Annotated in this window: 55 protein-coding genes, 1 tRNA gene and 1 other RNA gene (1 of these 57 running past the window's edge); 33 read left to right on the forward strand and 24 right to left on the reverse strand. The window is 67.5% G+C overall.

Going from position 1 to position 54,503, the window contains the following annotated elements:
• The 3 genes from AC5P9N_RS11935 to gmk all read right to left on the reverse strand — a co-directional run.
• Nucleotides 1-295 carry the 5' end (the start) of a RelA/SpoT family protein gene (locus AC5P9N_RS11935; protein ID WP_005410876.1) on the reverse strand. Its footprint begins 1,868 nt before the window's first position, so only the first 295 of its 2,163 coding nucleotides appear in the window; the start codon lies at nucleotides 293-295; the stop codon falls past the left edge of the window.
• 105 nt (nucleotides 296-400) lie between these two features.
• Nucleotides 401-700, reverse strand: a complete 300-nt coding sequence (gene rpoZ, locus AC5P9N_RS11940) for a DNA-directed RNA polymerase subunit omega (protein WP_005410877.1) — start codon at nucleotides 698-700, stop codon at nucleotides 401-403.
• Nucleotides 701-810: 110 nt separating this feature from the next.
• On the reverse strand, nucleotides 811-1,476 hold the full coding sequence (gene gmk / locus AC5P9N_RS11945) for a guanylate kinase (RefSeq protein WP_005414359.1): 666 nt from the start codon (nucleotides 1,474-1,476) through the stop codon (nucleotides 811-813).
• 291 nt (nucleotides 1,477-1,767) lie between these two features.
• Between gmk and fdnG the strand changes: the two genes are divergently transcribed.
• From fdnG to selD, 8 genes are all read left to right on the forward strand, one after another.
• Nucleotides 1,768-4,836, forward strand: a complete 3,069-nt coding sequence (gene fdnG / locus AC5P9N_RS11950) for a formate dehydrogenase-N subunit alpha (protein WP_143569567.1) — start codon at nucleotides 1,768-1,770, stop codon at nucleotides 4,834-4,836.
• A gap of 10 nt (nucleotides 4,837-4,846) precedes the next feature.
• Complete coding sequence (gene fdxH / locus AC5P9N_RS11955; RefSeq protein ID WP_099484781.1) at nucleotides 4,847-5,764, forward strand: formate dehydrogenase subunit beta; 918 nt, start codon at nucleotides 4,847-4,849, stop codon at nucleotides 5,762-5,764.
• Nucleotides 5,761-6,408, forward strand: coding sequence for a formate dehydrogenase subunit gamma (locus AC5P9N_RS11960; RefSeq protein ID WP_005410882.1), 648 nt, complete (start codon nucleotides 5,761-5,763; stop codon nucleotides 6,406-6,408). Before fdxH ends, AC5P9N_RS11960 begins: the two co-directional genes overlap by 4 nt.
• 359 nt (nucleotides 6,409-6,767) lie before the next feature.
• Complete coding sequence (gene fdhE, locus AC5P9N_RS11965) at nucleotides 6,768-7,751, forward strand: formate dehydrogenase accessory protein FdhE (protein ID WP_087802384.1); 984 nt, start codon at nucleotides 6,768-6,770, stop codon at nucleotides 7,749-7,751.
• A gap of 4 nt (nucleotides 7,752-7,755) precedes the next feature.
• Nucleotides 7,756-9,180, forward strand: coding sequence for an L-seryl-tRNA(Sec) selenium transferase (gene selA, locus AC5P9N_RS11970; RefSeq protein WP_099484847.1), 1,425 nt, complete (start codon nucleotides 7,756-7,758; stop codon nucleotides 9,178-9,180).
• Nucleotides 9,177-11,108 carry a selenocysteine-specific translation elongation factor gene (selB, locus tag AC5P9N_RS11975; protein WP_099484848.1) on the forward strand — a complete coding sequence of 644 codons (1,932 nt, stop codon included), beginning with the start codon at nucleotides 9,177-9,179 and terminating at the stop codon, nucleotides 11,106-11,108. The genes selA and selB overlap by 4 nt, the downstream gene beginning before the upstream one ends.
• A gap of 24 nt (nucleotides 11,109-11,132) precedes the next feature.
• Nucleotides 11,133-11,228 (forward strand) — tRNA-Sec (locus tag AC5P9N_RS11980).
• Nucleotides 11,229-11,254: 26 nt separating this feature from the next.
• On the forward strand, nucleotides 11,255-12,334 hold the full coding sequence (selD, locus tag AC5P9N_RS11985; RefSeq protein WP_099484849.1) for a selenide, water dikinase SelD: 1,080 nt from the start codon (nucleotides 11,255-11,257) through the stop codon (nucleotides 12,332-12,334).
• A gap of 57 nt (nucleotides 12,335-12,391) precedes the next feature.
• Here selD and AC5P9N_RS11990 read toward each other — a convergent pair whose 3' ends face one another.
• Nucleotides 12,392-13,252, reverse strand: a complete 861-nt coding sequence (locus AC5P9N_RS11990) for a YicC/YloC family endoribonuclease (RefSeq protein WP_005410888.1) — start codon at nucleotides 13,250-13,252, stop codon at nucleotides 12,392-12,394.
• Between the two features lie 124 nt (nucleotides 13,253-13,376).
• Between AC5P9N_RS11990 and rph the strand changes: the two genes are divergently transcribed.
• The 7 genes from rph (at nucleotide 13,377) to pepQ (ending at nucleotide 20,624) form a co-directional block, all read left to right on the forward strand.
• A complete protein-coding gene (gene rph, locus AC5P9N_RS11995; RefSeq protein WP_043034086.1) occupies nucleotides 13,377-14,102 on the forward strand; it encodes a ribonuclease PH in 726 nt (241 codons plus the stop codon).
• Nucleotides 14,099-14,488 (forward strand): VOC family protein, encoded by a 390-nt coding sequence (locus tag AC5P9N_RS12000; RefSeq protein WP_164212735.1) that lies wholly within the window; start codon nucleotides 14,099-14,101, stop codon nucleotides 14,486-14,488. Before rph ends, AC5P9N_RS12000 begins: the two co-directional genes overlap by 4 nt.
• A complete protein-coding gene (gene rdgB / locus AC5P9N_RS12005; RefSeq protein WP_005410891.1) occupies nucleotides 14,485-15,081 on the forward strand; it encodes an RdgB/HAM1 family non-canonical purine NTP pyrophosphatase in 597 nt (198 codons plus the stop codon). The genes AC5P9N_RS12000 and rdgB overlap by 4 nt, the downstream gene beginning before the upstream one ends.
• A gap of 56 nt (nucleotides 15,082-15,137) precedes the next feature.
• Nucleotides 15,138-16,364 carry a radical SAM family heme chaperone HemW gene (gene hemW / locus AC5P9N_RS12010; RefSeq protein WP_024956759.1) on the forward strand — a complete coding sequence of 409 codons (1,227 nt, stop codon included), beginning with the start codon at nucleotides 15,138-15,140 and terminating at the stop codon, nucleotides 16,362-16,364.
• A gap of 202 nt (nucleotides 16,365-16,566) precedes the next feature.
• Nucleotides 16,567-18,846 (forward strand): DUF1631 family protein, encoded by a 2,280-nt coding sequence (locus AC5P9N_RS12015; RefSeq protein ID WP_043034084.1) that lies wholly within the window; start codon nucleotides 16,567-16,569, stop codon nucleotides 18,844-18,846.
• On the forward strand, nucleotides 18,843-19,217 hold the full coding sequence (locus AC5P9N_RS12020; protein ID WP_005410894.1) for a PilZ domain-containing protein: 375 nt from the start codon (nucleotides 18,843-18,845) through the stop codon (nucleotides 19,215-19,217). Before AC5P9N_RS12015 ends, AC5P9N_RS12020 begins: the two co-directional genes overlap by 4 nt.
• Nucleotides 19,218-19,292: 75 nt before the next feature.
• Nucleotides 19,293-20,624, forward strand: coding sequence for a Xaa-Pro dipeptidase (gene pepQ / locus AC5P9N_RS12025; RefSeq protein WP_005410895.1), 1,332 nt, complete (start codon nucleotides 19,293-19,295; stop codon nucleotides 20,622-20,624).
• A 544-nt stretch (nucleotides 20,625-21,168) separates the two neighbouring features.
• On the opposite strand, the gene AC5P9N_RS12030 is transcribed toward pepQ, so the two are convergent.
• Both AC5P9N_RS12030 and AC5P9N_RS12035 read right to left on the reverse strand, forming a co-directional pair.
• Nucleotides 21,169-22,491: an aminopeptidase P N-terminal domain-containing protein gene (locus tag AC5P9N_RS12030; protein WP_087944448.1), complete on the reverse strand. Its 1,323-nt coding sequence runs from the start codon at nucleotides 22,489-22,491 to the stop codon at nucleotides 21,169-21,171.
• A 5-nt stretch (nucleotides 22,492-22,496) separates the two neighbouring features.
• Nucleotides 22,497-23,045 carry a YecA/YgfB family protein gene (locus AC5P9N_RS12035; RefSeq protein ID WP_005410897.1) on the reverse strand — a complete coding sequence of 183 codons (549 nt, stop codon included), beginning with the start codon at nucleotides 23,043-23,045 and terminating at the stop codon, nucleotides 22,497-22,499.
• A gap of 153 nt (nucleotides 23,046-23,198) precedes the next feature.
• On the opposite strand from AC5P9N_RS12035, the gene AC5P9N_RS12040 reads away from it, so the two are divergent.
• From AC5P9N_RS12040 to AC5P9N_RS12075, 8 genes are all read left to right on the forward strand, one after another.
• Complete coding sequence (locus AC5P9N_RS12040) at nucleotides 23,199-23,420, forward strand: TIGR02449 family protein (RefSeq protein ID WP_005418996.1); 222 nt, start codon at nucleotides 23,199-23,201, stop codon at nucleotides 23,418-23,420.
• Nucleotides 23,417-23,713, forward strand: a complete 297-nt coding sequence (locus tag AC5P9N_RS12045) for a cell division protein ZapA (protein WP_164212697.1) — start codon at nucleotides 23,417-23,419, stop codon at nucleotides 23,711-23,713. Before AC5P9N_RS12040 ends, AC5P9N_RS12045 begins: the two co-directional genes overlap by 4 nt.
• Nucleotides 23,714-23,810: 97 nt before the next feature.
• Nucleotides 23,811-23,996: non-coding RNA, 6S RNA (gene ssrS, locus AC5P9N_RS12050), on the forward strand.
• Between the two features lie 84 nt (nucleotides 23,997-24,080).
• The gene (locus tag AC5P9N_RS12055; RefSeq protein ID WP_076739715.1) at nucleotides 24,081-24,674 is read left to right on the forward strand and encodes a 5-formyltetrahydrofolate cyclo-ligase; all 594 of its coding nucleotides are present in this window, start codon (nucleotides 24,081-24,083) and stop codon (nucleotides 24,672-24,674) included.
• The gene (locus tag AC5P9N_RS12060; protein ID WP_005410901.1) at nucleotides 24,671-25,150 is read left to right on the forward strand and encodes an EVE domain-containing protein; all 480 of its coding nucleotides are present in this window, start codon (nucleotides 24,671-24,673) and stop codon (nucleotides 25,148-25,150) included. The genes AC5P9N_RS12055 and AC5P9N_RS12060 overlap by 4 nt, the downstream gene beginning before the upstream one ends.
• Nucleotides 25,151-25,172: 22 nt before the next feature.
• Nucleotides 25,173-25,820, forward strand: coding sequence for a ribose-5-phosphate isomerase RpiA (rpiA, locus tag AC5P9N_RS12065; protein WP_005410902.1), 648 nt, complete (start codon nucleotides 25,173-25,175; stop codon nucleotides 25,818-25,820).
• A gap of 21 nt (nucleotides 25,821-25,841) precedes the next feature.
• Complete coding sequence (locus AC5P9N_RS12070; RefSeq protein WP_005410903.1) at nucleotides 25,842-26,285, forward strand: DUF192 domain-containing protein; 444 nt, start codon at nucleotides 25,842-25,844, stop codon at nucleotides 26,283-26,285.
• Nucleotides 26,286-26,429: 144 nt separating this feature from the next.
• The gene (locus AC5P9N_RS12075; protein ID WP_024957828.1) at nucleotides 26,430-27,275 is read left to right on the forward strand and encodes a SirB1 family protein; all 846 of its coding nucleotides are present in this window, start codon (nucleotides 26,430-26,432) and stop codon (nucleotides 27,273-27,275) included.
• Between the two features lie 78 nt (nucleotides 27,276-27,353).
• Here AC5P9N_RS12075 and AC5P9N_RS12080 read toward each other — a convergent pair whose 3' ends face one another.
• Complete coding sequence (locus AC5P9N_RS12080; RefSeq protein ID WP_005410905.1) at nucleotides 27,354-27,578, reverse strand: rubredoxin; 225 nt, start codon at nucleotides 27,576-27,578, stop codon at nucleotides 27,354-27,356.
• A gap of 34 nt (nucleotides 27,579-27,612) precedes the next feature.
• Here AC5P9N_RS12080 and thiE point away from each other — a divergent pair, with 34 nt between their 5' ends.
• Nucleotides 27,613-28,239 carry a thiamine phosphate synthase gene (thiE, locus tag AC5P9N_RS12085; protein ID WP_208180495.1) on the forward strand — a complete coding sequence of 209 codons (627 nt, stop codon included), beginning with the start codon at nucleotides 27,613-27,615 and terminating at the stop codon, nucleotides 28,237-28,239.
• A 16-nt stretch (nucleotides 28,240-28,255) separates the two neighbouring features.
• Nucleotides 28,256-29,545: a glutamate-1-semialdehyde 2,1-aminomutase gene (gene hemL / locus AC5P9N_RS12090; protein WP_164212696.1), complete on the forward strand. Its 1,290-nt coding sequence runs from the start codon at nucleotides 28,256-28,258 to the stop codon at nucleotides 29,543-29,545.
• A 72-nt stretch (nucleotides 29,546-29,617) separates the two neighbouring features.
• On the opposite strand, the gene azu is transcribed toward hemL, so the two are convergent.
• The gene (gene azu, locus AC5P9N_RS12095) at nucleotides 29,618-30,067 is read right to left on the reverse strand and encodes an azurin (RefSeq protein ID WP_012481174.1); all 450 of its coding nucleotides are present in this window, start codon (nucleotides 30,065-30,067) and stop codon (nucleotides 29,618-29,620) included.
• Nucleotides 30,068-30,189: 122 nt separating this feature from the next.
• Here azu and AC5P9N_RS12100 point away from each other — a divergent pair, with 122 nt between their 5' ends.
• Nucleotides 30,190-30,792 (forward strand): HAD-IA family hydrolase, encoded by a 603-nt coding sequence (locus AC5P9N_RS12100; protein WP_049459224.1) that lies wholly within the window; start codon nucleotides 30,190-30,192, stop codon nucleotides 30,790-30,792.
• 53 nt (nucleotides 30,793-30,845) lie between these two features.
• Here the strand turns inward: AC5P9N_RS12100 and AC5P9N_RS12105 are convergent, their stop codons facing one another.
• Entirely contained in the window at nucleotides 30,846-32,072 is a 1,227-nt protein-coding gene (locus tag AC5P9N_RS12105; RefSeq protein WP_049459223.1) for an acetylornithine transaminase, read from the reverse strand.
• Nucleotides 32,073-32,135: 63 nt separating this feature from the next.
• Here AC5P9N_RS12105 and AC5P9N_RS12110 point away from each other — a divergent pair, with 63 nt between their 5' ends.
• Nucleotides 32,136-33,008 carry an ion transporter gene (locus AC5P9N_RS12110; RefSeq protein ID WP_005410911.1) on the forward strand — a complete coding sequence of 291 codons (873 nt, stop codon included), beginning with the start codon at nucleotides 32,136-32,138 and terminating at the stop codon, nucleotides 33,006-33,008.
• Between the two features lie 55 nt (nucleotides 33,009-33,063).
• On the opposite strand, the gene AC5P9N_RS12115 is transcribed toward AC5P9N_RS12110, so the two are convergent.
• Together AC5P9N_RS12115 and AC5P9N_RS12120 are read right to left on the reverse strand one after the other, a co-directional pair.
• Nucleotides 33,064-34,056 (reverse strand): YiiG family protein, encoded by a 993-nt coding sequence (locus AC5P9N_RS12115; RefSeq protein ID WP_049450508.1) that lies wholly within the window; start codon nucleotides 34,054-34,056, stop codon nucleotides 33,064-33,066.
• A 93-nt stretch (nucleotides 34,057-34,149) separates the two neighbouring features.
• Nucleotides 34,150-34,968 (reverse strand): SDR family oxidoreductase, encoded by an 819-nt coding sequence (locus tag AC5P9N_RS12120; RefSeq protein WP_005410913.1) that lies wholly within the window; start codon nucleotides 34,966-34,968, stop codon nucleotides 34,150-34,152.
• Nucleotides 34,969-35,076: 108 nt separating this feature from the next.
• Between AC5P9N_RS12120 and AC5P9N_RS12125 the strand changes: the two genes are divergently transcribed.
• Nucleotides 35,077-35,760 carry a hypothetical protein gene (locus tag AC5P9N_RS12125; RefSeq protein WP_076739717.1) on the forward strand — a complete coding sequence of 228 codons (684 nt, stop codon included), beginning with the start codon at nucleotides 35,077-35,079 and terminating at the stop codon, nucleotides 35,758-35,760.
• A gap of 51 nt (nucleotides 35,761-35,811) precedes the next feature.
• Here the strand turns inward: AC5P9N_RS12125 and AC5P9N_RS12130 are convergent, their stop codons facing one another.
• Complete coding sequence (locus tag AC5P9N_RS12130; RefSeq protein ID WP_099484119.1) at nucleotides 35,812-36,318, reverse strand: DUF2867 domain-containing protein; 507 nt, start codon at nucleotides 36,316-36,318, stop codon at nucleotides 35,812-35,814.
• Nucleotides 36,315-36,977, reverse strand: a complete 663-nt coding sequence (locus AC5P9N_RS12135) for a serine/threonine-protein kinase (RefSeq protein ID WP_076739719.1) — start codon at nucleotides 36,975-36,977, stop codon at nucleotides 36,315-36,317. The genes AC5P9N_RS12130 and AC5P9N_RS12135 overlap by 4 nt, the downstream gene beginning before the upstream one ends.
• 85 nt (nucleotides 36,978-37,062) lie before the next feature.
• Here AC5P9N_RS12135 and AC5P9N_RS12140 point away from each other — a divergent pair, with 85 nt between their 5' ends.
• A complete protein-coding gene (locus AC5P9N_RS12140) occupies nucleotides 37,063-39,060 on the forward strand; it encodes a bifunctional DedA family/phosphatase PAP2 family protein (RefSeq protein WP_099484120.1) in 1,998 nt (665 codons plus the stop codon).
• A gap of 147 nt (nucleotides 39,061-39,207) precedes the next feature.
• Here AC5P9N_RS12140 and AC5P9N_RS12145 read toward each other — a convergent pair whose 3' ends face one another.
• From AC5P9N_RS12145 to AC5P9N_RS12155, 3 genes are all read right to left on the reverse strand, one after another.
• Nucleotides 39,208-39,786, reverse strand: coding sequence for an LON peptidase substrate-binding domain-containing protein (locus tag AC5P9N_RS12145; RefSeq protein WP_012481182.1), 579 nt, complete (start codon nucleotides 39,784-39,786; stop codon nucleotides 39,208-39,210).
• Complete coding sequence (gene mpl / locus AC5P9N_RS12150; RefSeq protein WP_087802411.1) at nucleotides 39,783-41,147, reverse strand: UDP-N-acetylmuramate:L-alanyl-gamma-D-glutamyl-meso-diaminopimelate ligase; 1,365 nt, start codon at nucleotides 41,145-41,147, stop codon at nucleotides 39,783-39,785. The genes AC5P9N_RS12145 and mpl overlap by 4 nt, the downstream gene beginning before the upstream one ends.
• Before the next feature lie 329 nt (nucleotides 41,148-41,476).
• A complete protein-coding gene (locus AC5P9N_RS12155; protein ID WP_012481184.1) occupies nucleotides 41,477-42,040 on the reverse strand; it encodes an adenylate kinase in 564 nt (187 codons plus the stop codon).
• 136 nt (nucleotides 42,041-42,176) lie between these two features.
• On the opposite strand from AC5P9N_RS12155, the gene AC5P9N_RS12160 reads away from it, so the two are divergent.
• Nucleotides 42,177-43,433 carry a 6-phosphofructokinase gene (locus AC5P9N_RS12160; RefSeq protein ID WP_005410921.1) on the forward strand — a complete coding sequence of 419 codons (1,257 nt, stop codon included), beginning with the start codon at nucleotides 42,177-42,179 and terminating at the stop codon, nucleotides 43,431-43,433.
• Nucleotides 43,434-43,551: 118 nt separating this feature from the next.
• Complete coding sequence (locus AC5P9N_RS12165) at nucleotides 43,552-43,941, forward strand: DUF488 domain-containing protein (protein WP_099484121.1); 390 nt, start codon at nucleotides 43,552-43,554, stop codon at nucleotides 43,939-43,941.
• Nucleotides 43,942-44,013: 72 nt separating this feature from the next.
• On the opposite strand, the gene AC5P9N_RS12170 is transcribed toward AC5P9N_RS12165, so the two are convergent.
• On the reverse strand, nucleotides 44,014-44,517 hold the full coding sequence (locus AC5P9N_RS12170) for a hypothetical protein (protein ID WP_005410923.1): 504 nt from the start codon (nucleotides 44,515-44,517) through the stop codon (nucleotides 44,014-44,016).
• A 354-nt stretch (nucleotides 44,518-44,871) separates the two neighbouring features.
• On the opposite strand from AC5P9N_RS12170, the gene AC5P9N_RS12175 reads away from it, so the two are divergent.
• Nucleotides 44,872-46,899, forward strand: coding sequence for a sodium-translocating pyrophosphatase (locus AC5P9N_RS12175; RefSeq protein ID WP_059035334.1), 2,028 nt, complete (start codon nucleotides 44,872-44,874; stop codon nucleotides 46,897-46,899).
• Between the two features lie 77 nt (nucleotides 46,900-46,976).
• Here the strand turns inward: AC5P9N_RS12175 and AC5P9N_RS12180 are convergent, their stop codons facing one another.
• Genes AC5P9N_RS12180 through AC5P9N_RS12200 form a run of 5 tightly spaced genes read right to left on the reverse strand, consistent with a single transcriptional unit; the run spans nucleotide 46,977 to nucleotide 49,929 of the window.
• Nucleotides 46,977-47,696, reverse strand: a complete 720-nt coding sequence (locus tag AC5P9N_RS12180; RefSeq protein WP_099484122.1) for an energy transducer TonB — start codon at nucleotides 47,694-47,696, stop codon at nucleotides 46,977-46,979.
• Nucleotides 47,693-48,118: a TonB system transport protein ExbD gene (exbD, locus tag AC5P9N_RS12185; RefSeq protein ID WP_043034068.1), complete on the reverse strand. Its 426-nt coding sequence runs from the start codon at nucleotides 48,116-48,118 to the stop codon at nucleotides 47,693-47,695. The genes AC5P9N_RS12180 and exbD overlap by 4 nt, the downstream gene beginning before the upstream one ends.
• 9 nt (nucleotides 48,119-48,127) lie before the next feature.
• Entirely contained in the window at nucleotides 48,128-48,856 is a 729-nt protein-coding gene (exbB, locus tag AC5P9N_RS12190) for a tonB-system energizer ExbB (RefSeq protein ID WP_099484132.1), read from the reverse strand.
• Nucleotides 48,843-49,310 (reverse strand): YbaN family protein, encoded by a 468-nt coding sequence (locus AC5P9N_RS12195; protein ID WP_099484123.1) that lies wholly within the window; start codon nucleotides 49,308-49,310, stop codon nucleotides 48,843-48,845. Before AC5P9N_RS12195 ends, exbB begins: the two co-directional genes overlap by 14 nt.
• Before the next feature lie 31 nt (nucleotides 49,311-49,341).
• Nucleotides 49,342-49,929, reverse strand: coding sequence for a biliverdin-producing heme oxygenase (locus tag AC5P9N_RS12200; protein ID WP_099484124.1), 588 nt, complete (start codon nucleotides 49,927-49,929; stop codon nucleotides 49,342-49,344).
• Nucleotides 49,930-50,036: 107 nt separating this feature from the next.
• Here AC5P9N_RS12200 and AC5P9N_RS12205 point away from each other — a divergent pair, with 107 nt between their 5' ends.
• Nucleotides 50,037-50,294 (forward strand): DUF2789 domain-containing protein, encoded by a 258-nt coding sequence (locus tag AC5P9N_RS12205; protein ID WP_099484125.1) that lies wholly within the window; start codon nucleotides 50,037-50,039, stop codon nucleotides 50,292-50,294.
• A 150-nt stretch (nucleotides 50,295-50,444) separates the two neighbouring features.
• Here AC5P9N_RS12205 and AC5P9N_RS12210 read toward each other — a convergent pair whose 3' ends face one another.
• The gene (locus tag AC5P9N_RS12210) at nucleotides 50,445-53,363 is read right to left on the reverse strand and encodes a TonB-dependent receptor (protein WP_099484126.1); all 2,919 of its coding nucleotides are present in this window, start codon (nucleotides 53,361-53,363) and stop codon (nucleotides 50,445-50,447) included.
• Between the two features lie 201 nt (nucleotides 53,364-53,564).
• A complete protein-coding gene (locus AC5P9N_RS12215; RefSeq protein ID WP_164212694.1) occupies nucleotides 53,565-54,500 on the reverse strand; it encodes a FecR family protein in 936 nt (311 codons plus the stop codon).
• Between the last annotated feature and the right edge of the window lie 3 nt (nucleotides 54,501-54,503).

Consider the following 54,503-nt stretch of genomic DNA (forward strand, 5'->3'; position numbering starts at 1 on the left):
CGCGGGTGAGCGGGGTGTCTTCGATGGTGTCGTGCAGGATCGCGGCGATCAGCGCTTCCACGTCCAGGCCGAGCTCGGCCAGCACCTGGGCCACGGCCACCGGATGGGTGATATAGGGCTCGCCCGACTTGCGCGTCTGCCCAGCGTGCGCGGAGGCACCGACTTCCCAGGCACGGCGCAGCAGCGGCAGCTGTTCCGGCGGCAGGTAATGGGCGGCGCGTTCAAGCTGGAGGACGTAGTCGGGTACGGCGGCAGCGGGGGCTGCGGCGACCTTGGCAGTGGGGCCTGGGTTCATGCCCGAAGCCTATTCCAGCGCGACGTTTACGGCAAATCCTGAATGCGAAACAGCCCGCACGGGGCGGGCTGTTCGGCGATCCAGCAATAACGTTGATCGATGCGATCAATCGTCGTTCTTGGACATGTCTTCGTCGGCGACCACTTCGGCGGCAGCCCACTCCAGCGCTTCGCGCTCGGCGCGCTCACGCTCGGCCTTCTCGACTTCGTCGATCAGCGCGTTGTCGATCTTGCGGGCGGCGATTTCGCGCAGCGCCAGCACGGTCGGCTTGTCCTCGGTCTCGCTGTTGTCCAGCGTGGCCTGCACGCCGTTGGCGAGCTGGCGGGCACGCTTGGAAGCCATCATGACCAGTTCGAAACGGTTGTTAACGACTTCCAGGCAATCTTCTACGGTGATGCGGGCCATACGGGCTCCCGGCGACCGGTCGGCCGCTCAGTCGAATGAGGGAAAGGGGACGGAGTGTACTGGCAGGGGCTGGACAAAATCAAGCCAACCCCCACCCGATTCTTTTGGAATCAGTCAGTTGCACCCGGATCGGGGGTCAGCAGGGCCTGGATGAGGCCGGCGTGGCGGACCTTCTGGGCCTCCCGGCGCAGGCGGCTGGCGGTGAAGATGGCGCACAGCTCGTCCACGGCGGTGTCGAACACCTCATTGACGATGACGTAGTCGAACTCGTTGAAGTGCAGCATTTCATCGCGTGCCGCGCCCAGGCGCTGGGCGATGACCGCCTCGCTGTCCTGGCCGCGCTTGCGCATGCGGTCCTGCAGGGCCTGCTTGGACGGCGGCAGGATGAACACGGTGACCGTGCCCGGCACCAGCTGGCGCACCTGCTGCGCGCCCTGCCAGTCGATTTCCAGCAGCACGTCCTGGCCGGCGGCCAGCTGCGGCTCCACCGACTGCCGGGCGGTGCCCTTCCAGTCGCCGTGCACCCAGGCATGCTCGAAGAAGTCGCCGGCGGCGATCATTTCCTCGAACCTCTCCGCAGAGACGAAATGGTAGTGCTGGCCGTTCACTTCACCCGGGCGCATCGCGCGCGAGGTGAAGGAGATCGACAGGGCGATCTGCGGGTCACGCGCCAGGGTGGCATTGACGATGCTGCTCTTGCCGGCACCGGACGGGGCGGCAACGATGTACAGCGTGCCGCGCGCAACGGCGTCCGACGGCTTCGACGCGGCGCTCATGCGGGGGATCCAACGGGTTGATTTCGCAAAATTTTTCCTCGGTGTTCCAGATCCGGCGCGGAGGATCGCGCCAGGACGGCGGGGGCTGCGCGGAACATCCTGGAACCAGGCCCGGCAGACGCTTTCCCCGGGGGGCGGGCACGCAACTTTACCAGAGCGGCCCCGTCGCGCGCCCGTCTGGCGGGCGCCGGGCCTTGTGCCACATGGGCGTACGGGGGCCTGTGCTATAACCGGGCCGTACCCAACGACAGCCCGGAGGCCTGCGCCTCCCCGCCATCCCAGGAGAACGGCATGCCATCGATGAGCCGCCGCCAGTTCCTGAAAGTGACCGGGACAACCCTGGTCGGCTCCAGCCTGGCATTGATGGGCTTCGCGCCCGGCATCGCGCTCGCGGAGGTCAGGCACTACAAGCTGACCCGCGCGACCGAGACCCGCAACACCTGTACCTACTGTTCGGTGGCCTGCGGCATCCTGATGTACAGCCTCGGCGATGGTGCCAAGAACGCCGAGCCGAGCATCTTCCATATCGAAGGCGACCCGGACCATCCGGTGAACCGCGGCACGCTGTGCCCGAAGGGCGCCGGCCTGGCCGACATCATCCACAGCAAGTCGCGCCTGCTCTACCCCGAGTACCGCGCGCCGGGCTCGAACGAGTGGAAGCGGCTGAGCTGGGACGATGCGCTGGACCGCATCGCGCGGCTGATGAAGGAAGACCGCGATGCCAACTTCGTGCAGAAGAACGAGGCCGGGCAGACGGTCAACCGCTGGCTGACCACCGGCATGCTGGCGGCCTCGGCCACCAGCAATGAAACCGCGGTGCTGACCCACAAGGTCGTGCGCTCCCTTGGCATGTTGGCATTCGACAACCAGGCACGTGTCTGACACGGCCCGACGGTGGCAGGTCTTGCCCCGACGCTAGGCCGTGGTGCGATGACGAATCACTGGGTCGACATCAAGAATGCCGACCTGATCCTGATCATGGGTGGCAACGCCGCCGAGGCGCACCCGTGCGGGTTCAAATGGGTGACCGAGGCCAAGGCACACAACAAGGCACGCCTGATCGTGGTCGATCCGCGCTTCAACCGCTCGGCCGCGGTGGCCGACGTGTACGCGCCGATCCGCACCGGTACCGACATCGTGTTCCTGGGGGGCCTGATCAACTACCTGTTGACCGAGGACCGCATCCAGCACGAGTACGTGCTGAACTACACCGACATGTCGTTCCTGGTGAAGGACGAGTTCGCCTTCAAGGACGGCCTGTATTCGGGCTACAACGAAGAGAAGCGCAGCTACGACCGCTCCAGCTGGGACTACGCCTACGGTGACGATGGCTTCGTGCGCAGCGACCCGACGCTGAAGGACCCGCGCTGCGTCTACAACCTGCTCAAGCAGCACTATGCGCGCTACACGGTGGAGATGGTCGAACGCATCTGCGGCACGCCGGCCGACAGCATCCGCCAGATCTGGGACATGATCGCGTCCACCGCCGGCAAGGACAAGGCGATGACCATCCTGTACGCGCTGGGCTGGACGCAGCACTCGATCGGCGCGCAGAACGTGCGTGCCGGCACCATGGTGCAGCTGCTGCTGGGCAACATCGGCGTGGCCGGTGGCGGCATGAACGCCTTGCGCGGGCATTCCAACATCCAGGGCCTGACCGACATCGGCCTGATGTCCGACCTGCTGCCCGGCTACCTGACCCTGCCGAAACAGGACGAGCAGGACTACGAGGCCTACATCGCCAAGCGCACGCAGAAGCCGCTGCGCGCCAACCAGATGTCGTTCTGGCAGAACTACCCGAAGTTCCACGTCAGCCTGATGAAATCGTGGTGGGGCGACGCCGCCACCGCCGACAACAACTGGTGTTTCGATTACCTGCCCAAGCTCGACAAGCCGTACGACATGCTGCAGGCGTACGAGCTGATGAACGAGGGCAAGATCCACGGCTACATCTGCCAGGGCTTCAATCCACTGGCCTCGGCGCCGAACAAGGGCAAGCTGATCAGCGCGTTCTCCAAGCTGAAGTTCATGGTCAGCATGGACCCGCTGGAAACCGAGACCATCGCCTTCTGGCAGAACCACGGTGCGTTGAACGACGTCGACCCGAGCACGATCCAGACCGAAGTATTCCGCCTGCCGACCACCTCCTTCGCCGAGGAGAACGGCGCGGTGGTGAATTCCTCGCGCTGGCTGCAGTGGCACTGGAAGGGTGCCAACCCACCAGGAGAAGCACGCAGCGACATCGAGATCATGTCCGAGCTGTTCCATCGCATCAAAGCGATGTACGAGAAGGACGGCGGTGCGTGGTGGGAGCCGGTGCGCGACCTGGCCTGGAACTACGCCAACCCTGAGGTACCCACGCCCGAAGAACTGGCGATGGAATACAACGGCAAGGCGCTGGCCGACGTGTTCGATCCGAAGGACCCAACCAAGCTGGTGCGCAAGGCCGGCGAGCAGCTGGCCGCATTCGGCGACCTGCGCGACGACGGCAGCACCGCCTCCGGCTGCTGGATCTACATCGGTGCCTGGGGCCCGACCGGCAACATGATGGCGCGGCGTGACAACAGCGACCCCACCGGCATCGGCAACACGCTGGGCTGGGCCTGGGCGTGGCCGGCCAATCGTCGCGTGATGTACAACCGCGCCTCGTGCGACGTCGCCGGAAAGCCGTTTGATCCGCGGCGCACGCTGCTGGCGTGGAACGGGAAAAACTGGGGCAGCGTGGACGTGCCCGACTTCAAGGCCGACGAAGATCCCGCCGGCGGAATGGGCCCGTTCATCATGAATCCGGAGGGCATCGCCCGCTTCTTCGCCAAGGCCGGCATGGCCGAAGGCCCGTTCCCTGAGCACTACGAACCGTTCGATACACCGCTGCGCAGCAACCCGCTCAGCCCCGGCCAGGCACTGACGCTGAACAACCCGGCCGCCCGCGTATTCGCCAGCGATCGCGCACAGATCGGTTCGCCGGACGAGTTCCCGCATGTGGCCACCACCTACCGCCTGACCGAGCATTTCCACTTCTGGACCAAGCACGGCAAGTTGAACGCCATCATCCAGCCCGAGCAGTTCGTCGAGATCGGCGCGGCGTTGGCCGACGAGCTGGGCATCAACAACGGCAGCCGCGTGCGGGTCAGTTCCAAGCGCGGCCACATCGAAGCGGTCGCCATGGTGACCAAGCGCATCAAGGCCCTGCAGATCGATGGCCGGACCGTGCACCAGGTGGGCGTGCCGATCCACTGGGGTTTCCTCGGTGCGGCCAAGCCTGGATACATCGCCAATACGCTGACCAACGCCATCGGTGACGGCAACTCGCAGACGCCCGAATCGAAGTGCATCCTGGTCAAGGTCGAGAAGGTGTAGGAGACACGCCATGTCACTGCAATCCCTGGACATCATCCGCCGCTCGGCCACCACCACGCCCTCGCCGGAGGCGCGTGGTGCGCACACCGGCCAGGTCGCCAAGCTGATCGATGTGAGCAAGTGCATCGGCTGCAAGGCCTGCCAGGTCGCCTGCATGGAGTGGAATGACCTGCGCGACGAAGTGGGCAGCTGCGTTGGCAGCTATGACAACCCGCCCGACCTGAGCGAACAGTCGTGGACGGTGATGAAGTTCCGCGAGTACGAGGACGAGAAGGGCAAGCTGGAGTGGCTGATCCGCAAGGAAGGCTGCATGCACTGCAGCGATCCGGGCTGCCTGAAGGCCTGTCCGTCGCCCGGTGCCATCATCCAGTACGCCAACGGCATCGTCGACTTCCAGGAAGAGAACTGCATCGGCTGCGGCTACTGCGTGACCGGTTGTCCGTTCGACGTGCCGCGCATCTCCAAGAAGGACCACAAGGCCTACAAGTGCACGCTGTGTTCGGACCGGGTGGCGGTGGGCCAGGAACCGGCCTGCGTGAAGACCTGCCCGACCGGCGCGATTACCTTCGGCAGCAAGCAGGCGATGACCGAGCATGCGGCCGGACGCGTGGAAGACCTGAAATCGCGCGGCTACGAGAATGCCGGCCTATACGATCCGCAGGGCGTCGGCGGCACCCACGTGATGTACGTGCTGCAGCACGTGGACAAGCCGGAGCTGTATGCCGACCTGCCCAAGGACCCGCGCATCAGCCCGATCGTGGAGGTGTGGAAGGGCGTGGCCAAGCCGCTGGGCGTGCTGGCGATCGCCGCCACCGCCTTCGCCGGCTTCCTGCATTACATCGGCATCGGCCGCAACACGGTCAATGACGAGGAAGAAGAGGAAGCCGAGCACGAGGCGAAGAAGATCGAAGAGGAGCAGCGGCCATGAAGTACGCCCCGCACCCGCGCCAGATCATCCGCTACCGCGCACCGACCCGCATCAACCACTGGATCGTGGCGATCTGCTTCGTGCTGACCGCGCTGTCCGGGCTGGCGCTGTTCCACCCTGCCCTGTTCCCGTTGACCCAGTTGTTCGGTGGCGGACCGTGGACGCGCATCCTGCATCCGTTCATCGGGCTGGCCATGGTGGTGGGCTTTGCGCTGCTGGCGTTCCGCATGTGGCGCGACAATCTGCCGACCGCCGACGATCGCGCATGGATGCGCGGCATGCGCGATGTACTGCGCAACGAGGATGAGAAGCTGCCGCCGGTGGGCCGTTTCAATGCCGGCCAGAAGCTGCTGTTCTGGGCCATCATCGGCTGCCTGTCGGCGCTGCTGCTGACCGGCTTCGTGATCTGGCGGCAGTACTTCAGCCACTTCTTCCCGATCGGGGTGATCCGCTTCTCGGTGCTGGCCCATGCGCTGTTCGGCTGGGTGCTGGTGTGCGCGATCGTGGTGCACATCTATGCGGCGATCTGGATCAAGGGCTCGGTGCGGGCGATGACCCAGGGCAAGGTGACCTATGGGTGGGCGTACAAGCACCACCGGCAGTGGTTCAGGGACATCCTGCGCGGACGTCGGGAAGAGGGTTAGCGGCAGGGCCTGCGGCCCTGCACCCGCAGAGGCAACGTCAACGTCAAAAGCTGGCTATACGTGGGATGGCGGGGCACTGTGGATTTGCGGGGACGCCGTGAACCCGTCCCTGGGGGCTTGGCCGCGGCATCCATGCCGCGGACACCCCGCAAACCCACAGTGCCCCGCCTTCGACAGTTTCCCGCTGCTGTTGGTGGGTGTCGACCTTGGTCGACACGATGAACATGGCAACGACCGAAACCGGTTTTTGTAGAGTCGAGCCGTGCTCGACTGCTTTGCTCGACTGCGTTGTTTGAACCCGCTGGACGCGAGCGCCGACAACGGCGAGGATGGAGGCTGGTTCTTCTGGCTGGCCCTGCATGGCGCAACGCATCCTTGAACCCGGTGAGATCGAGACGCTCGCCTCGCGCGATGTGCCGCGCATCATCCTGCCCGATATCGAGTCACTGTTCGCTGAGCGCGCGACGCGCCTGCGCAGCCTGGCCGCGCACAGTGCCATCGGCGGCTACCTGCAGCTGCTGGCGGCGTTGGCCGATGCACAGCAGGCGCTGCTGGATGAGCTGACACCGCAGCAGCGCGAGGCACTGCAGTCGCAGGCGCGCGCGCAGCAGTCGAGTGCGGCGGCCGGTGCCGGCATGCCGTTGCGGCCGGCCAACACGCTTCAGCTGGATGGATGCTGGCGCGACTGGCTGCGCACGCTGTGCCAGCACTGTGCCGACGAAACGGGGCTGCCGCTGGAAACCCGGCAGGAGCTGCAACGCGTCGCCGCGGCCGACGACGCCTGGCTGGATGCGCAGGCGCACGCGGTGCTGGAGCGCGATGACGCGCCGTCGGTGGATGCGGTCGCTGCGCTGCTGGTGATGAACGCACTGCAGGTTTACTGGGCGGTGCTCGCAGCCAGCTTCCGCCCTATCGACCTGAAGCCGCTGGCTGATGCGCCAGGGCTGTGCCCGCTGTGCGGCACGTTGCCGGTGACCAGCGTGGTGCAGGCGCGGCCACCCTATGCGTCCTACCGTTACCTGTCGTGCTCGCTGTGCGCCTGCCAGTGGCACTACGTGCGCGTGCAGTGCAGCCAGTGTGGTGCCGCCGGCAAGGACATCGCCTATCGCGCCCTGGCCGATGTGGACGGCGACAGCGGCGAGGCGGTGCGCGAGAGCGCGGTGCGTGCCGAGACCTGCGACCACTGCCACAGCTACCGCAAGATCCTGTATCTGGAAAAGGACCCGTCACTGGAGCCGGTGGCCGATGACCTCGGCACGCTGGCGCTGGATCTGCTGCTGGCCGAGGAAGGCTATGCGCGTGCCAGCCAGAATCCTCTGCTGTGGCAATCCGACGGCGATTGAGGCGATGACAGCCATGCCCCCCGCCCCGGCATCGGCCGCCGCCCTGCCCTCGCTGGACCGGGTGCTGCGCCTGCCTGCACTGGCGCCACTGATCGAAGGCCACGGTCGAAGCCGCATCACCCAGCTGCTGCGTTCGCACCTGCAGGTGCTGCGTGAGCGTGTCAGCGCCAGCCAGTTGTCGACCGCGCAGCTGCAGGAAGCGGTCGACGGCCCGGCGCTGGTGGCAGCGGTCGAGGCCGCACTGGCAGCCGATGCACGGCTGGACCTGCAACCGATGTTCAACCTGACCGGCACCGTACTGCATACCAACCTGGGTCGCGCATTGCTGCCCGAGGCCGCGGTGCAGGCAGTCACCCGCGCGATGACCGCGCCGGTCGATCTGGAGTTCGACGTCATCCGTGGCCGTCGCGGCGACCGCGATGCGCGGGTACAGGCACTGATCTGCGAGCTGACCGGTGCCGAAGCCGCCACTGTGGTCAACAACAATGCGGCAGCGGTCCTGCTGCTGCTCAACAGCCTGGCCAACCGCCGCGAGGTGGTGGTGTCGCGCGGCGAGCTGGTGGAGATCGGTGGTGCCTTCCGCATCCCCGATGTGATGCGCAGCGCGGGCGCGCGGCTGCTGGAAGTAGGTACCACCAACCGCACCCATCCGGCCGACTTCACCAACGCCATCGGCGCGCGCACAGCGCTGCTGATGGAGGTGCATGCCAGCAACTACGCGATCAGCGGATTCACTGCCAAGGTCGACACGGCGGCGATGGCCACGATCGCGCACGAACACGGCCTGCCGCTGGTGGTGGACCTGGGCAGTGGCAGCCTGTGCGATCTGGCCACGTTCGGCCTGCCGCACGAGCCCACCGTGCAGGAAACACTGGCGGACGGCGCCGATCTGGTTTCGTTCAGCGGTGACAAGCTGCTGGGTGGCCCGCAGGCCGGCATCATCGCCGGTCGCGCCGACCTGATTGCACGGATCAACCGCAACCCGCTGAAGCGGGCACTGCGCATGGACAAGATGGGCCTGGCCGCACTGGAAGCGGTGCTGGCCCTGTACCGCGAACCCGAGCTGCTGGCACAGCGGCTGCCGACACTGCGCACGCTCTCGCGCACGCAGGATGACATTGATGCGCAGGCCCAGCGCCTGCTGCAGCCGATGCGTGCCTCACTGGCGGCGGACTACAGCCTCGAGCCTGCTTCGATGCACAGCCAGATTGGCAGCGGCGCGCAGCCACAGGCGCAGCTGGCCAGCGCCGGACTGCGCATTACCAGCGCGCGCCGTGGCGGACTGGATCTGCTGGCCAAGCGCCTGCGTCAGCTGCCGCGACCCGTGCTGGGCCGCATCTCCGATGATGCGTTGTGGCTGGACCTGCGCTGCCTGGAACCCGCCGACGAAGCGCGCTTCCTCGACCAGTGGAGCACGCTGAAGGCATGATCGTCGGCACCGCCGGGCATATCGACCATGGCAAGACCAGCCTGGTGCGGGCACTGACCGGCATCGAAACCGATCGCCTGCAGGAAGAGCGTACGCGTGGTATTTCCATCGAGCTGGGCTATGCCTATGTTCCTGTGGAACGCAGGGACGGCACAGGTCCTGTCGCGACACTGGGTTTCGTCGACGTGCCGGGCCACGAGCGCTTCGTGCACACGATGGTGGCCGGCGCCACGGGTATCGACGTCGCCCTGCTGGTCATCGCTGCCGACGACGGCGTGATGCCACAGACCCGCGAGCACCTGGCCATCCTGCAGCTGCTGGGCGTGAACCGGGGTGCGGTGGCGCTGACCAAGATCGACCGTGTGGATGCGGCGCGCCTGGCCCGGGTCGAGATCGAGGTCGCTGCCCTGCTGGCCGGCACGCCGCTGCAGGATTCCCCTGTGTTCACCTGCAACAGCACCGCACCGGACGATGCTGGCATCAACGCGCTGCGTACCCAGCTGCACGCGTGGGCGGCGGACGACGCCAGCACGCGCCAGGCCGAACTGCGCAGCGAGCTGTTCCGCATGCCGGTGGACCGCGTGTTCTCGCTGGCCGGCCACGGCACGCTGGTGACCGGCGCAGTGCACGGCGGCATCGCCTCGGTGGGTGAGCATCTGCAACTGATGCCGGCCGCCACTGAAGTGCGCATACGCAGCATCCACGCGCAGAACCAGGCCAGTGACCACGCGATGGCCGGGCAGCGCTGCGCGCTGAACCTGGCGGCCATCGCCCGTGATGACATCCGCCGCGGTGACTGGATCGCCGACGCACGCGCACTGCTGGCCACCACCCGCGTTGATGTGCGGTTGCGGCTGTCCGCGTTGGCCGCACCGTTGCGCGACTGGGCACCGCTGCATATCCACTGGGGCACCATGCACCGGCAGGCCCATGTGGTGCTGCTGGAGGACCATGACCACGGTGATGGGCAGTTGGTGCAGCTGGTGTTCGATGCTCCGGTCTGTGCGATGTGTGGCGATCGCTTCATTGCCCGCGATTCAGCGGCCACCCACACGCTGGGCGGCGGCCTTGTGCTCGATCCGGACCCGCCACAGCGGCGCCGGCGCAGTCCTGCACGGCTCGCATGGCTGGGAGCACTGGAGCAACTGGCCGCGGGTGCGGGAATCGGTCCACTGTTGCAGCAGGCGCCCTTCGGCGTTGCCATGGCCGCGCTGCAGCGCTACTGCCGGCGCGCCGCCGACCGGATCGATCTTCCTGCAGACACGCGACGCATCGTCACCCGCGAAGACACGGTAGTCATCCTTGTGTCGCACTGGCAGGCATTGCGCGAGCAGGTGATCGCCTCACTGCGTGGATGGCATGAGCGACGCCCGGACGAACCCGGTGTCGACAGCGGCCGCCTGCAGCGCAGCACCCTGCCCGCGCTTGCAGCGAGCCTCTGGAATGCGCTGCTGCAGGACCTGCTGGACGACGGCAGCGTGCAACGCGTGGGTGCCTGGTGGCGCCTGCCCGGGCATGACCATGCGCCACCGGAACGCGAGCGTCTGCTGCTGGAACGCGTGCTGCCGCAACTGCACGCCGGTGGCTTCGATCCGCCGTGGGTGCGCACCCTTGCTGCCGAGATCGGCCTGGCCGAAGACGAAGTCCGCGCCGTCCTGCGCCGCGCCACCGCACGTGGCGAGCTGTTCCAGGTGGTGCCGGACCTGTTCTATGCACCCGCGTGCATTGCCGAACTCGCCGCGATCGTCGCGCAGCTGTCACAGGCCAGCGGCACGGTGGATGCGGCCACGTTCCGCGATGCCATCGGCCTGGGCCGCAAACGCAGCATCCAGATCTTGGAGTTCTTCAATCGCGTTGGCTACACTCGACGCGTCGGTGACCAGCATCGGCCGCGCGGCGACCTGCAGTGGAACGCAGCCCGCGACTGAGCCCACCGGTACCGCCGTACTTTCGGAAGGCATGCGCATCCGGGCATGCGGCTGGGCTTCAAACCCAGTAGGGGGCGTCGATCGTTCCCTGGTAGGTTCGACTCCTGCTGCCTTCCGCCATTCGCGTTCCCGCAGGAGATGTCGGCATGGCCACGCACGCGCAGTCCCCCGCCCCTTCAACGGCCGATGCCCCGCAACGACTGACCTCTCTCGCGCATGGCGGCGGCTGCGGCTGCAAGATCGCGCCGGGCGTGCTGAGCGAACTGCTGCGTGGCGTTCCAGCACTTCCGGCACCGGCTGAGCTGCTGGTGGGCCGTGAGAACAGCGACGACGCCGCGGTGTATCGCCTCGATGATCGCCAGGCAATCGTCGCCACCACTGATTTCTTCATGCCCATCGTCGACGACCCGTTCGACTTCGGCCGCATCGCGGCCACCAACGCGCTGTCGGACCTGTATGCGATGGGCGCGCGCCCGCTGTTCGCACTGGCCATCGTCGGCATGCCGATCAACACGCTGCCGCAGGACACGATCCGCGGCATTCTGCAGGGTGGCGAACGCGCCTGCGCCGATGCTGGCATCGTGGTCGCTGGTGGCCACAGCATCGATTCGGTGGAACCCATCTACGGCCTGGCTGCGATCGGCGTGCTCGACCCGCAACGACTCAAGCGCAATGCCGATGCCCGCGCCGGCGACGTGCTGGTGCTGGGCAAGCCGTTGGGCGTGGGCGTGTATTCGTCAGCACTGAAGAAGGAAGTGCTGGACGCCGACGGCTACCAGCAGATGATCGCGTCGACCACCCGCCTGAACACCGTGGGCGTGCCGCTGGCTGCGCTGGACGGCGTGCATGCCATGACCGACGTCACCGGCTTCGGCCTGCTCGGCCACCTGCTGGAAGTGTGCCGCGCCAGTGGTGTCGCTGCCGAGGTGGACAGTGCACAGGTGCCGCTGCTGCCGCAGGCGCTGGAGCTGCTGCAGCGTGGCTGCGTGACCGGCGCATCCAACCGCAACTGGGCCTCCTATGGCACCGAGGTGCGCTTCGCCGATGGGTTGCCGGCACACTGGCAGCCACTGCTGACCGACCCTCAGACCAGCGGTGGCCTGCTGGTGTCGTGCGCCCCGGAAGCGACGGATGCGGTGCTGGCCTGCTTCCACGACGCGGGGTTCGGCCAGGCAGCCGTGGTCGGGCGTTTGAGCGAAGGAGCGCCGGGCGTCAGCGTGCGCTGATGCGCTGGAACGACAAGGGCGCCCGAAGGCGCCCCTGCTGTACCGCTGGATGCAACATCACTCGATGTTCTGCACCTGTTCGCGGATCTGGTCGATCAGCACCTTCAGCTCCACCGCGGCATTGGACGTACGGCTGTCCACCGACTTCGAGCCCAGCGTATTGGCTTCGCGGTTGAACTCCTGCAGCAGGAAGTCAAGGCGGCGACCGACCGGCTCGCGCTGCTTGAGCACGCGGCGGATCTCGACGATGTGGCTGCCGAGGCGGTCCAGCTCTTCATCCACGTCCAGCTTCTGCAGCCACAGGACCAGTTCCTGCTCGGCGCGGCCGGGGTCGACCGGGTGCGGCAGGTCGGCCAGGCGTGCGGCCAGCTTGGCGCGCTGGCCGTCGCGAATGGCCGGAATCAGCGTGCGCACTTCGGTGGCGATGCGTTCGATGCCGTCCACGCGCTCGCTGATGGCCGCAGCCAACTTGCCGCCTTCGCGCTCACGGGCCTCGACGAAGCCATCCAGCACCTGGTCCAGCAGCGCCAGCGCCTCGACCTGCAGGGCGGCGGCGTCGGTGGCCTCGCCACGGGTCACGCCCGGCAGCTGCAGCAGGTCGGTGAAGCTGACCTGCAGGTTGGGGAAATCGGAGGTCAGGCGGTGCGCCAGGCGGCCCAGCTGGCCCAGCAGGGCCTCGTCCACCTGAAGGTTGGCCGCCGCTTCCGGCGCGCGCAGGCGCATCACCAGATCCAGCTTGCCTCGGCTCAGGCGCGCGGCGATGCGCTCGCGCAGCTGCGGTTCCAGCGCCCGCAGCTCCTCGGGCAGGCGGGTGCCGACCTCCAGGAAGCGGTGGTTGACCGAGCGCAGCTCGCAGCCCAGCGTGCCCCACGGGGTGACCCGCTCGCCGCCGGCATAGGCGGTCATGCTTCGAATCATGGATTGTGTCCGGTGCGTGCAAAGGGGGAATGGTACCCTAGCGCCCTCACCAGAGCCCCCTTGCCCGCCCCGTGAAGGCCGCGGGCGTGGCGGCGTACTCCCTTGCCATTACGGAACCCGCACCATGTCCGATTCCCGCCCCAGCGGCCGCCAGCCCGACCAGCTCCGCCCGGTCGTCATCCAACGCGGCTTCACCCGCCACGCCGAAGGTTCGGTGCTGGTGTGCTTCGGTGAAACCCGTGTGCTGTGCACCGCCAGCGTCGAGAACCGCGTGCCGGGCTTCCTGCGCGGCAAGGGCGAAGGCTGGGTCACCGCCGAGTACGGAATGCTGCCGCGCGCCACCCACACCCGCAGTGACCGTGAAGCGGCCCGTGGCAAGCAGGGTGGCCGCACGCTGGAGATCCAGCGCCTGATCGGCCGCAGCCTGCGCGCCTGCGTGGATCGCAACGCGCTGGGCGAGCGCACCATCACCCTCGACTGCGACGTGCTGCAGGCCGACGGTGGCACCCGCACCGCCGCCATCACCGGCGCCTACGTGGCGCTGGTCGATGCGGTGAACGTGCTGATCAAGCGTGGCGACATCAAGCGCAACCCGATCCTGGGCGCAGTAGCCGCCGTATCGGTAGGCGTGTACCGCGGCACCCCGGTGCTGGACCTGGACTACGCCGAAGACAGCGACTGCGACACCGACATGAACGTGGTGATGAACGACGGTGGCGGCTTCATCGAGCTGCAGGGCACCGCCGAAGGCCACGCCTTCCGTCGCGATGAACTGGATGCGCTGCTGGGCCTGGCCGAAAAGGGCGTGGGCGAACTGCTGGCCGCACAGCAGGCGGCGCTGTCGGCATGAACCGCCGCATCGCCCTGACCACCCTGGTGGTGGCCGACTATGACGAAGCCATTGCCTGGTACACCGGCAAGCTCGGCTTCGCACTGTTGGAGGACATCGACCAGGGCCACAAGCGCTGGGTGGTGGTCGGCCCGACCGACGGCAGTGCCGCCGCGCTGCTGCTGGCCCGCGCCAGCGACGAGGAACAGCGCAGCCGCATCGGCAACCAGACCGGCGGCCGCGTCGGCTTCTTCCTCAACACCGACGACTTCCACCGCGACCACGCGGCGATGGTCGCCGCCGGCGTCGAGTTCCTGGAAGCGCCGCGCGAAGAACCCTATGCAACGGTTGCGGTGTTCCGCGATCTGTATGGCAACACCTGGGACCTGCTGGAGCCCCGTCAATGAAGAAACTGGTACTGGCCAGCCACAACGCCGGCAAGCTGGTGGAGATGCAGGAGATCCTTGCCGATCTGCCGCTGCAGATCACCTCGGCCGCCGAACTGGGCCTGGGCGATGTGGAAGAGACCGGCCTGACCTTCGTCGAGAACGCGCTGCTGAAGGCACGCGCAGCCTGCGAAGCGACCGGCCTGCCGGCGCTGGCCGATGATTCGGGCCTGATCGTCGATGCCCTCGGCGGTGCGCCGGGCCTGTACAGCGCACGCTATGCCGGCCACCCGACCAATGCTGCGGCCAACAATGCCAAGCTGCTGGACGCGATGGCCGACATTCCCGATGGCCAGCGCAGCGCCCGCTTCTATGCGGTGATCGTGCTGCTGCGCCACGCCACCGACCCGCAGCCGCTGATCTGCGAAGGCCGCTGGGAAGGCCAGATCATCCGCGAACTGCGCGGCACCAATGGTTTCGGCTACAACCCGGTATTCCTGGACACCACCCACGGCCTGACCGCCGCGGAAATGGAGCCGGCACTGAAGAACGCCATCAGCCACCGCGCCATTGCCCTGCAGCAGCTCAAGCAGCAGCTGGCGACGCTGTACTGACGCCACCCGATCGACCCAGGGAAGCCGGCCAGCGGCCGGCACTACCGAAGAAGCCCATGCCGCACGCCCACGACCACTGCAACCACCTGCCCGGCGAAGCCTGCTCCGCCGACCACGACAACCCGCCGCGGCTGGTGCCGCCACCGCTGTCGTTGTACGTGCACCTGCCGTGGTGCGTGCGCAAATGCCCGTACTGCGATTTCAATTCGCACCAGGCCAAGGGCGAGCTGCCGTTCGACGCTTATATCGATGCGCTGCTGCGCGACCTCGACCAGGACCTGCCGCTGGTCTGGGGCCGGGTGGTGCACAGCGTGTTCTTCGGTGGCGGCACGCCCAGCCTGTTCCCGCCGGAGGCGATCGACCGCTTCCTGCAACAGGCCAGCGCACGCCTGCGTTTCGCACCCAATGCCGAAATCACCCTGGAAACCAACCCGGGCACCGCCGAGCATGGCCGCTTCGACCGCTATCGCGCGGCCGGCGTGAACCGCCTCAGCTTCGGCATCCAGAGTTTCGACGATGCGATGCTCAAGCGCCTGGGCCGCATCCACGACAGTGGCGAAGCCGAGCGCGCGGTGAAGATGGCGCAGGACGCGGGCTACGACAACTTCAACATCGACCTGATGTACGCGCTGCCGGAACAGACCCTGGCCGGTGCCGAGGCCGACCTGGAACGCGCGTTCGCGCTGCAGCCGGCACACATCTCCCACTACCAGCTGACCCTGGAACCGAATACGGTGTTCTTCGCGCGGCCGCCGCAGGGCATTCCAGATGAAGACAACGCCTGGGACATGCAGGAACACTGCCAGGCATTGCTGGCACAGGCCGGTTTCGGCCAGTACGAGGTCAGCGCCTATGCGCGCCCCGGCCGGCAGAGCGCGCACAACCTGAACTACTGGCGTTTCGGCGACTACCTGGGCATCGGTGCCGGCGCGCACGGCAAGATCAGTTCCGGCGCCGAGGAGCATGTGCTGCGGCGTTGGAAGCTGAAGCACCCGCAGGCCTACCTGGACAGCGCCGGCACGCCCGCCTCGTTCGGCGGCGACGATGTGATCGCGCCGGAGCGCCTGCCGTTCGAATACATGCTCAACCTGCTGCGCCTGCACGAAGGTTTCGGCCTGCGCGATTTCGAGTCGCGCACGGGGCTGCCCCGCAGCGTGCTGGACGCTCCCCTGGCCGAGGCCGTGCAGCGCGGCTGGCTGGACGTGACCGATGGCCATGTGCAGCCGACCGAGCTGGGCCGCCGCTTCACCAACGATGTGGTGAGCCTGTTCCTGGAAGATTGATCCTCGCCTGACAGAGGGTCCTGCCGGCCGCCGGCCGGCAATCCGATGAAGACATATCTGCCGGCCAGCGGCCGGCACTACCGTTCATCGGTCGGGCCAGGCCCGGCGGATGCGATTCACGTTCAGCCTAAAGTAGCGCCGACATCGGCCGACACGGTAGATTCACCAGATCGATCCGCGGGAATCCGGGTACCGCCTGCCGATGTCAGCTGTCTTTTCCATCACTCCTGCCGACAAGAACCGCCTGGCCGCCAGCGATCTGCCACCGCGGGTACGTGAGCTGCTGGGCGCGCTGATCGGTCTGTGCCGGCAGACGCTGGCCGCGCCCCTGATCCTGACCGTCGAGGCGTTGGAGCAGACCCTGCTGCACGACGCCGACCGCGCACGCAATCCGCAGCAGCAGGCCGAGCTGATGGCCCAGCGTGGACAGCTGCACGCCTTCGCCGGCCATTTCGCCGATCGCATGCTCGATGCCGTGGCCGACGCCCTCGCGCGGTTGCGCGAACCGGTCAGCGGTGTCAGCACCAGTGCTGGGCCGCCAGCGCTGCCGGGCATGCTCGGGCTGTCGCTGGTTGATGAGCACGAAGTGGATCGCGACCTGCTGCTGACCGAGATGGTGCGGCGCGAAACCCTGCGTTCAACCAACACACTGAACCTGCTGGGCCAACGCCTGGGCGTACTGGCGGCGGCGCCGGCCTTCGAGGCCGACACCCTGCCGCTGGCACCGCAGGCACTGTGCGCGATGGTGCGCCGGATTGCCGAACAGGACGCGCTGAGCGTCGAGGTACAGCTGGCGCTGTATCGCAGTTTCGAACGGCAGGTGCTGGAACGGCTGGGCGATATCCTTGACCGTGCCAATGCCCTGCTGGCCCAGTCCGGTGTACTGCCGGGGCTGGTCTACACCCCCTACCTGGCACGCTCGTCGAGCACGCGGCGGATCATCACCCAGTCGGTGGGGGGCGGCCGCACCACGCAGCCGGCCAAGCGCACCGCAGCCCCCCTGACCGGCTGGAACGGTTCGGCACCGGCCGGCTCCTGGTCCAGCCTGGTACAGGACGCCTTCCACGAGGGCGGCGCTGGCGGCCCCGCCACGCCGGGCGTGACCACCTCCACCGGCAGTGCACTGCATGAGCTGCTGCAGCAGGCACGGCACGGCAGCCCTGCCCCGGCGGACAGCGGCGCGGTGCCCAGCGCGGCAGTCGACGCGGTACTCGCGCGCCTGCAGGCCCAGTCCAGTGCGGCAACCGGTGTGGCCGACCTGCAGGCTGCCGTGGTCGCGCAGCTGCGCAGCGAGCATGGTGCGCAGGCCCAGCTGGGCAGTCACGACCGGGACAACCTCGACCTGCTGCGCATGCTGATGCAGCAGGTGCAACAGCAGCAGCGTCCCGATCCAGTGCCGGCCGCGCTGCTGGCCCGCCTGCAGGTACCCCTGGCACGCGCCGCCATGGCCGATCCGGGCTTCTTCGTGCGCGACGAACACCCCGCGCGTGAGCTGCTCAATCAGATCGCCGAAGTCGGCGCCAACTGGCTGGGCGATGAGGATGTCGACCCGCAGCTGCTGCAGCGCATGGCGCAGAGCGTGCAGGGCCTGCTGGGGCAGGATGCGCGTGCGCCGGAAGTCTTTGCCGCCGCCAGTGAAGACGTGCAGCAGCACCAGCGCGCGGCGGCCCATCGTGCCGAACTGGCCGAGCGCCGCCATGTGGAAGCCGCGCGCGGCAAGGAACGATTGGAACTGGCCCGTCGCCAGGCCACCGCACAGATCGACCAGTGCTGCGACACCCGGTCGCCACCGCGTTTCGTGCAGACCTTGCTGCGCCAGGCCTGGGCCGATGCACTGACCCTCACCCGCCTGCGCCATGGCGACGATTCACCGCAATGGCAGGAGCGCCTGCAACAGACCGAGCGCATCGCTGCCATCACCGCGCAGGCCATCGACGCCCCCGGCGGCACCGATACCGCACTGGCAGCGGACGTGGAGGCCGCATTGCTGCAGGTCGGCTACCACGCCGAGGAAGCCGCCGCTGTCGCGCGCAGGCTGGCCACGCCCGGCGGCGAGGATGAAAGCACCTCGCGTACCGAGCTCAGCGCACGCCTCAAGGCACGTGCGCGCCTGGGCGAGCACGCCGGCACGAACGGTGGCGCCGCACCTGCCACGCCGCGCAGCAGCGCCGAAGAAGCGGCCTACCAACAGCTGTCCAGCCTGCCGTTCGGCAGTTGGTTCGACATCGACATGGGCGATGGCACGATGCGCCGCCAGCGCCTGTCCTGGTACAGCCTGCTGACCGGCCACGCGTTGTTCGTCAATGCGCGCGGGCAGAAGATCACCGATACCGACCTGGATGCGCTGGCACGGCAGATCAGTGCCGGGCGCGCGCAGCTGGTCACCGAAGACAAGGGCCGGCTGGTCGACCGTGCCTGGGAAGCCAGCCTCGGTGCGCTGCGCGCACTGGCCACGGCTCGCGCACAGGAGACCCCCGCATGAAAGCCGTACCGCCGCAGGACACCCGCCGCGCGCCGCGCCGCCAGGTCTCGGACCTGGTGCCGGTTACCGACCAGATGCGCGAGTGCGTGGTCGGGCGCCTCGGCAATGTCTCCGAAACTGGCATGCTGATGCTGGCCAGCATGCCGCTGCGCGAGGATGCGCTGTACCAGCTGCGCTTTCCCTTGCCATTGGGTGATGGCCGCCAGCAGGCCATCGACGTAGGCGTGCATCTGCTGTGGAGCGAGCCCGCACACGTTCCCGGGCAGAGCTGGACCGGCTTCCGCTTCCTGACCCTGTCGCGCGAACATCGGCAGCTGCTGCGGCAGTGGGTGGGCGAGGACAGCGACGAGGGACCGGTTTCGACGGCCTGAGTGCCGGTTCCGGCACAGCGGTTTTTCGCGGTATGCGGCAGAATCTAGGGCCGTTTTCCGTGTCGAGCCACCGCAATGATCCAGCAAGACCCCGGCGCCCTGTATTCCGACCACCTGGCCGTGCTGTGCCGACGCGCCGAACAGGCGCTGGCCCGCGGCGGCTTCGACCATCTGGTGGTGCCCAGCGGCACCCTGCACTACCAGGTGTTCGACGACCGCGACTACCCGTATGCGGTCAACCCGCAGTTCAAGGCCTGGCTGCCGCTGACCCGCGTGCCCAACAGCTGGATCGTGTTCACCCCGGGCAAGCGCCCGGCGGTGATCTTCCACCAGCCCTTCGACTACTGGCACGTGGTGCCGGACGCCCCCAGCGGCTGGTGGGTGGAGCACTTCGACATCCACATCATCCGCAAGCCCGAAGAGGCGCTGGCCCTGCTGCCGGCCGACCCGTCGCGCTGCGCGATCCTGGGCGAGCCGCAGAGCGCACTGGGCAACTACGTGCCGAACAATCCAGCGCCGGTGGTGAACTACCTGGAATGGCACCGCGGCAGCAAGACACCGTATGAAATCGCACTGATGCGCCAGGCCCAGGTGCTGGGCGTGCGCGGCCACCGCGCCGCCGAGGCCGCGTTCCGCAACGGTGCCGACGAATTCAGCATCCACATGGCGTACTGCCAGGCCGTCGGCCAGGATGCCAACGAGCTGCCCTACGGCAACATCGTGGCGTTGAACGAACACGCCGCCGTGCTGCATTACACCGAGCTGGGCCGCAAGGCACCGCAGCCGCTGCGCAGCTTCCTGATCGACGCCGGCGCCAGTGCGCACGGCTACGCCAGCGACATCACCCGCACCTACGCCGCGCAGGGCCACGACGAATTCGCCGCGATGATTGCGGCCGTCGACGCCGCCCAGCAGCAGATGTGCGCAGCGGTGCGCCCGGGCTTCGACTACAAGCAGCTGCACGTGGACGCACATCTTTCGCTGATGGGCGTGCTGAAGGACTTCGGCGTGATCAGGGTCTCGCCGCAGACCGCGCTGGAGACCGGCGTCAGCGCCGCATTCTTCCCGCACGGCATCGGCCACCTGATCGGCCTGCAGGTGCACGACGTGGCCGGCTTCGCGGCCAGCGACGAGGGCGGCCGCATCGAGCGCCCGGCCGGCCACCCGTACCTGCGCCTGACCCGCGTGCTGGAACCGGGCATGGTGGTGACCATCGAGCCAGGCCTGTACTTCATCGACATGCTGTTGAACGAAGTGAAGGACGCCGGCCATGGTGATGCGATCAACTGGGAGCGCGTGGACTTCTTCCGTCCGTATGGTGGCATCCGCATTGAAGACGAAGTGCTGTGCACTGATGGCGAGGCGGACAACCTGACGCGGCCGGCGTTTGCGGCGGCGAACGGCTGAGCCCCTCGTGGTTGGGTGCTGAATTCAAAAGCCGCGCTTGGTGGGGCGGGTAGGCCATGCAGGGGACGCTGCAAGTACGTCCCTGTAAGCTCGATGGCGCCATCCATGGCGCCAACGCCCCTGCATGGCCTACCCGCCCCACCTTTGACAGTTTCCTGCCGCGTCCAACCACGGAAAAGAAAAAAGAAAAGCAGAAGCGGGTCGCTCGCTGCGCTCGCTCTGTGTCGACCACGGTCGACACCTACCCAACAGCCGCAATTGCCCGTAGTTCCACGCCATGCGTGGATGATTCATTCGATATCTGACAGATGTGCCGACCAACGGTCGGCACCCACCAACAGCCACAGGAATCTGTCGGGGGTGGGGCGATGTGGGTGGGCAGGACCGTTGGCGCCATGGATGGCGCCATCGAGCCCCCATGGATGGGTTTACGGCGTGTCCTGACCACCCACACCGCCCCGCCATCCCACGGAATGCCGCTCTGGCATTGGCAGTTGCCGTTGATTGCAGCAGGTGCAGGGCTGCAAGCCCTGCAGAACACCACTTACCCCGCCATCACCGCTTCAATCTCGTCGGCGCTGCGCGCCAGGCCTTCGGTCAGTACGCGATGGCCGTCATCGGTGATCAGCACGTCATCCTCGGTACGGATGCCGATACCGCGCCAGCGCGGCTCCACCGTCGTGTCATCCACGCCGATGTACAACCCCGGCTCGATGGTGAACGCCATGCCCGGCTCCAGCAGACGCGAGTCACCGGCCAGGCGGTAGTCGCCCACGTCGTGCACGTCCATGCCGATCCAGTGCCCGGTCTTGTGCCGGTAGAAGCGCTGGTACAGGCCTTCGGCCAGGTTCTTTTCCAGCGTGCCCTTCAGCAGGCCCAGCCGCAGCAGGCCCTCGGTCAGGGTCTGCACTGCGGCGAGGTGACCGGCTTCGTACGGCACGCCCGGCCTGGCCTGGGCCAACGCAGCGGCCTGCGCATCGCCGACCAGGTCGTGCAGTGCACGCTGCTCGGCGCTGAAGCGGCCATTCACCGGGAACGTGCGGGTGATGTCACTGGCGTAGCCACGGTACTCGGCACCGGCGTCGATCAGCACCAGCTCGCCGTCGCGCGAACGCGCGTTGTTGTCGCGGTAATGCAGGATGCAGCCGTTGCGGCCGGCGCCGACGATGCTGCAGTACGCGGGCACCGCATCATTGGCGCGGAACACGCGTTCCAGCTCCGCCTGCAGTTCGTACTCGTGGATGCCGGCCCTGGCTGCCTTCATCGCGGCCAGATGCGCACGCACGCTGATCTGCGCGGCGTGGTGCATCAACGCCACTTCGGCACCGGACTTGAACAGGCGCTGCTCGTGCAGCAGGTGGCCCAGTTCGAGGAACTCGTGCGGCGGCTGCGCACCGTGGCGCACCTGCGAACGCACGCGGTTGACCCAGCCGATCAGCTTCAGGTCGAAGTCGGCATCCCGGCCGAAGTGGTAGTAGACGCGCGAGCGGCCTTCCAGCAAGCCCGGCAGGATGTCGTCCAGATCATCGATCGGGTAGGCATCGTCCATGCCGTACTGCGCCACCGCGCCTTCCTGGCCAGCGCGGCTGCCGTCCCAGGCCTCGCGTTCGGCATCGCGCTCGCGGCAGAACAGGATGGCCTCGCCGTGGCGTCGGCCCGGGATCAGTACCAGCACTGCTTCCGGCTCCGGGAAGCCGCTCAGGTACTGGAAATCCGAATCCTGCCGGAACGGATAATGGGTATCGAGGCTGCGCACCTTCTCGGCCGCGGCCGGCAGCACCAGGATCGCATCCTCGCCGGCCATGTCCATCAGCTGGCGGCGACGACGCTTGTACTCGCCGGCGGCAATGCCGGTGCGCTGCTTGATGTCCATCAGTTCAGGCGCTGACGATGGCGCGAGGCCAGCACCACGTCGCCGTGCAGCAAGAGCACCGCCACGCGGATGAATTCCTCGATCTCCGACAGGGCTTCGTCGTCATCATCGCCACCGGCCTCGAAATCCTCGCTGGAGGCCCGCGCCAGGCTGGCCATGTCGGTCAGCGCTTCCTCGCCCTCTTCGGACAGGGTCGGGCGGCGGCCGCCGCTGCCCAGGCCGAAGCCGCCCAGGAAGGAACGGGTCCAGCTGAACATGGCATCGGCCTGCGCTGATACGTCGTCGCCGTCGGTCAGCAGCAGCTCGAAGGCGAAGTCGCGGTCTTCCAGCTGCTTGATGGTGGCCTGCAGCAGCTGCCCCAGCACGCTGTCGGCAGCCACCGGCGGCAGGTTGTCGTCGGCCAGCACGCGCGCCGGCCAGTCGTTGCCGGGGGCACCGCCGGCAGCCAGCCAGCCGCACAGCGCGCCGTGCAGCTCGGCAGCGGTGGCACCCAGGCCCAACGCCTGGCTGGCGCGGGTAACGTCGTCGACGGAGGGAAGTTCGGTCATCGTGCGGCTCGTTCGGAAAGGAAACCCGGGGCGCGCACGCGCGCGCCCGTAAGACCCCGTAGTGTAGCAACCCGACGGCATCCTCTCCGCAGGCGTCCAGCCTTGCTGCGACAACGCTTGACCGCCCTTGCCCGGCTTGCCTATCGTGCCCGCATGGAACCCGCCGATCCCCTTGCCCAGCTGCAGGACTTCGCCGCCCGCGTGGACGCGTTGCTTGAACGCAACCAGCGCCTGGCCGAGGAGAACCGCAGCCTGCGCCACCAGCAGGAGCAGCTGGTGGCCGAGCGCTCGACGCTGCTGGCCAAGAATGAGCAGGCACGTTCGCGGGTGGAAGCAATGATCAGCCGGCTCAAATCCCTGGAGCAGCACACATGAGCGCCGAACCGGTCAGTGTCCGCATCCTCGATCGTGAATACACCGTGGGCGTCGGCGGCGATGAACGTGACAGCCTGATGGCCGCCGCGCGCCTGCTGGATGCGCGCATGCGCGAGATCCGCGGCAGCAACCGCATGGCCGCGGTTGATCGCGTTGCCGTACTGGCCGCGCTGAACCTGGCCCACGAACTGCAGCTGCTGCGCGACGAAAACGCCCGCCAGGCCGTGGCCCTGCAGCAGACCCTGGCCGACCTGAGCCGGCGCCTGGACCGCGCCATCGACGGCACCCCCTGAAAATCGTGCAAAACGCGTCTTCTCATATCTGAATTGGCACGGACTGTTGCCGACGAACGGCCTATCCAGATCCTGCGTGCTGGCTATAATGGTCACGCGTTCTCTGCGGTACTCGACGGCATGTGCAAACATTCGCCTTGTCCCTTAAGAACGACACCGGGAGCGCGACAGCGCCGGGAGTGCAGGTCCGCCTTGCAGCGGGAAGCCCGATGGTTCTCCAGCGTTCCCACTTGAGCCCCCGGGTTCAAGGTCGTTTCGCATGCATCGACATTGCGGAGAATGCAATATTCCAGCAAGGGCGGCGTCTTCGGGCGTCGCCCTTGTTCTTTCCGGCACAATGGCGGCTGTTCCCCCGCCGCACGCTGCCATGACCGACCCGCGCCAGGCCCTGCGCCACGACCTGCGGCAACGCCGCCGCGACCTTTCCGCCACTGAGCGCATCGCCGCCGCCGAATCGCTTGCCGATGCCCTGCTCGCCCTGCCGTTCGCCCCGCGCGAAGGCGCCGTGGCCGGCTACTGGGCGCTGGATGGCGAGATCGCCCTGCACCGCTGGCAGTTGCAGTTGCCCGAAGGCCTCACCTACTGCCTGCCGGTGCTGGCCGGCGACGTGCTGCGCTTCGCGCCGTGGCGGCCGGGGCAGCCGCTGACCAGCAACCGCTACGGCATTCCCGAGCCGGACGTGGCGCTGGAAGACACACTGGAACCAGCACAGATGGCGCTGGTGGTGGCCCCGCTGGTGGGTTTCGACACGCAGTGCCGGCGGCTGGGCATGGGGGGCGGCTGGTATGATCGCAGCTTCGCCTTCCGCCACGACCGGCCGGCGCCGCCCTGGCTGGTCGGTGCTGCGTTCGCGGTGCAGCAGGTCGAGTCCTTGCCGGTGGCGTCGTGGGACGTGCCGGTGGATGCGATCTGCACCGAAGACGGCACCCTGTTCCCCTCCGCTGCCCCCGTGAACGCATGACCGCCCGCAAGCGCTACTGGCTGATGAAGTCCGAACCGGACGCCTTCTCCATCGATGACCTGGCCAAGGTCAAGGTCGAACCCTGGAACGGGGTGCGCAACTACCAGGCGCGCAACTTCATGCGCGATGGCATGCAGGTGGGCGACGGCATCCTGTTCTACCACTCCAATACCAAGGTGCCGGGCATCGTCGGCCTGGCCACGGTGGCCAGTACGGCCTACCCGGACGACACCCAGTTCGATCCGAAATCCGACTACCACGACCCCAAGAGCACGCGCGAAAACCCGCGCTGGATGCTGGTGGACGTGGCCTTCGACCGCAAGCTCAAGCAGGTGATCGCGCTGGACGAGATCAAGCTGCACGCCGAAGAACTCGGCGAGGGCTTCCCGCTGGTTGCCAAGGGCAACCGCCTGTCGGTGTTCCCGGTGACCGCCGCGCAGTGGAAGCTGCTGCTGTCGCTGGAAAAGAAATCCTGATTCCCTGCCTGAGAGTTCTCCCATGTCCGAAGCCAAGCGCCTGGCCGCCGAGAAAGCCATCGAGTACGTTGAAGACGGCATGATCGTCGGTGTCGGCACCGGTTCCACCGTGGCCTATTTCATCGATGCCCTGGCCCGCATCCAGCACCGCATCAAGGGCGCTGTTTCCAGCTCCGAGCAGAGCACCGCGCGCCTGAAGCAGCACGGCATCGAGGTGATCGAGCTGAACCACAGCGGCAACCTGTCGCTGTACGTCGATGGCGCCGATGAGTGCGACGCCAACAAGTGCCTGATCAAGGGCGGCGGCGCCGCGCTGACCCGCGAGAAGATCATCGCCGAGGCCAGCGAGCGCTTCATCTGCATCATCGACCCGAGCAAGCAGGTGCCGGTGCTGGGCAGGTTCCCGCTGCCGGTGGAAGTGATCCCGATGGCGCGCAGCCTGGTCGCCCGCCAGATCCGCGACATGACCGGCGGCCAGCCGACCTGGCGTGAAGGCGTGGTCACCGACAACGGCAACCAGATCCTGGACATCCACAACCTGCAGATCACCGATCCGGAAAAGCTGGAGCGCGAGCTCAACCAGCTGCCGGGCGTGGTCTGCGTCGGCCTGTTCGCCCGCCGCCGCGCCGATGTGGTGATCGTCGGCGGCGAGCCGCCGGTCGTGCTCTGACCCTTTCGAAGGATCCTGACGATGTCGCTGTTGCGTTCGCTGCTGATGCTCCCGCTGCTGGCCCTGGCTGGCTGCGCCACCGACGCGGCCCGCCACTGGGTCGAACTGGATGGCGCCCGCTACCAGGTCGAGCTGGCCACCAACGATGAAACCCGCGCACGCGGTCTGATGTTCCGCGACCAGATGGCGGCCGACCACGGCATGCTGTTCATCCACGACCGCGAGGAAATGCAGGCGTACTGGATGAAGAACACCAGGATCGCGCTGGACATCCTGTACTTCGACAGCCAGCGCAAGCTGGTCAGCCAGCAGCGTGATGTGCCGCCGTGCTCGGCCGGCGACATGTGCCCGCCCTACCCCAGCGGTGGCCCGGCACGTTACGTGCTGGAGCTCAACGCCGGCCAGGCCGAGAAGCTCAAGCTGAAGGACGGCACGGAGCTGAAGTTCGGCCCAGGCATCGAGTAACAGGGTTCTGCCCGCGGTAGTGCCGGCCGCTGGCCGGCAACCCTGCAGGGGTCAGATCCCTTTCGCACGCGAAAGGGATCTGACCCCCGGATTTTTCACGCGGCACCGCTTGAAACCGCCTGCGAATGACGCCAGTCTGTGGTCATGCAGGACCGGATCACACTCCCCGACTGGGATGCACTGGCCGACCTCGAAGACGAGGCGCTGCCCTTGTTGCCGACCGCGCTGCTGATCGCGCGCGATGAATACCCCGATCTGCAGCCGTCCACCTACGACGCGCTGATCCAGAGCCATGTCGATCACCTCCGTTCGGAAGTGGAGAGCATCGACAACAGCCCACTGAAAATGGCGGCGATCAACCGCCACCTGTTCGACGAGCTGGGCTACAGCGGCGACCACGACGAGTATTACGACCCGCGCAACAGCTACCTCAACCAGGTGTTCGAGCGGCGCTTGGGCAATCCGATCTCGTTGGCGCTGGTGCAGATGGAAGTCGCGCGCCGGCTCGGCATACCGTTGGATGGCGTGTCCTTCCCCGGCCACTTCCTGGTGCGCTTGCCGGTGGACGACGGCGTGCTGGTGATGGACCCGTTCAACGGTGGCCGGCCACTGGACGTGGACGAACTGCGCGAACGCGCCAAGTCACACCTGGGCGGACAGATGCCCGATGACCAGGTGCTGGCGCAGATCCTCGACCCGGCGCCGGCGCGCGCGATCCTGATGCGCATGCTGCGCAACCTGCATGGTGTCTACGCCGAAGCCGGTGAATGGGATCGTGCCGCACGCAGTGCCGACCGCCTGCTGAAACTGGCGCCCGAGCAGGACGACGCGCTGCGCGACCGCGGCCTGGCGTACCTGCAACTGGAGTATCTGGCCGGTGCCCGCCATGACCTGGGGCAGTACCTGAAGCGCAATCCCGAGGCCAGCGACGCGCAGTGGCTGCGCGAGAAGCTGATCGACCTCGGCGGGCCGATGCCGCGGCTGCATTGAGGGTGTCGGTGTGTGGACCAACGGTCCACACCCACCCCAACGGTCCTCACCCACAGGATGGGCCGGGTGGCCCGCCGGTCAATCGACCTCGACCATCTCGAAATCGGCCTTGGTCACCCCGCAGTCCGGGCAGGTCCAGGTCTCGGGAATGTCCTCCCAACGCGTCCCGGGCTCAATACCCTCCTCCGGCAAGCCTTCCGCTTCGCTGTACAGGAAGCCGCAGACCACGCACATCCAAGTTCGCAGGGTGGTGGGGCTGGCGTCGCTCATCGGATAATCGGGGCTGGATTCACGGGCGGCCATTGTCCCATTGCAGCCCACGCACCGGTAGCCATCGATGACTTCTGCTTCCCCGGCGCCCCGCGGCGTCTACCTGATCACCCCGGACGAGCCCGATACCGCGCGCCTGCTGGCCCGTACCGCGCCGCTGCTGGCCGCGGGTGCCACCTGGCTGCAGTACCGCCACAAGACCGCCAGCGATGCCCTGCGGCAGGAACAGGCGACGGCCCTGCAACGCCTGTGCGCCGCCCACGGCGTGCCGCTGATCGTCAACGACGACCCGGTGCTGGCCAAGGCCGTGGGCGCGGCCGGCGTGCATCTGGGCGGCACCGACGGGGACATCCCCAGCGCGCGCGCGCTGCTCGGTGCCGAGGCCATCATCGGCGCCTCCTGCTACGACCAGCTGGCCAATGCAGAGAAGGCCGTGGCGGCCGGCGCCAGCTATGTGGCCTTCGGCGCCTTCTTCCCGACCACCACCAAGGTCACCAGCAGCCGCGCCCACACCGACCTGCTGCGGCAAAGCGCCGCACTCGGCGTGCCGCGGGTGGCGATCGGCGGCCTGACGCCGGACAATGTCGGTCCCATCATCGACGCCGGCGCCGATCTGGTGGCCGTGGTCAGCGGTATCTATGCCGCATCGGACCCGGTCGCGACCCAGCGCGCCTATCTCGCCCAGTTCGCGTAATGCCCAGGAAAGCCCCATGAACCACGACCAGTCCCACGCCCTGTTCTCCCGTGCCCAGCAGCTGCTGCCGGGCGGCGTCAATTCGCCGGTACGTGCGTTCAAGTCGGTCGGCGGCGAGCCGTTCTTCGTTGAACGCGCCGATGGCGCCTACCTGTACGACGTCGATGGCAACCGCTACATCGACTACGTCGGTTCCTGGGGCCCGATGATCGTCGGCCATAGCCACCCGGCCGTGCGCCAGGCGGTGAAGAAGGCGATCGACAATGGCCTGTCCTTCGGTGCGCCGTGCGCGGCCGAAGTCACCATGGCCGAGACCATCACCCGCCTGGTGCCATCGTGCGAGATGGTGCGCATGGTCAACTCCGGCACCGAGGCCACGCTGTCGGCGATCCGCCTGGCGCGTGGCGCCACCGGCCGCAACCGCATCGTCAAGTTCGAAGGCTGCTACCACGGCCACGGCGACTCGTTCCTGGTCAAGGCCGGCAGCGGCATGCTGACCCTGGGCGTGCCGACCTCGCCGGGCGTCCCGGCCGGCCTGAGCGAACTGACCCTGACCCTGCCCTACAACGACTTCGAAGCGGCCACCGCCCTGTTCGAACAGCAGGGTGACGACATCGCCGGCCTGATCATCGAACCGGTGGTCGGCAACGCCAACTGCATCCCGCCGCGCGAGGGCTACCTGCAACACCTGCGTGCGCTGTGCACGAAGCATGGCGCGCTGCTGATCTTCGACGAAGTAATGACCGGCTTCCGTGTTGCCCTTGGCGGTGCGCAGGCGCATTACGGCATCACCCCGGACCTGACCACTTTCGGCAAGATCATCGGCGGTGGCATGCCGGTGGGTGCCTATGGTGGTCGCCGCGAGCTGATGCAGCAGATCGCACCGGCCGGCCCGATCTACCAGGCCGGCACGCTGAGCGGCAATCCGGTGGCGATGGCCGCCGGACTGGCGATGCTGGAGCTAATCCAGCAGCCGGGCTTCCACGCCGACCTGGCCGAGCGCACCGCGCGCCTGTGTGCCGGCCTGGAAGCGGCCGCCGCCGAATCCGGTGTGGCCGTGACCACCACCTGCGTGGGTGCGATGTTCGGGCTGTTCTTCACCAGCGAGAAGGTGGAGACCTATGCGCAGGCCACCGCCTGTGACATTCCGGCGTTCAACCGCTTCTTCCACGCGATGCTGGAGCAGGGCGTGTTCCTGGCCCCGTCGGCGTACGAGGCCGGCTTCCTGTCCAGCGCCCACGATGACACGGTGATCGAGGCCACCCTCGCCGCCGCACGCGTAGCGTTCCGGGCTGCCAAGGGCTGATCGCAAAAAAGGGGACGGAGGGGATTAAGTCGTTTGTGCACAAACGACTTAATCCCCTCCGTCCCCTTTTTTTCAACCGAAGACGAACTTGCCCTTCATCATCGCGAAGTGGCCGGGGAACGAGCAGAAGAAGGTGTAGTCACCGCCCTTCTGCAGGCCCTGGGTGGAGAAGCGCACGCGCGTGGTCTCGCCACCGCCGATCACCTTGGTGTGCGCCAGCACGCGCTTGTCGGCCTTCGGCAGGTAGCTGTCGGCCAGGGTCATGCGCATGCCCGCCATCGCCACCGGCTGGTAATCGGCGGTACGGGTCAGCACCCAGTTGTGACCCATCGCGGTGACAGCCAGCTTGCCGGTGTGGCGCAGGGTCAGGTCCACGGCGGTGCAGTCGGTGGCGACCTTGATCTCGCGGCTGCTGAAGCTCATCTGGTCGGTGCTGTCGATGCTCACCGCACACACCCGCGCCATCGCCGACGGCGCCAGCATCAGCGCGCCCAGTCCCACTGCCACCATCCAAGCCTTCATCGTTGCATCTCCTGCGGATTCAAACGCCATTCTAGGCAGCCCCCTGTGGCCGCGTCTGCGACCGTCTGTCGCACGCGCACTCCAGGGTTTCCGCGCATCCACCGCGATGGCATGCTCGGCTGATGCGGATCGATCTGTTGCTGCTGGATGTGGATGGCGTGCTGGTGCAGTACCAGCGCGCGCAGCGCGTGCTGCATCTGGCACAGGCGCTGGATGTCGCGCCGGAAACCGTGCAGGCCGCGCTGTACGACAGCGGGCTGGAAGCGGCGCATGACAATGGCACGCTGGATGGCCCGGCCTATCTGGCGCAGCTGAGCAAACAGCTGGGCCGCACCGTTGATGTACACACGTGGATCGCGGCGCGACAGGCCGCCAGCCATCCACAGCCGGCCGTGCTGCAGCGGCTGCAGGCCCTGCAGCTGCCGATGGCGGTGCTGACCAACAATGGCGCACTGATGCAGCAGGCCTTGCCGACTCTGCTACCGGAACTGTTCCCGGCGCTCCAGGGCCGCGTGTTCTGCAGCGCGGAGTTCGGTCTGCGCAAACCGGCGCCCGCGGTGTTCCTGCGCACGCTGGAAGCACTGGACGTGGCACCTGCGCGCACGCTGTTCGTCGATGACCTGTTCGCCAACGTGCGCGGCGCACGCGCCGCCGGCCTGCACGCGGAAACCGTGCGCGATGGCCGTGAGCTGGGCAAGGTGTTGAAGCGTTACGCGGTGGGCTGATCGGGGCCAGAGCCCTCTGCGCAGGAGAGGGATCCGACCCCAGCATTATGGCTTCAGCGCGCGGCGATGAACGCGGCAATTGCCGCGCGCAGGCGCTTGAGGCCTTCGGCCACTTCTTCGTCGGTGATGTTCAGCGACGGCACGAAGCGCAGCACGTCCGGGCCGGCCTGCAGGGTCAGCAGGCCCTGCTCGGCGGCGTGGTCAAGGATCGCACCGGCCTGGCCGGCAAAATCCTTGCTCAGCACCGCGCCCAGCATCAGGCCACGGCCACGCACGTCGCTGAACACGCCGAATTCTTCGTTGATGCGCGCAAAGCCATCGCGCAGCGCCTTCGACTGGCGGCTGACGTTGGCGGCGATCTCCGACGAGGCCAGCTTGCGCAGCGCCACGCGGGCCACCGCAGCGGCCAGCGGGTTGCCACCGAAGGTGGTGCCGTGCGCGCCAAACTGCATGGTCTCGGCCACCTTCGGGCCGGCCAGCATCGCACCGATCGGGAAGCCGCCACCCAGTGCCTTGGCCAGGGTGACCATGTCCGGCACCACGTCGTCCTGCCAGTGCGCGAACAGCGTGCCGGTGCGGCCCATGCCGGCCTGGATCTCGTCCAGCACCAGCAGCGCGTCGTGCTGGTCGCACAGTTCGCGCACGCGCTTGAGGAAGCCGGACTTGGCCGGCATCACGCCGCCCTCGCCCTGGATCGGCTCCAGCATCACCGCCGCCACGTCACCGGCGGCCATCGCGGTTTCCAGCTGCACTTCGTCGTTGAAATCGATGTAGCGGAAGCCCCCCGGCAGCGGCTCGTAGCCTTCCTGGTACTTCGGCTGCGCGGTAGCGGTCACCGCGCCCATGGTGCGGCCGTGGAAGCTGCCACGGAAGGTGATGATGACGCGCTTGTCGGCCGGGCGGCCCTGGCTGGAGGCCCACTTGCGGACCATCTTGATCGCCACTTCGTTGGCTTCGGCGCCGGAGTTGCACAGGAACACCCGCTCGGCGAAGCGACTGGCCTTCACCAGTTCCTCGGCCAGGTGCAGCGGCGGTGCGCTGTAGAACACGTTACTGGTGTGCCAGAGCTTGCCGGCCTGCTCGACCAGCGCGGCCACCAGGTCCGGATCGTTGTGGCCCAGGCCGCACACGGCGATGCCGGCAGCCAGGTCGATGAACTCACGGCCCTGGCTGTCCCATACGCGGGCGCCCTGGCCTCGCTCCAGTACCACCTGGCGGGGCTTGTAGACCGGCAGGTAATAGTGCGAAAGGGAGATCAGCGGATCGGTCGCGGCGGTCATGGCAGTCGGCAGGGTTCAGGAACGCCCATTCTCGCGCCGGAACCCCTGCGGCACAATGCGCCCATGCGACCGTTTTCCGCCCCCCAGCTCAACCCCGCCACCGAGACCGGCTGGCGCCGTCGGTGGTTCGACATCATCTACCGCCATGACACCCGCCCTTCGCGCAATTTCGACCTGATCCTGGTGGTGGCGATCGTCGCCAGCATCCTGGTGGTGATGATCGACAGCGTGCAGCACCTGCATGCGGAATGGTCCACCGGCCTGTACATCCTGGAATGGGGATTCACGATCATCTTCACCGCCGAGTACCTGCTGCGGCTGGCGGTGGTCAAGCGCCCCCTGCGGTATGCAGTGAGCATCTGGGGCATCATCGACCTGCTGTCGATCCTGCCCGCCTACCTGTCGATGTTCATCCCCGGCGCGCAGAGCCTGCTGGTGGTGCGCGCGCTGCGCATCCTGCGGGTGTTCCGCATCCTGAAGCTGACCCGCTACATCGAGGAAAGCGGCGTCCTGATGACGTCGCTGTGGCGCAGCCGGCGCAAGGTGCTGGTGTTCCTGTTCACGGTGATCACCATCACCATCATCGCCGGTGCGCTGATGTACGTGATCGAGGGCCCCGAACACGGTTTCACCAACATCCCGGCCAGCATGTACTGGGCGGTGGTGACCATGGCCACGGTCGGCTTCGGCGATATCGTGCCGCAGACCGTGCTCGGCCGCTTCGTCACCTCGGTGCTGATCCTGATCGGCTACAGCATCATCGCCGTGCCCACCGGCATCTACACCGCCGAACTGGCCAGCACCATGCGTGAAGCCGAGCAGGCCGCACGCCGCGATGCGCGTGGCTGCCCGGACTGTGGGCTGGAAGGCCATGAACCGGATGCACTGCACTGCCGCAAGTGCGGCGGCAAGCTGCCGGATGCGTTCAGTCATTGATGCGAGCGCCGGCGATGTACACCGGCGCACGCTGATCACGCCATAAGCGGGAGCACTACTGGCGGTTGCTCTGGAAAACGAGCGTGTTGTATTCCTGCATCAGCTTGCTGGCCGATCCACGCGGCGCCATCGACGGCGAATCAAGCATGCGTCGTTCGAAATCGGTGTAAGGCTCTTTCTCGCTGACGCGCTGCAGCCGCGCCTTGCCTTCCCGACGGAAGTTCTCGGCCTCACGCTCGAAGCTGTTCCAGTCCAGCTTTCCCGGTTCCTGATCAGCCACCTTCGCATGCGCTTCGTCGGAAATGCGGTTGAACGCATCCAGACGCTCGCGGGCCTTGGCCTGATCGAAATCATCCTCGCTCATCAGATCCATGATGGCCTTGGCTTCCAGCATCATCGCCAGGCGGTAGTACTCGCGCGTGCGACCCTCGGCCTGCTCCAGTGCCTTGAGCTGCTCGCGCTGGGCGGCGTCGTTCTGGCGCTCCAGCTCGGCATTGAACGTTTCGCTGGCAGCCACGAAATCCTTGAAGGCGGCCATCAAGGGCGCGTGCAGCTGCTTGCCCTTGGCGAACTGGTCGTCTTCGTAGTCCTGGCGATCGTAGTAGTCGTGCGCGTCCTTGCTGATCGGCACCAGCGCCTTCAGCGCCTGCTGGTAGTGGCCGGCAGCAGCATCGAGTTCGGCCAGCACTGGCTTGGCAGCGATCGCCTCGGTCACGGGGGCATCGCACTGCTTCATGTCGTAATCGCTGATCTCGAACGGACCGTACACCTGTGTCTCGCGACCGGTCGGGCCGGCGGCGACATCCTTGATCCAGCGCGTATAGGACTCGATGCTGCCGTGGGTCTTCGAATCAAGCGCGTTGAAGCAGCCGATGTAGGCGTTGAGCTTGGCGGTCAACTGCTGCTGCGGGTCGGACGGCGCCGCGCTGGCGTCCGGCGTGCCGGATGCAGCGGCGCCGCCCGCAGCGGCGGGTGCCTTGCCACCGCAGGCGGCCAGGATCAACGACAGCGAAGCGGCCAGCGCCGCGACGGAAAGAGTGCGTGACATGTGTTCACATCCCTGTTGAAAACGATTACAGCCGCACATTCTAGCGCAGCAGGCCGAAGGTCGCAGCCCTCGGCCTCTTCCGGCGACGTACGATCAATCCAGGAACAGATCCGGCAGCAACGGACGCGATGGATCCACTGCGTAGCCCGAAAGATCGGTGATACCCGCCTGCGCCAGCACGTCATCGTCGATGAGGAACTGGCCATGGAAGCCCGCCGCTTCGCGCACCAGCACCGCATGCGCGGCATCAGCCATGATCTGCGGCGTGCGGCAGCCGGCCGCATCCACGCCCGGGATCATGTTGATCGCATCGGTGGCGATGACCGTGCGCGGCCACAGCGCATTCACCGCCACGCCCTGCGGGCCGAATTCCGCGGCCAGGCCCAGGGTAACGAAGCTCATGCCCATCTTTGCCAGCGTGTAGCCGGTGTGCGGTGCCCACCACTTCGGCTCCAGGCTGGGCGGTGGCGCCAGGGTGAGGATGTGCGGATTCGGCGCCTGCAGCAGGTACGGCAGGCAGGCCTGTGCGCACAGGAAACTGCCTCGCGCATTGACCTGCTGCATCAGGTCGAAACGTTTCATCGGCGTATCCAGCGTACCGCGCAGCCAGATCGCGCTGGCGTTGTTGACCAGGATGTCGATGCCACCGAAGGTATCGACGGTGGCCGCAACCGCCGCGTGCACCTGCTCTTCCTCGCGGATGTCGCACTTCAGGGCCAGTCCCTGCCCGCCTGCCGCCGTCACCGCTTCAGCCGCGGTATGGATGGTGCCCGGCAGCTTCGGATTCGGCACCGACGACTTGGCCGCAATGGCCACGTTGGCGCCGTCGCGCGCAGCGCGCAGTGCGATGGCCAGGCCGATCCCACGCGAGGCTCCGGTGATGAAAAGCGTTTTGCCCTGCAGACTGCCCACGTTCCACACTCCAGCGTATGCAATGAGCCGCTAGTATGCCGCGCCGACGCGGAGTTCACCCGACCTTGACGATACTCGGGCCTCCAGTCAACGCACGAGGTCCACGCCATGCGCCGTTCCCGCCTGTTGCTGCCTGCCTTGGGGCTTGCCCTGCTGACTGCCTGCCAGGGCCGTTCGCCGGAACCCGGCAAGGAGCCACCCGCCGGTGACGCGCCCAGCGCGGAGAAGGCCGCCGCCGACGGCAAGATGCACTGGAGCGAGGCCGTGGTCTGGGATGGCGATCTGAACGCATGCCGCCAGGGCGAGAATGCCGCCACCCGGGATTGCCTGCGCGATGCGATGCGAGCGGGGGGAGCAAGCGCCGAGGCGATCACCGCGGCCGAGCAACTGTCCAGCGCCGGGGAACTGGCGTATGTGACCGCGTGGCATGAGAACGAGGGGCTGGGCATTGCCACGGTCGAGTATCCCTTCCGGGCCAACACCAACGAAGGCACCCGCCTGGTCGACGCCAGCGGCAAGCGCATCGATGTGGATGCCGTACAGCTGGACGACACGCTGCGTGCCGACCCGGCCGTGCAGGAGCTGCTGAAAGCCAATCCGCAGGCCACGCCGTTCGCGCCGGCGCAATCGGCCGGAGCGACACCGCTGGAGGGCGGCGGGATCCGCCTGCTGTACCGCACACCGCTGCGCGACTGCCACGCCTGCCCGGACGTGGGCCAGCTGCAGATCGCCTATGACTTCGATGCCAAGCGCAACTTCATCGGCCAGCAGGTGGTGCCGGCGACGCCGTAATCCGGGAACGCCGCGTGTCGCCGGGCATGGCCCGGCGAGCGCAGTGTCGAATCATCGATACGCCTGCACCTGCCTCTGCAGCAGATGCGGCACGATCAACCTGTGCACGGGCGCGACCGGCAGCATGTAGAGGCGCCCGAATGCGTTATGCGTATGCACCACCGTCACCACTTCCAGCACATCGCCCTGCCATTGCAGGGCCAGCTGTACGCGCAGGTGGCGATCATCGTCTTCCAGCACGATGGCATCGTCATCCAGCGACTGCAGGGTGAAGATGCCCAGCCGCTGGCCGGCGGCCGGATCGTCGGTGTCGTGCACCGCACGCAATGAGCCAAGGTGCTTCATCCCAAGCAGGCGCATGCCGTGGATGCGCAGCGCCATCAGACCATCGAACCAACCGGGAATGCTCGCGGCCATGTCACGATAGGCCTGCAACGCCGAGCGCCCATCACGACGGGTGGTCGCATGGCACGCATGCACGAAATCCGCACCGGGCAGCTGAGTTCGCAGCACGCTGCCCGCGCTCGGCGGCGCGCTCATCACCTGCGATGCACTCACGGCTTCGGTCCCTGCCCCTCGTTGTCTTCCCAGTGCAGGATGCGGCGGGTGACGAAGCGGTAGACCGGCTTGCCGGTGGCGAACCACAGCTCGCGCACCCACGAAGTACGCTTGAGCACGCGCCTCTCCACCGGGGTGAGTGATTCGCGGCAGTACATGCGCTTGTGCTTGAGCAGGTGGCGCAGGTCCTCGCGGGCCAGCAGCCGCATCCAGCGCGAGCGCGGGTTGCCGATCACCGCCAGCTGGAAGTCGATCAGCGCCGGTCGTCCATCTTCAGTGACCAGCCAGTTGGCTTCCTTGGCCAGGTCGTTGTGGGCCACGCCATTGCGATGCAGCTGCTGCAGCAGGCGACGCGCGGCGCGGAACCAGGCCAGATCGCCGCGCGGCGGACGCTGGTACATGGCATCGCCGGCCATGAAGCTGCGGTCGAGGTGGCGGCCATCCCAGGCCAGCAGCTGCGGCACATCGGCCATGCCATGGATATGGCGCAGCGCGCGTGCTTCGCGACGTGCAAGCCACCACGCGGGCAACCGCAGCCACAGCGGCGTGGCCCCCAGGTCGCGGCGTACGAACGAGCCATCGGGCCCTTTCACAAGAAGGATCCGGCCGAAGCTGTCGGCCTTCAAAGCATGGTGGGGAGCGTCTGGCGTATGCGGCATGACTCCATTCTAGGCGATGGCGCCGGTTGCAAACGGTCACGAAGCGGCTGGGAACCAGTCACCTTCACGCCCCTATAATCGGGCAATGGACTCTTCATGGATCGACGCCACGCTCGCGTGGATTGCCGCTCACCCCGTGCTGGCGGGCGCCGTTATCTTCCTCATCGCCTTCTGCGATGCGGTCATCATTCTTGGCGCCATCGTGCCGGCGCTGCCACTGCTGTTCGCGGTGGGCGTGTTCATTGGCCTGGGCCAGATCTCCGGGCCATACGCGGTGGCGGCTGCGGCATTGGGTGCGTTTGCCGGCGATGGCATCAGTTACTGGATCGGCCGCCGCTGGGGCGACCGCCTGCGCGGCGTGTGGCCGTTCAGCCGTTACCCGCAGCTGCTCGACCGCGGCGAAAACCTGTTCCGCCGCAATGCCTTCAAGAGCATCCTGGTGGCACGCTACGTCGGCGCGATCCGCCCGTTCGTGCCGGCCATCGCCGGCATGATGAAGATGCCCGCCAGCCGCTACGTGCAGGCCAGCGGCATCGCCAGCATTTCCTGGGCGGTACTGTTCCTGGCGCCAGGCTGGATCCTCGGCGAAGCGTATGACGCGGTGGCTGCTGTGGCCGGTCGGCTGGTGGTGGTGGTCGGCCTGCTAGCGGTGATCCTTGGCCTGGTCTGGGCCATCGTGCTGTACGGCTACCGCTGGTCGGCCGCACGCATGGACAACTGGCTGGCACGCCTGCTGGACTGGTCCAACCGCCACCCGACGCTGGGCCGCTACACCGTTGGCGTGCTGGACCCGAAGCGGCGCGAATCGGTGCCGCTGGCGATGCTGGCGCTGATGCTGCTCCTGCTGGGCTGGGGCTGGTTCGCGCTGTTGACCGTGGTGGTCGCGCACGGCGAGCCGCTGGCGATCGACCTGCTGGTGCACCAGGCCATGCTGGCGCTGCGCAATCCGCTGGCCGACTACCCGATGGCTGCGCTGGCGTCGCTCGGGGCCTGGCAGGTCCTGCTGCCGGCCACCGCCGCGGCGATGGGCTATCTGATCTGGCGCCGACGCTGGATGGCCGCTGCACACTGGCTGGCGGCACTGGCCTTCGGCCTGGCGCTGACCATGCTGCTGGGCGCCACCGTGGATGTGGTGCGCCCGATCGAAGCCAGCAGCGGCTTCGGCTTCCCGTCGGTGTCGGTGACCATGGCCACCATCACCTTCGGCTTCTTCGCGGTGCTGATCGCACGCGAGATGCCCGGCCGCACCCGCGTCTGGCCGTACCTGGTCTCGGGCATCGTGGTCAGCCTGATCGGCTTCTCGCGCCTGTACCTGGGCGCGCATTGGCTGAGCGACGTGATCGGCGGCATGCTGTTCGGCACGTTCTGGCTGCTGGTGCTGGGCATCGCCTATCGCCGCCGCTTCAACCGCTCGTTCTGGGTGAAGCCGGTGGCCTGGCTGTTCTACGGCGTCTTCGCCGTGGCGGCGATGTGGTACGCACCGCGCAACATCCCGGTGAAGCTGGAACGCTTCGAACCGACCCTGCCGGCCCCGCAGGCGATGGACATGCAGGCCTGGTGGGAGCACGACTGGGCCACGCTGCCGGCGCGCCGCAACGAGTTCGACGACGACCAGCGCTGGCCGCTGGACGTGCAGGTGGCCGGGCCATTGGCACCGCTGCAGGCGCAGCTGGAAGCGCGTGGCTGGAAGCGGCAGGAACAGGCCGGCTGGCAGCAGGCGCTGCTGATGCTGGACAAGAACACCGGCGCCGATGAACTGCCGGTGCTGCCGGCCACGCTGGACACCCGCGTGGAAGCACTGCTGATGGTGCGCCAGGGTGCGAAGCCGGACGAACGCTATGTGCTGCGCCTGTGGCCGGCACCCGCGCAGCTGCAGGCGGGCAACACGCCGCTGTGGCTGGGCAGTGCACAGACCCTGCGTTACGAACGCCACTTCGAATGGATCGGCATGTGGCACCCGCTGCGTGGCGTCGACCCGGCGTTGAACGCGGTGAAGGACGCCGTGCAGGACCTGCCGCAGCGCGAGGACGTGCACAGCGAAACCGGGTTGCCGGTGCTGCGGTTGAAGACCACCATGCCCTGAGGAGGCCGCCGCAGCGCTCTGGTAGATGCCAACCTTGGCTGGCGTTTCGGGGAAAGCCTGCCAACCAAGGTTGGCAGCTACCGGTTCTGCCGCGCCCTGGTCGTCCCCTGCCGTGGGTAGTGGCCAACCTTGGTTGGCGGCTATCGGCTACGGCATCCAGCCCAGCAACTGCTGCAACCGCTGGTGCGGGTCGTCCATCTGCAGCAGCTGCAGGCGCTGCTGCTCGCTCAGCGGCAGCAGTTCGGCCAGCCGCCAGCCAACCCAGCTGGCCTGGTCCAGCAACGCCGGATTGGCCGGCGCATAGGCCTCACCGGCCTGCTCGATGATGTGCCCCAGCACCGTGGCCAGCAGCGCATGCTGCGGCCGCAGCTCATCGTCGGGGTCTTCGTCGCACCAGCGCACGTCGGCCACCACCAGGCCGTTGTCGCGTACGCGGGTGCGCTCGACATGGAAGCGGCGGGTGCCTCGCAGGCGCAACTGCAGCACGCCGTCGGCGCCGACATCGAAGTCTTCGATGCGTACCTGCACGCCATAGGCTGCCGGTGTCGCCGGGGCTCCCACTTCCTGGCCGTCGAGGATCAGGCAGACACCGAAGCCCTCGCCACTGCGGCCGCTGTCGCGGACCAGATCCAGGTACCGCCGCTCGAACACGCGCAGGCCGACCGCTGCACCCGGCACCAGCGTGGTGTGCAGCGGAAACAGCGGCAGTGATGTGTCGCTGCTCATCGGGCCTGCAGCGCGGCGAGGAAGCGGCGCGGTGCGCCGTCGAAGCCCCCATTGGACATGAACACCACGTGGTCGCCGCTGCGCGCGCTGGCCTGCAGCTGCGCCAGCAGCGCGTCGGTATCGGGCACCGCGTGCGCTTCGCCGCGCACTGCGGCGATCACCGCGGCCGCATCCCAGGCCAGTTCCGGGCGATGCAGGAACACCACCTCGTCAGCCAACGCCAGCGACGGGGCCAGCGACTGCGCGTGCGCCCCCAGCCGCATCGAATTGCTGCGCGGCTCCATCGCGACCACGATGCGCGCGTCACCCACCTTGGCACGCAAGCCATCCAGCGTGGTGGCGATCGCGGTCGGGTGATGGGCGAAATCGTCGTAGATGGTGATGCCGTCATGGCGGCCGATCACTTCCATGCGGCGCTTGACGCTGCGGAAGCGCGCCAGCGCAGGAATCACGTCGGCCGGCGCCACGCCCACCGCATGTGCGGCAGCCAGCGCAGCCAGGCCGTTGAGCACGTTGTGGCGGCCCAGCAACGACCAGTGCACGTCGCCCATTGCCTGCCCGCGGTGATGTACGCGGAAGGCGCTGCCATCGGCGGCCAGCAGCTCGGCATGCCATTCCAGCGACGGGTCGAAGCCGAAGCGCTCGACCGGGGTCCAGCAGCCCATCGCCAGCACTTCGGCCAGATGCGGGTCCTCGCCGTTGACGATCAGTCGGCCACGCGCCGGCACCGTGCGCACCAGGTGGTGGAACTGGCGCTGGATCGCGGCCACGTCCGGGAAGATGTCGGCGTGGTCGTATTCAAGGTTGTTGAGGATGGCCACCAGCGGCCGGTAGTGCACGAACTTGCTGCGCTTGTCGAAGAACGCGGTGTCGTACTCGTCGGCCTCGACCACGAACTCACGGCCCTGGCCCAGCCGGGCGGAGACGCCGAAATCCTCGGCGACGCCGCCGATCAGGAAACCGGGCGAACGACCGGCGCTTTCCAGCAGCCAGGTGAGGATGGTGGTGGTGGTGGTCTTGCCATGGGTACCTGCCACGGCCAGGGTGTCGCGACCCGGCAGTACCTGTTCGGACAGCCATTGCGCTCCGGAAATGTAGCGCTGGCCGGCGTCGAGCACGGCCTCAACGGCGGCATTGCCGCGCGAGAGGGCGTTGCCGATCACCACGTCATCGGTGCCGGCCGGCACGCTGTCGGCGCGGTAGCCCTGGTCCAGGGCGATGCCCAGCTGCTCGAGCTGGGTCGACATCGGCGGATAGATGGCCTGGTCGCTGCCGCTGACCGTATGGCCCAGTTCCCGCGCCAGGGCGGCCACGCCGCCCATGAAGGTGCCGGCGATTGCAAGGATATGTACGCTGCTCATGACCGAGGATTGTGACCGATGACGGCTGTATAGGGCCAATGTCCGCCCCCGGGTAAGACAAGTCCTACACGGGATGTGAGAAAACTCCAATCACCTGTCAGGGAATTCCCGATAGCGATGTTCTGTGAACCCGGACACAATTCGAACTGCCAGCCGCAGTACCCGAACCGGTCCTACTCCCCAAGAGGCCATCCCCAAGGGAGCTCATGCTGCGGGGCCCTGAGCAAGCCCTTCGCTGGCGCCTGTCAAACGACACAGGCCTGATCCTCACGGACCAGGCCTGTGTTTTTTTGCGCCCGAAGGGCCAGCAACAGGCCGGCCCCGCCGGATCAGGCCTTGATCGCCGCCAGGATGCGGGCTTCGATCTCGTCCAGCTCACCCACGCCATCGACGCGGGCCAGGGTGCCACGGCCGGCGTAGAAGTCGACCACTGGGGCGGTCTGGTCGTTGTAGACCTGCAGGCGCTGGCGCACCGCTTCCGGCGTGTCGTCGGCGCGGCCCTGTTCCTTGGCACGACCGGCGATGCGCTCGACCAGCAGTTCGGTGGCCACGTCCAGCTGCACCACGGCATCCAGCGGCTGGCCGATCTTGGCCAGCAGGCCGTCCATCGCATTGGCCTGGGCCACATTGCGCGGATAACCATCAAGAATGAAGCCCTTGGCGACATCGGGCTGGGTCAGGCGCGACTCCAGCATGCCCAGCAGGATGTCATCCGACACCAGGTTGCCGGCATCCATCACCGTCTTGGCCTGCTTGCCCAGCTCCGTGCCCGCGGCGATTTCCGCGCGCAGCATGTCACCAGTCGAAATGTGGGCGATCTCCAGCTTTTCCTTCAGGCGCGTCGCCTGTGTCCCCTTGCCCGAACCGGGCGGTCCCAACAGAACCAATCGCATTGACCTGACTCCAACGTGTTGAAAACAAAGAAGGTTCGCGTCCCGGACGGACCGGTATCGCTGCACCGCAATAGCGCCACTTTACCGCATCCGGGTAATGTCCCTGCAATGTCCTTTCCCCCGAGCAGGTAGACGCATGCGCAACGGTACTCTCCTCTACGCCCAATCCGGTGGTGTCACCGCGGTCATCAACGCCACGGCGGCGGCGGTGATCGAGCAGGCCCGGGCCAAGGGCATCAAGGTCCTGGCCGCGCGCAACGGCATCCTCGGCGCGCTGCGCGAGGAACTGATCGACACCAGCAAGGAGAGCGCTGCGGCCATCCGCGCCCTCGCCCATACCCCGGGCGGCGCGTTCGGCTCCTGCCGGGTCAAGCTGAAATCGCTGGATGCCGACCGCGCCCGCTACGACCGCCTGCTGGAGGTGCTGCGCGCGCACGACGTGCGCTGGTTCCTCTACAACGGCGGCAACGACTCGGCCGATACCGCGCTGAAGGTCTCGCAGCTGGCCAAGGCCTCCGGCTACGACCTGACCTGCATCGGCGTGCCCAAGACCATCGACAACGACCTGGCAGTGACCGACACCTGCCCCGGCTTCGGCTCGGCGGCCAAGTACACCGCGGTGTCGGTACGCGAGGCAGCGCTGGACGTGGCGGCGATGGCCGAAACCTCCACCCGCGTCTTCATCTACGAAGCGATGGGCCGCCACGCCGGCTGGCTGGCCGCGGCCGCGGGCCTTGCCGGCAACGGCGATGACGAAGCGCCGCACATCATCCTGCTGCCCGAACGCGCCTATGACGAGGCGGCGTTCCTGGCCAAGGTGAAAGCGGTGGTCGAGCGCGTCGGCTACTGCGTGGTGGTGGCGTCGGAGGGCATCGCCACCGCCGATGGCCGCTTCGTCGCTGACGCTGGCGGCGGCAAGGACTCGTTCGGCCACTCGCAGCTGGGCGGCGTGGCCGCGCACCTGGCCGGCCGGGTCAAGGACCAGCTGGGCCTGAAGGTGCACTGGGCGCTGCCCGACTACCTGCAGCGCTCGGCCCGGCACCTGGCCAGCAGGACCGACTGGGAGCAGGCGCAGGCGGTCGGCAAGGCCGCCGTGCAGCTGGCGCTGAAGGGCCAGAACGGCGTGATGCCGGTGATCGTGCGCAGCAGCGATGCGCCCTACCGCTGGAAGATCGAAGCGGCGCCACTGTCGAAGATCGCCAACCATGAAAAGAAGATGCCCGCCGGCTTCATCCGCCGCGACGGCTTCGGCATCACCGCCAGGGCGCGGGCCTACCTGTCGCCGCTGATCAAGGGCGAAGCGCCGCTGCCGTATGGCGCCGACGGCCTGCCGAAATACGTCACCCTGAAGAACGTGGCGGTGAAGCAGAAGCTGCCGCCGTTCGAGGGCTGACCCGAAAAAGGGGACGGAGGGGATTAAGCCGCATACGCCCCTCTGTCATCTCCAACAGCGTCAGCAGTGGGTCGGATACGACTTAATCCCCTCCGTCCCCTTTTAATGGAGGAACACCATGGCATTGCGTGTTGTTCGACTCGGTACGCCGCGCGTGCCTGGCGAGGGCCTGCGCATCGGCACCGTGCGGCGGCCGCCGCGCGGCGTTCCGCGCAGCGAGTTCGCCCGACAGGACTGGTACGACGTCTGGTTCCCGACCCTGTCACCCAGCGCGGAACTGGTGAAGCGGGCGCATGAGGCGACGACGGCCGCCGACTGGACCGCGTTCTTCCGCCACTACAAGGCCGAGATGAAAGCGCCCGATGCCGCCCATGCACTGGACCTGCTTGCCGCACTGTCGCAGCACAGCGACATCAGCGTGGGGTGCTACTGCGAGGATGAGGCGCACTGCCATCGCAAGGCTTTGCGCGAGCTGCTGGCGGCGCGCGGGGCGACGCTGGCCGAGTGATGATTGCAGGGTTGCCGGCCAGCGGCCGGCACTACCCGTGGATGACCGCTTGGGTACACCGCCCAGGCAATTTCAGTTGCAGGCCTTGCCTTCCATCTGCAGCTGCGCGGCGAACATCGTCACCTGCGGAATCTGGCCGGCAGCGGCCTGCTTCTTCGCTTCCTCCAGATAGATGCGCGACTGGCCCTGACCGTCCAGCTCGACCTTGTTGGTCGACGGCAGGCGCCACACGCGCACCACCGCCTGCTGTGCCGGGCATGCTGCGCTGGGCACGCGGATCACATCATTGAGCTTCCAGCCCTTGTCGGCACTTGGCTGCGCCTTGGCGTAGTCGACGAAGCGCGCGCGCGGCTGGCACTGCTCACTGGTACGCACCGCAGAGAAGCGGTACGGCTCGGCCGCCTGCCCGGTGAAGGCGCCTTCCAGGCGCGCACAGGCCTCGGGGATCTGCCGCAGCGTATGCACCGCGCCTACCGCCTGCGGAGCGCCCACGGCGCGCTGTAGCTCCGGGGTTTCCGCGGCGAGTGCTGGTACAGCCGGGACCAGGGCGGCAAGCATCAACAGGGACAGGCGCATGGGAGATCTCCTACAGGACTGAGCGCAGGCTTGCAGAGCTTGGCTTAACGGGGTGCAAAGGCCTGTGACTCTCGTGCCCCTGGCCCGGCGACAGGGCCCGCGCGCATGGCGATGCCTTCCATCCTGAGGGCACCCACAGGTTCAGGAGGCGCGGCTAGTAGAAGCCAGTCGAGTACGGCTCGACTCTACAAGTGGCGGCACGCATACTGCGGGCACCAGGGAATGCTGAACACCGCCATACGTCGGACGACCGCCAAGGTCGGTACGGGTTGGTTCCAGGCTGCAGCCCGTCGTCCCCCTCGTGGTGCCGTTCATCGCCACTGGATGCCTACATCCATTCTGCGGAGGGGTCTAATGCTGGAACGTCACGGGCTGTCATTGGCGCTGGGCTGCGCCATTCTCGCGATCCTGTTCGGAATCGTCTCGGCGCGCTGGATCCTGCGCCAACCCACCGGCAATGAACGCATGATCGCGATCGCCACGGCGATCCAGGAAGGTGCGCGTGCCTATCTCAACCGCCAGTACCTGACCATTGGCGTGGCCGGTGTGGTGCTGTTCGTGCTGGTCGGTGTGTTCCTCAGCTGGTACACCGCGATCGGCTTCGCGGTCGGCGCGATACTGTCCGGCGCGGCCGGCTATATCGGCATGAACGTGTCGGTACGCGCCAACGTGCGCACTGCCGAAGCTGCACGCCACGGCATCAGCGCCGCAATGGACGTCGCCTTCCGCGGCGGTGCCATCACCGGCATGCTGGTGGTCGGCCTCGGCCTGCTGGGCGTGGCCGGCTACTACGCGCTGCTGCTGCGCATGGGCCTGCCGATGGAACAGGCGCTGCATGCGCTGGTCGGCCTGGCCTTCGGCTCGTCGCTGATCTCGATCTTCGCGCGGCTGGGCGGTGGCATCTTCACCAAGGGCGCCGACGTCGGCGCCGATCTGGTCGGCAAGGTGGAAGCCGGCATTCCCGAGGACGACCCGCGCAACCCGGCGGTGATCGCGGACAACGTGGGTGACAACGTGGGCGACTGCGCCGGCATGGCCGCCGATCTGTTCGAAACCTACGCGGTGACCGTCATCGCAACGATGCTGCTGGGCAGCCTGATGCTGGCCGAAGCCGGAACCAATGCGGTGCTGTATCCGCTGGTGCTGGGCGGCGTATCGATCATCGCCTCGATCATCGGCGCGCTGTTCGTCAAAGTGAAGCCTGGCGGCTCGATCATGGGCGCGCTGTACAAGGGCGTGATCGTCTCCGGCGTGCTGGCCGCCATCGCCTTCTACCCGATCACTACCGGCCTGATGGGTGACAACGTGCACGGGCCGATGGCCCTGTACGGCTGCGCGTTGATCGGCCTGGTCCTGACCGGGCTGATCGTGTGGATCACCGAGTACTACACCGGCACCCAGTACAAGCCGGTGCAGCACGTGGCGCAGGCCTCGACCACCGGCCACGGCACCAACATCATCGCCGGCCTCGGCATCTCGATGAAGTCCACCGCGCTGCCGGTGGTGGCCGTGTGTGCGGCGATCTGGGGCGCGTTCGCGCTGGGTGGGCTGTACGGCATCGCCATCGCCGCCACCGCGATGCTGTCGATGGCCGGCATGATCGTCGCTCTTGATGCCTACGGGCCGATCACCGACAACGCCGGTGGGATTGCCGAGATGGCCGAGCTGCCCTCGGAGATCCGCGACATCACCGATCCACTGGATGCGGTGGGCAACACCACCAAGGCGGTGACCAAGGGCTATGCGATCGGTTCGGCCGCACTGGCCGCATTGGTGCTGTTCGCGGACTACACGCACAACCTGCAGGCTGCACATCCCGGGCAGGAATTCCGCTTCGACCTCAGCGACCACACGGTGATCATCGGCCTGCTGATCGGCGGCCTGATTCCCTACCTGTTCGGTGCGATGGCGATGGAAGCGGTCGGCCGCGCGGCGGGTGCGGTGGTGGAGGAAGTACGTCGCCAGTTCCGCGAGATCCCCGGCATCATGCAGGGCACCGGCAAGCCGCAGTACGACAAGGCGGTGGACATGCTGACCCGCTCGGCGATCCGCGAAATGATCGTGCCCTCGCTGCTGCCGGTGGCGGTGCCGGTGGTGGTCGGTCTGCTGCTGGGGCCACGCGCACTGGGTGGCCTGCTGATCGGCACGATCGTGACCGGCCTGTTCGTGGCCATTTCGATGACCACCGGCGGTGGCGCCTGGGACAACGCCAAGAAGTACATCGAAGATGGCCACTTCGGCGGCAAGGGCAGCGAGGCGCACAAGGCTGCGGTGACCGGCGATACCGTCGGTGACCCGTACAAGGACACGGCCGGCCCGGCGATCAATCCGCTGATCAAGATCATCAACATCGTCGCGCTGCTGCTGGTGCCGTTGCTGTAGATCCACGCCATGCGTGGATGACGGCCTCGATGGGGTCAGAGCCCTTTCCCAGGAAAGGGATCCGACCCCACCGTCAATCACCGCCCGCGCAGGAAGAACGACACCGGCACCATCACGTCCACCGGGTCGCCGGCCACTTCGGCCGGCGGCGCCGGTACCGGGCTGGCGCGCTGCACGGTGTCCAGCGTCTCCTGGTCAAGCAGCGCGAAGCCACTGCTGCGGCCCAGCTTCAACCCTGAGACCGCGCCATCGCGGGCCACGGCAAAGCGCACGTAGACCACGCCCTGCTGGCGCAGCCGCTCGGCCTGGCGCGGATAGCGGCGATGCTTCTGCAGGTGCCCCAGCAGGCGCCCTTCCCAGGTGGCCTCGGCGCGACTGCGCTCACCCGCCGTGGTCTGCGGTGCGGCGTAGCGCGCGGCGGCGTCAGCGGCCACCTGTGGCGGTGCGCTGGTCTGCGCGACATTGGCGTCGGCGACATCCGGCAAGGGCGTTGGCTCTGGTGTACGCGGCGGTGGCAGGTCACCCTGCGGCTGCACCGGCGCCTCCGGTTGCTCGCGCAGGGCCGGCTTCGGCGCCTGCCGCTGCTGTTGCTGCTGCAGTGGACCGGTGGCGACCTCGCGCGGCGGCACCGGCGGTGCCTGCGCCATCGGTGCCAGTTCCAGCATCAGCGCGGCGGGCGGCGCCGTCGCAGCCAGTACCGGTGCGCGCGTCGCCCACCAGCAGGCCGCGCCGATCAGCAGCGCGTGCACCAGCAGCACGATCGCCAGGCTGGTCGCCCAGCGCCGCAGTCCACTCATCGCGCGCCCTGCTCCAGTCCAACCAGTGCCACCTTCAAGTAGCCTGCGCCACGCAGCGCGTCCAGCGTCGCCATCAGTTCACCGTAAGGCACGTGGGTATCGGCACGCAGGAAGATGCGCTGCGCGGTGTCGCCGTGGGTGGCCGCCTGCAATGCAGCGGCCAGCCCGTCACGCGCCACCGCCTGCTCGCCCACGCGCAGCGACAGATCGGCCTGCACGGTCACATACACCGGCGCCTGTTCGGGCGGCGTGGCACTGGCGCTGCTGGCCGGCAGCTGCACCGGCACTGATACGGTGGCCAGCGGTGCGGCTACCATGAAGATGATCAGCAGCACCAGCATCACGTCGATGAAGGGCGTGACGTTGATCTCGTGTGCTTCTTCCGGTGCGTCGTCGCGGTCGGACGCGGTCCTGATCGCCATCGTCGCGCCTCAGTGCACCGCGCGCAGCGGTGCCGCTGCGGTACGCGGCACGGCACGATCAAGATCGCGCGAGACCAGCTGCTGCACGGCCGCCGACAGATCGCCGAGCAGGCCCCGCAGGCCGGCCAGCACGCGGCTGAAATGGTTGTAGACCAGTACCGCGGGAATCGCCGCGACCAGGCCGAGTGCGGTCGCCAGCAGGGCCTCGGCGATGCCGGGCGCAACCACCGCCAGGTTGGTGGTGTTGCTGTGTGCGATGCCGATGAAACTGTTCATGATGCCCCACACCGTGCCGAACAGGCCGACGAAGGGCGCCACCGCGCCGATGCTGGCGAGCACACCGATGCCGCGCCGCTGCACGCGCGCGGTCTCCAGCTCGATGCGGTCCAGGCGCGAGGCGATGCGCTCCTTGATGCCGTCGCGACTATCCAGATCCTGCGACAGACGCAGTTCGGTGCGGGCGGCGTCCAGCATCGCCAGCGCGATGCCCTGCTGCAGACTTGCCTCTTCGCTCTGCGGCGGCAGCTGTGCGGACTGCAGCAACAGCGCGCGCGCCGCGCGCAGCTGCCGGGCCTGGGGGGCCAGCTCCCAGCCCTTGGCCAGCAGCACGGTCCAGGTGGCCAGCGACGCCAGTGCCAGCGCGATCATCACGGCCTTCACCACCACGTCGGCGGCCAGGTACATGCCCCATGGGGTCAATGCGGGGGTGGCCACGGGGGCCAGGTCAGCAGGCAGCATCGTCTCGGTTTCCATCAGCATCAGGGGGCGCTGCGCGGCGGCGGGCCGCGCGCGGATCATTGGCGTCGTCCACTTCCACGACCGGATGGGGCTCCAGCCGCGGTGCCGGTCGGCTCAGTACGTAGCCGGCGCTGACCGCAAACAACAGGCCCACGCCCAGCAGCAGGCGCCAGGACGGGTGCGCGCCCCAGCAGAACAGGGCAAAGCCCAGCGCCATGCCGGCACTGGCAAACGCCTTGCCCTTGCGCGATACCGCGCCCTGCTCGCGCCACAACCGCAGCGACGGGCCGTAGCGCGGATGCGCCAGCAGGCGCTGCTCGAACTTCGGCGAGCTGCGCGCGAAGCAGCCCACGGCCAGGATCAGGAAGATGGTGGTCGGCATCACCGGCAGCAACGCGCCGATCACCCCGAGCCCGACCATCAGCCAGCCCAGCGCGAACCAGAGCCAGCGCATCAGCGCTGCACCTGTGGGCGCGCGCCGTGCATCAGGCGAATTCCACTTCGACGTGGCCGTGCACGCTGCGGAACGCGGCGTCGGCCGCATCGATCACCTGCTGCTCCTGCTCGACACTCAGCGGTACCGCGTCCAGCGCCGCGGTGAACTCACGCCAGTGGCGCGCCGCGCCATCCGGATGCGCGGCCAGGTGGCGGGCGCCAAAATCACGGTCCAGGCCGAGCTTGGCAGCCATCTTGTACAGAATGGTGCCGCCCAGGTTGGAGCCTTCAGCCACGTACAGCCACCCCAACGCGGCGGGCAGTTCCAGATCGGACGGCAACGCCGCGATGTCAGCCCCCGGCAGGGTCTGCTCCAGGTCCTGCAGGTCGCGCGCGACCTGGGTCAGGCGGCGGCGCTCGCCCAGGTCCGGCAGCAGTGCGTCCAGCGCAGGGTTGGCATACAGCGCATCGATGCTGCGGTGGAAGCGATACTGCACGCGCAGGAAACGGGCGAAATTGCTGCGGTCGGCGAAGATGTCGCCGGCCATGATGCGCTTGTCCAGGGCACCGTGGCTGTCGCGGGTGGCGGCCTTGAGCCGCAGGCTGCGGCCTTCTTCAGGGGCGATGTGTGCGTTCATGGGGGAATGCCAAGGGGGTCGTCGTGCTGTAGACGTCTGCCACGGGGCTTTCCCCAACGCCGTCTACACCGATAATGGGCCATCCCCTTGTCCATCCGGAACCGACGATGATCACCACCGAACCGCGCATGACCAATCTGTTCCTGCAACTGGGCCTGGATGCCAGCGCAGAGGGCATCGCCCGCTTCATCCGCGAACACCAGCTGGCCACCGACGTGGAGGTGGTCGAAGCACCGTACTGGAACGATGCCCAGCGCCAGTTCCTGTCCGAATCACTGCAGGCCGATGCGGCATGGACCACGGTGGTGGATGAGCTGAACGAGTCGCTGCACGAAGATGCGGTAAAGACTTCGAGCGGGCTGTAAATAGACGCCGGGCATGGCCCGGCGCTGTCGATTGCACGGCAGAAGCGGTGCGGACCAGGGTCCGCACCCACCGAGGGCGGTTGGGGCTCGCTGGAGTCGGAGCCCTTTCCGCAGGAAAGGGATCCGGCCCCACCGCTCATCCGCGACCGATCAGTACTTCCAGGTCAACGCAAGTCGCGCGGTGCGGCCCGGGGCCGGCATCACGCCCAGGGCCAGCGGGTCCAGGTAGTAGCGGTCGGTCAGGTTGTCCACGCCGGCTTCCACCGACAGCTGGTCGTTGAAGCTCCAGCTGGCGAACAGGTCCACCAGCGTGGTTGGCCGGTACAGCTGCTGGATCGCCGACAGGCCCACGTTCCAGTCCTTGTCCAGCTTGCTGATCGGGCCGGCGTTGTGGACCACGCGGGTGCCGAAGGTCAGGCGCTCGTCGAACAGGCGCGAGCCCAGGGTCAGGTTGACCATGTAGCGCGGTGGGTTCTGGGTATTGGTGTACGAGCCCTCGAAGCCGCCGTCCACGCAGTCGGGCGTGTTGGCCAGCTCGCCGTTCCTGCGCTGCGCCCCATAGGCACGGCGCTCGGCGGCGATGTCCGGCGCGCAGGTCTTGGCCTTGAAGTAGTAGTGCGCGGACAGATCGGCAAACACCTTGCCGCTGTCATAGCTGGACTGGAACTCCATGCCCGAGACCTTGAACTGGTCGACGTTGCGGATCAGGCCCGCCGACAGCGTGCGGTAGTCACGGGTGATCAGGTCGTCGATGCGGGTATCGAAGTACGCCAGCTTCAGCGCCAGGCGATCGCCGGCAGTGAACAGATCATAGCGGAGGGTGCTGGCACCGATTTCCCAACTGCGCGCACGCTCCGGCTTCAACTCGCCCACCGGCTTGGCAGCGGTGAACAGGCCCAGCGTGGTCTCGAACAGGCTCGGCAGCTTGGTGCCTTCGGCGTACTTCACGTAGACCATGGTGTCTTCGCTGAAGCGGTAGGCCACGCTGGCGGTCGGCGAGAACGCGGTGTCACGACGGCGGATCGGCTGCGACCAGGTCCAGCTGACCGGCACTTCCAGGTCCTGCGCCTTGCCGGCGTCGTAGAAGTTCCAGCCACCGATGTCGCGCACCGTGCCCTTCTTGTACGGTGAGGCCAGCAGCGATTCCTGGGTGAAGTTGCCGTTGGCGTCCGGATACCAGTTCAGCAGCGCGATGCGCTTGGCCCGCCACGACGGCAGCGCCGGGTTGCCATTGAGCAGTTCGGTGTAGCGGTACTGGCCCTGCACCTCGTAGGCATCGGGCGAGGCCAGGCGGTTGCGGTCGTGCACGTCCACGCGGTTCCAGCGGCCGCCGGCCAGCAGTTCCCAGTGCTCATCGGGCTGCCACTTCAGCGAGGCCACGGCGCTGTATTCCTTGCGCTCGGCGTTGCGCAGGAAACGGTTGTTGACCAGATCGTCGTGCATGACCGGGCCCGAGCTGCCCGGTGCGATGTCTTCGTCACTGTAGGACAGGCCGTAGTCGAGGGTGAACGCACCGGCGCGGGTATCGAACTTCGAGGTGTTGCTGGCATCCAGGCCGAAGCGCTTCTGCCGCAGCGGATTGCGGTAGGCATCCTTGTAGCCGGGGTCGCCACTGAAGCTGGGCGCGTCGTACCACTCGGTACGACGATCGAAATACCACGGGGTGATGCCGGTCAGGCTGTTGTACATCACGCTGTCGGTGTCGGTGTACGCGGCATTGACGCGCAGGTCGACCAGCTCGCTGTCCGGGTTGAAGCGATAGCGCAGGGTGTAGCTGTCCATGTCGACGTGGCCCGGATCCCATTGCGGAATGCGGTCGCGATCGACGCGGATGATCTGCGAGGCCATGATCTCGCCGGCGGTGCCTTCGTAGCGGCGGTAGCCCGCCTCCAGGGTCTGTGCATCGTCGATACGCCAGGTGCCCTTGAGCAGCGCCGACTTCGAGCGGGCCGAGGTATTGAAGACCTCGGTACGCGGCGGATTCAGCGGTGCCAGCGTGCGCCGGGTCTGTGGGAAGTCGTCGTAGCCGTGCTTGCCGGAGAAGTAGTTGCCATTGTCGCGGTAGGCGTAGGCGGCGACCAGATCGAAGCGGTCCCAGTGACCTGCCGCAGCCACGTTGAAGAACTGGCTGCCGGTGGCGCTGCGATCGTTGCGCGGCGCGGCACTGTAGGAAGGCAGGTTGTTGGCGCTGTTGTTGGCCAGGCCGCCACGCACGCGCACGCCGAAGTCGCGCCCTTCGCGCAGCACGTCGCCGATCTTCAGCGTCTCCATCTCGACCACGCCGCCGATGCCGCCAGAGGCGTTGGCCTGCAGGCTCGGGCCCTTGGTGATGGTCAGGCTTGAGATCAGGTCCGGGTCGAGGTAGGTACGCTGCGATTGACCGGCATAGCCACGGTAGGTATCCATGCTGGACTGGCCACCGTCGATGATCACCGGCACGCGGCCCTGGCCCTGGATGCCGCGGATGTTGACGTCGAAGCCATTGCCGACGCGTGGGTCACCGGCAGTGACGCCGGCCACGCCCTTGACGATGTCGCCGTTGGACGTACCGCGGAAACGCTCCAGCTGCGTGCGGTTGAGCGTGGTGGTGGAACCGACGCTGCGATAGCTGTCGAGCAGGCGCGCCTCGTCGCTGGTCGCGCCACTGTCGACGCGGTCGCCGGCCACGCTGAGCGTGTCGGTGACGATCACACTGCTCTCGGCCTGCGCCGGCGTTGCCGCTTCCAGCGTGACTGCATCTGCGCTGACCCGGCGCACCGCCAGGCCACTGCCCTGCAGCAGCTGCTGCAGCGCCTCGTTGGCCGGCAGGCTGCCATTGACCGCACGCGAGCTCACCCCGTGGGCCAGGATGGCCGGATACACGACCTGCACGCCGGACTGGCGCATGTAGCTGCGCAGCGCCTCGTCCAGGGGCTGCGCCGGAATGTCGAAGCGCTGTACGGCGGCGTGATCGCCACGGGCGTTCTGTGCCAGCACGGATGGCGTGGCACTGGCCAGGCCGGCAGCCAGCAATGCAATGCACAGGCGGGACGGGCGCGGCGCGCGGCCCGGACGGTGGGAGTCGAACATGGGGAACCTGTCAGGTAATCGGTGCCGCAGGCGCGGCGTCATCCGCAACACAGGCGGACACGGCGACGTACGTGGCGGCGGCGGGTACGTTCGCGGGGTAAGACGGTTGGGCGCGCGGCAACCCCAAGGGCGATTTGCGGCCGCAGAGGGTGCCGACCGTTGGCCGGCACATCGGGAACATCATCCACGCATGGCGTGGATCTACTGATGGATGATGGCGACGCCGAGCGGCAGGCGGGTGACCTGCAGACCTGCCGTCGCCGCCAACGCGTCCAGCGCCTGTTCCGGGCGGTCGATGCGCAGCGCCGCACTGATCGCCGGCAATCGCGACAGATCACCGCGCACGAACGTCGGGCCGGCACGATAGAGCCCCACCCATTGCACGGCGTCGGCGACGCTGGCCTGCTCCAGCAGCAGCTCGCCTTGGCGCCACGCGCCCACGCTGTCGGCCGCCACATCCTGCAGGCGCGTCACGCCGTTGCGCTCGCCATAGACGGCACGCTGGCCCGCCTGCAGGTAGGTCCAGCCACCGTCGGCCGGGCTGGCCACACGCACCCTGCCCTGCCCGACCTGGGTTTCGACCCCGTCATCGCCACGCGCGACGGTGAACGCGGTGGAGATGTCCTCAACCACGCCATTGCCGGCACGCACGCTGAAACGTCGCGGCGCATCCGGGCTGACCTCGAACCAGACGCGCCCGCGCAGCAGCTCGACCTCGCGTGCGTGCGCATCGAAGCGCACGGCGATCGCGCTGTCCGCATCCAGCACTGCGCGGCTGCCATCGGGCAGCGTTACGTTCTGCACGACATGCGTGCTGCGATGGTCGGCCTGCAGCCGCAACCAGGCCTCCGGCCATGCCACCAGCATCGCCAACACAGCTGCAACGGCCATCGCCCAGCGCATTCGATGCGGGCGGCGGTGTTCGGCGGACCGGGCCTGCGGGCGTGGCCCGACACTGCGCCACAGCGCTCGCTCGTGCTCGAAGGCCCGGCGGTGCCCCGGCTCTGCCAGCCAGCGCTCGAACTCGTGCAGGCGCCCCTCGCCGATGTCACCCGAGGCCAGCCACGCAATCCAGCCCCGGGCCTGTTCGGCCAGGGCATCGTCATTGGCGGCGGGCAGCGTGTTCGGCGGGCTCATCGG

The sequence above is a fragment of the Stenotrophomonas sp. YJH_SMC_6 genome, assembly GCF_059371335.1.

Bases quoted from the DNA above. Each gene is read 5' to 3' on its own strand.
- rph (WP_043034086.1), top strand. From the start codon at position 13,377: ATGTCCGATTCCCGCCCCAGCGGCCGCCAGCCCGACCAGCTCCGCCCG.
- AC5P9N_RS12040 (WP_005418996.1), top strand. From the start codon at position 23,199: ATGGAACCCGCCGATCCCCTTGCCCAGCTGCAGGACTTCGCCGCCCGC.
- fdxH (WP_099484781.1), top strand. From the start codon at position 4,847: ATGTCACTGCAATCCCTGGACATCATCCGCCGCTCGGCCACCACCACG.
- AC5P9N_RS12105 (WP_049459223.1), bottom strand. From the start codon at position 32,072: ATGACCGCCGCGACCGATCCGCTGATCTCCCTTTCGCACTATTACCTG.
- AC5P9N_RS12195 (WP_099484123.1), bottom strand. From the start codon at position 49,310: ATGCGCTGGCTCTGGTTCGCGCTGGGCTGGCTGATGGTCGGGCTCGGG.
- AC5P9N_RS12155 (WP_012481184.1), bottom strand. From the start codon at position 42,040: ATGCGATTGGTTCTGTTGGGACCGCCCGGTTCGGGCAAGGGGACACAG.
- AC5P9N_RS12210 (WP_099484126.1), bottom strand. From the start codon at position 53,363: ATGTTCGACTCCCACCGTCCGGGCCGCGCGCCGCGCCCGTCCCGCCTG.
- selB (WP_099484848.1), top strand. From the start codon at position 9,177: ATGATCGTCGGCACCGCCGGGCATATCGACCATGGCAAGACCAGCCTG.
- AC5P9N_RS12000 (WP_164212735.1), top strand. From the start codon at position 14,099: ATGAACCGCCGCATCGCCCTGACCACCCTGGTGGTGGCCGACTATGAC.
- AC5P9N_RS12055 (WP_076739715.1), top strand. From the start codon at position 24,081: ATGACCGACCCGCGCCAGGCCCTGCGCCACGACCTGCGGCAACGCCGC.
- AC5P9N_RS12180 (WP_099484122.1), bottom strand. From the start codon at position 47,696: ATGAGTGGACTGCGGCGCTGGGCGACCAGCCTGGCGATCGTGCTGCTG.
- AC5P9N_RS12115 (WP_049450508.1), bottom strand. From the start codon at position 34,056: ATGTCACGCACTCTTTCCGTCGCGGCGCTGGCCGCTTCGCTGTCGTTG.
- AC5P9N_RS11960 (WP_005410882.1), top strand. From the start codon at position 5,761: ATGAAGTACGCCCCGCACCCGCGCCAGATCATCCGCTACCGCGCACCG.
- hemW (WP_024956759.1), top strand. From the start codon at position 15,138: ATGCCGCACGCCCACGACCACTGCAACCACCTGCCCGGCGAAGCCTGC.
- AC5P9N_RS12015 (WP_043034084.1), top strand. From the start codon at position 16,567: ATGTCAGCTGTCTTTTCCATCACTCCTGCCGACAAGAACCGCCTGGCC.
- AC5P9N_RS12135 (WP_076739719.1), bottom strand. From the start codon at position 36,977: ATGCCGCATACGCCAGACGCTCCCCACCATGCTTTGAAGGCCGACAGC.
- rdgB (WP_005410891.1), top strand. From the start codon at position 14,485: ATGAAGAAACTGGTACTGGCCAGCCACAACGCCGGCAAGCTGGTGGAG.
- mpl (WP_087802411.1), bottom strand. From the start codon at position 41,147: ATGAGCAGCGTACATATCCTTGCAATCGCCGGCACCTTCATGGGCGGC.
- selA (WP_099484847.1), top strand. From the start codon at position 7,756: ATGACAGCCATGCCCCCCGCCCCGGCATCGGCCGCCGCCCTGCCCTCG.
- exbD (WP_043034068.1), bottom strand. From the start codon at position 48,118: ATGGCGATCAGGACCGCGTCCGACCGCGACGACGCACCGGAAGAAGCA.
- AC5P9N_RS11990 (WP_005410888.1), bottom strand. From the start codon at position 13,252: ATGATTCGAAGCATGACCGCCTATGCCGGCGGCGAGCGGGTCACCCCG.
- AC5P9N_RS12020 (WP_005410894.1), top strand. From the start codon at position 18,843: ATGAAAGCCGTACCGCCGCAGGACACCCGCCGCGCGCCGCGCCGCCAG.
- rpiA (WP_005410902.1), top strand. From the start codon at position 25,173: ATGTCCGAAGCCAAGCGCCTGGCCGCCGAGAAAGCCATCGAGTACGTT.
- hemL (WP_164212696.1), top strand. From the start codon at position 28,256: ATGAACCACGACCAGTCCCACGCCCTGTTCTCCCGTGCCCAGCAGCTG.
- exbB (WP_099484132.1), bottom strand. From the start codon at position 48,856: ATGCTGCCTGCTGACCTGGCCCCCGTGGCCACCCCCGCATTGACCCCA.
- AC5P9N_RS12045 (WP_164212697.1), top strand. From the start codon at position 23,417: ATGAGCGCCGAACCGGTCAGTGTCCGCATCCTCGATCGTGAATACACC.
- AC5P9N_RS12080 (WP_005410905.1), bottom strand. From the start codon at position 27,578: ATGGCCGCCCGTGAATCCAGCCCCGATTATCCGATGAGCGACGCCAGC.
- azu (WP_012481174.1), bottom strand. From the start codon at position 30,067: ATGAAGGCTTGGATGGTGGCAGTGGGACTGGGCGCGCTGATGCTGGCG.
- selD (WP_099484849.1), top strand. From the start codon at position 11,255: ATGGCCACGCACGCGCAGTCCCCCGCCCCTTCAACGGCCGATGCCCCG.
- AC5P9N_RS12205 (WP_099484125.1), top strand. From the start codon at position 50,037: ATGATCACCACCGAACCGCGCATGACCAATCTGTTCCTGCAACTGGGC.
- AC5P9N_RS12215 (WP_164212694.1), bottom strand. From the start codon at position 54,500: ATGAGCCCGCCGAACACGCTGCCCGCCGCCAATGACGATGCCCTGGCC.
- AC5P9N_RS12125 (WP_076739717.1), top strand. From the start codon at position 35,077: ATGCGCCGTTCCCGCCTGTTGCTGCCTGCCTTGGGGCTTGCCCTGCTG.
- AC5P9N_RS12100 (WP_049459224.1), top strand. From the start codon at position 30,190: ATGCGGATCGATCTGTTGCTGCTGGATGTGGATGGCGTGCTGGTGCAG.
- rpoZ (WP_005410877.1), bottom strand. From the start codon at position 700: ATGGCCCGCATCACCGTAGAAGATTGCCTGGAAGTCGTTAACAACCGT.
- AC5P9N_RS12060 (WP_005410901.1), top strand. From the start codon at position 24,671: ATGACCGCCCGCAAGCGCTACTGGCTGATGAAGTCCGAACCGGACGCC.
- AC5P9N_RS12200 (WP_099484124.1), bottom strand. From the start codon at position 49,929: ATGAACGCACACATCGCCCCTGAAGAAGGCCGCAGCCTGCGGCTCAAG.
- AC5P9N_RS12160 (WP_005410921.1), top strand. From the start codon at position 42,177: ATGCGCAACGGTACTCTCCTCTACGCCCAATCCGGTGGTGTCACCGCG.
- AC5P9N_RS12175 (WP_059035334.1), top strand. From the start codon at position 44,872: ATGCTGGAACGTCACGGGCTGTCATTGGCGCTGGGCTGCGCCATTCTC.
- AC5P9N_RS12070 (WP_005410903.1), top strand. From the start codon at position 25,842: ATGTCGCTGTTGCGTTCGCTGCTGATGCTCCCGCTGCTGGCCCTGGCT.
- AC5P9N_RS12140 (WP_099484120.1), top strand. From the start codon at position 37,063: ATGGACTCTTCATGGATCGACGCCACGCTCGCGTGGATTGCCGCTCAC.
- AC5P9N_RS12110 (WP_005410911.1), top strand. From the start codon at position 32,136: ATGCGACCGTTTTCCGCCCCCCAGCTCAACCCCGCCACCGAGACCGGC.
- fdhE (WP_087802384.1), top strand. From the start codon at position 6,768: ATGGCGCAACGCATCCTTGAACCCGGTGAGATCGAGACGCTCGCCTCG.
- thiE (WP_208180495.1), top strand. From the start codon at position 27,613: ATGACTTCTGCTTCCCCGGCGCCCCGCGGCGTCTACCTGATCACCCCG.
- AC5P9N_RS12165 (WP_099484121.1), top strand. From the start codon at position 43,552: ATGGCATTGCGTGTTGTTCGACTCGGTACGCCGCGCGTGCCTGGCGAG.
- AC5P9N_RS12075 (WP_024957828.1), top strand. From the start codon at position 26,430: ATGCAGGACCGGATCACACTCCCCGACTGGGATGCACTGGCCGACCTC.
- AC5P9N_RS12145 (WP_012481182.1), bottom strand. From the start codon at position 39,786: ATGAGCAGCGACACATCACTGCCGCTGTTTCCGCTGCACACCACGCTG.
- pepQ (WP_005410895.1), top strand. From the start codon at position 19,293: ATGATCCAGCAAGACCCCGGCGCCCTGTATTCCGACCACCTGGCCGTG.
- AC5P9N_RS12170 (WP_005410923.1), bottom strand. From the start codon at position 44,517: ATGCGCCTGTCCCTGTTGATGCTTGCCGCCCTGGTCCCGGCTGTACCA.
- gmk (WP_005414359.1), bottom strand. From the start codon at position 1,476: ATGAGCGCCGCGTCGAAGCCGTCGGACGCCGTTGCGCGCGGCACGCTG.
- AC5P9N_RS12035 (WP_005410897.1), bottom strand. From the start codon at position 23,045: ATGACCGAACTTCCCTCCGTCGACGACGTTACCCGCGCCAGCCAGGCG.